Source organism: Rhodococcus sovatensis, from assembly GCF_037327425.1.
GTDB lineage: Bacteria > Actinomycetota > Actinomycetes > Mycobacteriales > Mycobacteriaceae > Rhodococcoides > Rhodococcoides sovatense.
Genome location: NZ_CP147846.1, coordinates 5,692,245 through 5,748,831, shown reverse-complemented (window position 1 = coordinate 5,748,831; position 56,587 = coordinate 5,692,245). Strand labels below are relative to the sequence as shown.

Sequence of the window (56,587 nt, the reverse complement as noted above, 5' to 3'; positions counted from 1 at the left end):
TCGGTGGCCCCGGCATTCTTTGCAGCGACTGCATGCGCCGTGATGCACCCTTCGCACCGAGTGGTGACAGCAACGGCCAGCGAGATCAGCTCGTGAGTCTTGGCGTCGAGCATGTCACTCGCCCGCGTTGCCTCCTCGAACGCATGAAAAGCGTGCGCCACCTCCGGGGCCGCTTTCTTGAAGCCACTGGTGCTCTTGATCAAGCCCTTGAGTCGGTCTTGCCATTCGTTGGTCATAACGCTTCTCCTTCTAGAATCGAGTTGTACGGTTGTGTCGAAATATCGAACTGTTTCGTCACCCAGGAAGTTTTGTCCGACAACAAAAATACGATCGTCTCGGCGACGTCTTCGACAGTTCCGTTGCGACCGATCGAGTGAAGACTGTGGAATTCCGCCATCGCGTCGTCAAGCTTGTCTCCTGGGATGAAGCGCTCGAAGATTCTGGTTTGGACGATGGCAGGAGCGACTGCGTTGACGCCGATGTCGATGTCGCCCACCACGCAACGTGTCGACCAACCCCCCGCGCACTGTCGGCTGCGCCACCATACGAGCAGCCTCCAGGCCAATTCCGCTGGTCCCGCCCACGACCAACAATTTGCGATTCTCGAATTGACCCACGATGAAGAGCCCCTCGCCGTTGACTACCTACTAGATGGTAGAGAGCTTATGTCATAGGTGGCTCTTGGTCAAGGAGCGGCGGCAGGGCGATTCACCTGATCGTCGAGGTTAGCTGCGACCATTTGCGCCCTGGTGTCGAACAGTGGGAACGCGCTCGAGTTCATCTCGAGGAAGCCCACTCCGAACGGATCGATCGAAGAACGTTCTGCTCATTCACGGCACCTGGTGCAACGGTGACTCCTGGGCACCTGCGCGCGAGCTGTTCGAGCAACGCGGATTCAAGGTACGTACACCCACGCTCCGCCACCACGAACTACCGCTACTCGAAGGGGCCCGCACATCGCACCGTTGAGTCTGCGGGACTACGTCGACGACCTCGTCGCTCTCACCGCTGAGTTCGATTCCGCTCCGTTGATCGTCGGGCTGTCGATGGGCGGGTTGCTGGCCCAGCTCGTCGCGGAACGCACCGAGAACGTCGGGTCGACCGCAGCCGCGCCCGCACCGGCCGCAGGAATTTTCAACGCCTACCCGTCCATGCTGCGTCTGTTCTACAGCCACTACCTTCAGCTCCGGCCGTGGACCAAACCGCTGTACCCCACCTAGGAGCGATTCTATATGGGGCGCCGCGGGCAACATGAGCGAACAAGACGGCCGCAAGATGTTCGAAACCCTGGTGACCGAGTCCGGACGCGCCTACTGGGAAATGGGACTTCCCTGGCTCGACCGATCGAGAGCAGCGCGGGTGCACTTCGACCGCATCACCACGCCAGTACTTGCGATCAGCGGCAATCGCGACCGCATCGTTGCACCCCGAGTGGCTCGGGTGACTGCATCAAAATATTCGCGCGGCACATTCGTTTCCATACCAGGAGCTGACCACATGGTGTTCGACGGCGACGCCCTGCCGGCCACCACGGTCGAAATAGACAAGTGGCTCACCGACTCGAGTGGAGCCGATAGTCCACTCGCCCCCGTCGCGGACAGTAGCCCGTTCGTGTCCGCCCTGTTTGTGACACGTACCGACAGAAAGCTGTCCGTCGTGTGTACAGGCTCGGAGGTGCCAGACGGTAGTACCGGTGACTGACCGTGGGAAGCCCTCTGCACCGAAGGTTCTATCGCGTGCGGAACGACCGGGGTCGTGGCGGGACTGGAGACCCCTCTCGGAAACGCGCTGCCGACTGCCGCCATCGCGGGCAGAAGTCGCCGATTTGGGGCTCTTCGGAAATCGTTTCACACCCGAAATCCAGCGAGTATTTTCGGGAGCAGCGAGGACGGTAGTCGGCCGTGGCTGCAGGCGATCATATTACGAAGTGGAAGCCCGAGCACCGGTGTCAGGTCTCCTCCCCGAACTCGCACGAACTCAACCAGTGACAGCGATACTGCACATCGTCCCCGGTCTTCCGGTAGTACGGGCGATCTCCGTCCACAGCGCGGCCGCACTGCCCCAGGACGCGTGTAGGACCTTGATCCCGTAATCGATTCGTTCTGCCACTGCACATTCGACGGCGGGATCGCGAACGTAGCTCAGAATCGAGGCACCGTCGGCGATCTCGTCCTGCATAGAACCGCTCCTGCTGCGCTCTCGAGGTTCGACGTCAGCCGACTATCTCTGCGATCAGTTCCACCTCGACCGGGGCGTCGAGAGGAAGCGCCGCCACCCCTACTGCACTGCGGGCATGAGATCCACGCTCGCCCAGCACCTTTGTCAACAGTCGACTCGCAGCATCGATCACTGCGGGCTGTCCGGTGAACTCGGGAACGGAGGCCACGAAACCCACCACCTTCACTACTCTGACGCGGTCGAGGTCGCCCACGATCGACTCGAGAACACCCAGGGCGTTCCTGGTGCACACCTCGGCGAGTTCGGCAGCGCGGACACTGTCTATGTCGCGGCCGACCTTGCCCGTCGCCGCGAGCGTGCCGTCGACGAGGGGGAGCTGACCCGAGGTGAAAATCAGGTTCCCGGCCTGCATGGCCGGCACAAAGGCCGGGGTTGCTCGGTCGAGGGTATTGTCCACTGCGCTCATACGGTGTCCTCTGTAGCAATTGCGGATGTGTCGTGTGTGACCTGGATACGAGAGTTCTGCGTCATGCGGGCCGTACCCAGAGCAGCCCCGTGCCACCGTCGGCAGTGCTGACACGGTCCGCGCGTAGCTCGTCGATGTGCAGCGGCGAGAACCCGGTAGTGATCAGATCTGTCACGAGCGCACCTATGGCCGGAGCAATCTTGAACCCGTGAGCAGAGAATCCGGTTGCGACGAACATTCCGGGTGCACCGGGCAATTCACCGACGTAGCCGTGACCATCTTTGCTGAATGCGTCTGCGTAGGTCTGCGTTCGCACGGACTGCGGATACACGTTCGGGTACAGGTCCGCTAGGCACTCGGCGGTCAGTGCCTCCCACTCCGATGGCACCGACAGTGCGAAGCCGTCGGTCTCGCTCACCGCATCGTCACGATCCCACAGCAAGCCAACTTTCACCGTGCTCGCGTCGAGCGCGCACTGGGTTCCGAAAGATCGGCTCGGCCCGGAACGTCGGAGCACAAGCGGACAGCTGGCAGGATCCGCCGATTGCGGCTCGCGGGCCACGTGCCAGGTGGTGGTCAGCTGGCGGGTCACCAGTTTGTCTGCGAACTGCGGCAGCAGGGCTGCACTGACTCCTCCCGCGGCAACGACCACGAGGTCATACTGCTCGACCCCGAACGATGACGACACGCGATAGCCGCCACCGATGGCGCTGATCTCGAATACCTCGGTGTGCGAGAGGATTCGGGCACCGAGGGCCTCTGCACGGTCGGCGGCGACAACGATGGCGGCGTTGGATCGAATGACACCTGCACCGGGATCGAAGACGGCGACTTCGTCGTCGCGGAGAATCTGTCCCGGATGCCGCGCGAGAGTTGTCGCGGGGTCCAGAATTTCGTACTCCACCTTTGCGGCCTCTGCCGCGGCGACGGTACTACTCACCATCACGGAATCAGGTGTGCTGATGGTCAGAGCACCCGTGCTTACCATGAGCGACAGGCCCGATGCGCGTTCGAGTTCACGCCACATCGTGCTCGATTTCTCCAGCAGCCCAGAGTAGTTCGGGCTCTCCGGATAGATCGTCCTGAACATCCTGGTGGAACCGCCGGCGCCACTGTGGTCACTGCCCGGTGCGAAACGGTCGTATCCGTCGACTTTGAAGCCCTTGGAGGCCAATTGCCATGCCGTCATGGAGCCGACGGCACCGAGGCCGATCACTGCGATCCTGTGTGTGCGTGCTTTGTCGTTCATCTTTTATCTCCTGAAAATGGTCGGACGTCGCGAGGCTCAGCGGCCCGGATCGGGGTTGACCTCGGACTTCTCCACTTCTGCGTCTTCGAGGTTGTACTTCGCGAAGATCGTGTCGTAGGAACCGTCGGCGATCATGGCGTTGAGGGCGTCCGCCAACGGCTGTGCCATGCCGCTGTCCTTCTTGACCGTCAGACCCGACAGAATCTCGGCGTACGACGGTCCGGTGGTCTTGAATTCGTCGGTGAGGCTCTGCTGGTAGGCGATATTGGTCAGCGATGCGGTGACCAGATCGATCCGCTCACTCGAGAGGGCCAGCTGGTTGGCCGTCTGATCGGGGAACGCCTGGATGTCGATGGCCTGCTCACCTGCGTCCTCACAGGCCTTCGAGAAGCCCTCGAGATCCGCTGTTGCCGAACTGCCGCTGTTGATTCCGATGCGCAAGCCGCACAGCTCGAGAGTGTCGTCGGCGACATCGGGGCTGTCGACCTTGGTCATGAAGGTGTACGAATCCTTCAGGTACGAGACGAAATCGAACGTCTGCAGTCGCTCCCGAGTGATGTCGGCGGCCGGTGCCCAGGCGAACTTGCCCTGCTGCACGCCGAGCAGCGTCTGCTCGAACGCCGCGTTGGCACCTTCCAATGGGATTCCGAGCTCGGAGCTGATCCCCGCCGCGACATCGGGATCGATCCCGATCATCGTGCCGGCCTCGTCGAGGTACGAGTATGGGGCGTAATTGATGTACGGCACAACGAGTCCCGCGTTGTACGGGCTGGGCAGTGCGCCCTCAGCGGCCGCCGGCTCATCGGACGTCGATGTACCGCAGGACGTCAACGCAACGCTCAGCGATACGGCAGTGGCGACGCCGGCAACACATTTGATCCAGTTCATGTCAGTTCTCCGTAGTCGGTGGGTTCGGTATCGAGATTGGATTCGAAAAGAGGGGAGTCGATACAGCGGTCATGGTGTGGGAGGCCGGTGCACCTGCACCGGAGGCACCGGGTCTTCCCATTTGGTGATCTCCACGAGGACGTGTTGTCCGGTGCAGGCCTGTGCCAGTCGAGAGGTTCCGGTGTCGGCGGTCAACACGTTCGGATTTCCGTGAACGCATACCGTCCCGAGGCCGCCGACGACCTGCGGATCGAACCATGCTCCAGTGGGAAGCCTTGCAACGCTACGCATCACCCGTTCGGTGACCTCGACGGTTGCGAAGCAGGAACCGCGGTCGTTCCATACCCGCACCAGATCACCATCGGCCAGACTTCTCGGCGCCGCATCAGCAGGGTGCATTCTGACGACCTCCCGCCCGTTGCGCTTGTGTCGGGTACTGGCCGACCCGAAGTCCAGCTGACTGTGCAGCTTGCCGTCGGGTTGGTTGGCGATCAGGTGAATCGGAAAGCTCTCCGCGCGTCTGCCACCCAGCCACTCCACCGGAGCCGTCCACGTGGGATGCGGTGGGCAGTCGTCGTAGTCGAACTCGCGGATGACCTCACTGACGATCTCGATCTTTCCCGACCGAGTATTCAGCTTGTTCGCAACCGGATCGGATACGAACTCCTCGAGAGTCCTGCGGATGGGCCGCAGCACCATCTCGAAAGGGCCATCTTGCCAGAAGCTTTCGAAATCCGGGGCGGTCATGTCTGCATCCGACATCCGTCCGAGCCAGTGCTCGTACATGGCACGAACCCATTCGTCGGACGTTCGGCCGCCGGTGTACGTCGCGGCAGTTCCGAGTCTGCCGGCCAGATCGGCAAAGATGTCGAAATCGTCGCGCGCCTCCCCGTACGGCGCGATCAACTGTTGCATCGGCATCAGATGGCTGTCGTTGCGAGCGGCACCGATATCGCTACGTTCCACCGACATCGTCGCAGGAAGGACGATGTCGGCGTGTCGCGCTGTACTCGTCCACGCAGATTCGTGCACAACGACTGTATCTGGCTTTCGGAACGCCTCCTGAAGTCGAAACAGATTCTGGTGGTGATGAAATGGATTTCCGCCGGCCCAGTAGACCAACTTCACGTCTGGGTACGTTCGTACCTCGCCGTTGTACTCGTAGTCCGCACCGGGAGCGAGCAACATGTCTGCGATGCGCGCCACCGGAATGAAATCGGAGCACTCGTTCACACCTTGCGGAAAGGAGGGGAAAGGCACCACGGCCTCACGCTTGCCGTTTCCTCCCATGGCGCCCAGACCATGCGCGTAGCCGCGACCGGGGCGACCGATTCCCCCGGTCATCGCCGCGAGAATCAATGCCATCCAGGGCATCTGCTCGCCGTGACGGATTCGCTGCAACGAGTACGAACACGTGATCATCGTGGCCGATGTCCCCATCGCATGCGCGAGCGATCGGATATCGGACTCCTCGATTCGACAGATTTTCGAGGCCCACCGCGCGTCCTTTGCCGTACCGTCGGTGCTACCGCTCAGGTAGTCCTCGAACTCCGCGAAGCCCGAGCAGTATCGGTCCACGAAGTCTCGATCGACGAGATCCTGGAGGACGAGTTCGCCTGCCAGTCCGATCATCAACGCCAAATCGCTGCCGGGCAGTGGCGTCAACCAGTCCGCCTCGATCTCGTCGAGCAGGTCGTCACGAAGTGGTCCGACCAGCACGAATCGACAACCGTTGGATGCCATTTTGCGTAGCCATCCGTTCTGGACGTGCGAGGTGATCCCGCCTGGGTTGACGGCCCCGTTCTTGGAGGCAACTCCGCCGAAGGACACCAGCAACTCGGTGTGCTCGGCCAGGTCCTCCCAGCTGTTGATCTGTTTGATGACCGCGTCGTGCGATCCGGCCACGTGCGGCATCAACACCTCCGACGCACCACTGGAATAGGTGTTGACCGACCGGACATAGCCGCCGAGTGAGTTCAGGAAGCGGTGAACCTGCGTCTGCGCGTGGTGAAATCTTCCGGCACTCGACCAGCCGTACGAGCCACCGAACACGCCCGCGGCACCGAATTCGCCGTACACGCGGCGTAATTCACCCGCCAGCAAGTCCAGAGCCACGTCCCAGTCGACTGCGACGAACTCGTCGCGGCCCCGCAGGTCCTTGGATTGCGCTCCTCGCTCGAGCCAGCCGCGTCGAACGTGCGGCCGGGTGACCCTCGCCTCGTGCCGCACTCCCGACGCGATGTTGTCGATGAGGTCGTACGGCTCAGGGTCGCATTCGTGGGGTCGCACCTGCAGTCGGTCCCCGTCTGCTCGGCCGCGAAAGCTGCCGAAGTGCGACGTGTGATGGCCCCATCGGTCGGCGGTCGACGCGGCGTCGCCGACTGCCGTCACAGCACCCTCGCCAGGAAGTCCTTGGTACGGGCTTCGCGGGGAGAATCGAGCACCTCACGTGCCGGGCCTTGCTCTACGACGGCTCCGTCGGCCATGAACACGACGCGATCGGCAACCTCGCGGGCGAATCCCATTTCGTGGGTGACGACGACCATGGTCATTCCGTCCTGGGACAACGACTTCATCGCATCGAGAACCTCACCCACGAGTTCGGGATCCAGTGCCGAAGTAGGTTCGTCGAACAGCAGCACCTTGGGCTTCATCGCGAGCGAGCGCACAATGGCGACTCGCTGCTGTTGGCCACCGGACAGGGAGTTCGGATAGGCATCGACCTTCTCCGCCAGACCGACCATGTCGAGCAGCGCTCGGGCCTCGGTGATCGCAGTATTCTTCGGCTGCCCCAGCACCCCTACAGGTGCTTCGATGATGTTCTCCAGCACCGTCATGTGCGGGAACAAGTTGAAGTGCTGGAACACCATTCCGATGTGTCGACGTTGCTTCGCCAGTGCGCGATGCGGGATTGCGTGGAGCTTTCCGCCATGTTCGCGAAAGCCCATCAGATCTCCGTCGACGTAGACGGCTCCGTACTCCATCGTCTCCAGTTGGTTCAGGCACCGCAGGAACGTGCTCTTTCCTGCCCCGGAAGGTCCGAGCAGACAGACGGTTTCGCCCTTGTGAACCTCCAGGTCGACATGATCGACCACCGTGCGGCCGTGGAAGACCTTGGTAACTTGCCGAGCGTCGAGAATGGTCATGAGGTCTTCCCCTGTCGAGACTTGGTGAGCTTCGCGGCCGGCGATCGCTTGGCCTTGCTACTGCGGCCCAGGCGTCTCTCGAGAGCAGTCTGACCGACAGACATGACCGAGACGATCAGCACGTACCAGATCGTTGCAACGATCAGCAGCGGAACGACCTGGAAATTACGGGTGTAGATCTGTTGAACCGAATACAGGAGATCGGCCACCGAAATGAAGGCAACGAGTGCGGTGCCCTTCAACAAGTTGATCGTGTCATTTGCGATGGGTGGCACGGCAATTCGCAGGGCCTGCGGAAGCACGATGCGCCGAAACGTACGCAATTTCGACATTCCGAGGGCTTCCGCCGCTTCGACCTGCCCCGTGGACACTGCCAGAATCGACGAGCGGATGACCTCCGAGGTATAGGAGGACTGGTGCACGGAGAACGCGATGATAGCCGCCCAGAAGGGACTGATCAGGTCTTGCGAGGACGCACTCCACAACGTTCCGACACCCGGCAGGCTGAGCGAGATAGTCGGATACAGGAGCGCAAAATTGAACATCAGAATGAGGAGCACCAGCAACGGAATGCCGCGGAACAACCATACGTAGGCGGAACTGACGGCTCGCAGAACCGGATTCTCTGACAGCCTCATGTTTGCTATCAGCGTCGCCAGAATAAGCGCAATTGCCATCGAGACTGCCGTCAACAGCAGCGTCATTTCCAGCCCGTCGAGGATGCTCTCGGAGAAGAAGTACTGGCGGACCATCGGCCAATTGACGGCCTCGTTGGTAAAGAAACTTTGTGCGAGCAGTGCGACGATGATAGCCGCAATCGCGGCGCCGACAATTCTGCCGACATGCCATCTGCGCGCAATCGGAGCGATCTCATCATGTCGCGAGATCACTGGGGATTGGACCGGGACCTGTACATTCATGGCTTCACTCCGACGCCGTCGACCGGATCGGTGGATTCAAAAAAGGTTCTGAAACAGTTCTTCATGGTGTGTCTCCGTGGATGGAAGGCATCGAAGCGTGCTGGAAGCTGATGAGAACGAACCTAATACAAGTTGTTGAATGCATCCACAGATGTTGCAACTAGAAACAATTTGTTGACATGGTTGAAATATTTTGTGGCAGAATTGAAAAGAAGGCGTACGCAGCAGTTGCAGGAGACACAAACCTGCGCGACAGTGGTCACGAACGGCGATGCCGGCCGTGTGCGCATCGTCCAACGATGAACGGGATAGAGGCACTGAGTTTCATGACGAATGTGGAAGACATCAATGAATCCGGCCCATCTCCGACGGCCACGTCCCTGAGCTCTGGGGAATCGGAAACCACGATCGCGTTTCTGCTGACCCTGGCAGAACAACTTGTGACGCTGTTTCCCAGCAACTCGGAAGTGGTCATACACGATCTTCAGCGGCTTCCCGCCACGATCGTCGGAGTCTTCGGGGACGTCACCAGCCGCGAAATCGGTGACCCTCCCACCGACGTTCTGCTCCAGCAGCTTCGGCAAGAGAGCTCTCCGGATGTGTTGTCCGGTTACGAAACTCGGCTGCCCGATGGGCGTCAGGTCCGGTCGACCACGCTCATCGTTCGCGACAGCAAGGGTGCCAGACTGGCCGCGCTGTGCCTCAACGTGGACATGACGGCCTGGTACAGCGTCCGATCTCTCGTCGACAGCCTCTTCGGGGCGGGCCGACCGACCACTGGACTGGTATCGGTACCTGCAACCGTGCCGTCCGCGCGTGCCGACCTATCTGCCGCGGCACCGGTCGAGGTGCCCGTCGAGCCGACACCGGAGGCCGTCAGTCCCATCACGAAGGCAGGTGAGCACTTCGCACAGGACGTCGACTCGCTGGCCACTCAACTGCTCGACGGTGCGATAGCCGATGTCGGCATTCCCGTCGAGTTGATGAAGAAGGAGCACAAGATGCAGGTCGTGGCAGCCCTCGAGGGACGTGGCCTGTTCCTGTTGCGCGATTCGGTCGAAACCGTCGCGACCTATCTCGAATGCTCGAGGTTCACTATTTACAATTACCTGAGGGAACTGCAGAGCAACGAGCATGGCAAAACCACGGACCGGTCGGTGACACCGCGGGGGTGACGGCGGTTTCCGGAATCAACCCGGGGTACCGACAGCAAACCTGTGTCGGCACCCCGCTCGTGCCCTCGTTCACATTGTGATCGGGGTACCGAGGGCAGCTTCGTCGATCTCCAAGCCGAGGCCGGGCCCCGCCGGGGCTTTCGCTCGACCGCCTGCGCTGAACAACCCTGACGCAATGCTCTCGTTCACGTAGGTCGTGTTCAGCGACGTGGTCACGACATATTTCGCCGGCGTACTCGCCGCCAGGTGCGCGGTTGTTGCTGCGATGATCTCACCGCCGGACATGTCATCGATGTTCACCGGCTTACCCCAGCGCACGCACATGTCTCGCGCGTCCTTGACACCCGACAGTCCCCCGAACCGACTCATTTTGAGTCCGGCGGCATCGAATCCATCAAGCGAATGAGCGCGTTCGAGTGCGTCCAACGAATCGAGCGCTTCATCGAGAATGAAGGGAAACTCCGTTGCGCGCCGAACGGAAAGGTTGGATTCCATTGTGTTACAGGGCTGTTCGATGTGAATATCGAGGTCGGATACAGCCTTGAGCACCAGCCGCGCTTCCCTGGGGGTCCACCATGTGTTCGCATCGACGATCACCGTGTCGAACCGTTGAGCACTTTCCCATACGGTCGTAATACGCTCGACGTCCTCGCGCCAGTTGCCGCCGACCTTGATCTGAACCTGACGATGACCGGCGTCGTAGAACTCGTCGCATCTCGCACGCATGGCGTCCGGGGTGTCCATTTTCACGAAGTTCAGTACCGACAGTTCCTCCTGCTGCACTCCGCCCAGAAGTACCGACAGTGGCAGGGATGCTGCCTTGCCGAGAAGGTCCCAGCAGGCGATATCGATTGCCTGCTTGGCATAGCCGTGTCCGCGCAGCGCTGCATTCATCGTGTCGTTGACGAGCGTGACTCCCCGTGGATCCATCCCTGTTATCGCGGGTGCCAGGTGACGGAGCGCTGCGATCGCACCCTGATGCAGGGAGTCCAGATACGCCGGCGCAGAGGCGTGCTCACCCCAACCCACCAGGCCCGCGTCTGTGTCGACGGCAACGATCACCGAATCGAACCCGGTGAACATCCGGCCTCCGGACAGCATGAACGCGCCACCTTTGGGCGTGTAGCGGTACGGGTAGACGCGAATTCCAGTGATTTTCATGTACGTCACCTCAACATGTCGTGTAAGAAATGGGCCTTGCTTCACACTAGGGCCGGAACTGATACCAATATTGCAGTAGGTCGTTAAATGCTTGTTACACCTGCAACGAAATGTTGAGACACGACTCGAAGTGCGGTGGAATCAATGCATGCCCACCAACATCTACGATCAGCGCACCCCTCTGAGTTTCCTGCCCACTCCCCTGCACCCGCTCGACCGCCTGTCCGCCGCACTCGTTCCCGACGGATCAACCCGACTGTGGATCAAACGCGATGACCAAACAGGTCTGGCCGGAGGCGGAAACAAGGCCCGCAAGCTCGAATACCTGGCCCATCGTGCCGCCGAGGCCGGAGCGACGACACTCGTCACCGCCGGTGCCATCCAGTCCAATCACGCCCGTCAAACTGCAGCCGCTGCAGCAGTACTCGGCCTGCGATGCGTGCTCGTCCTCGCTCCCGGCGCGTTATCCACGAGCGACTACGAGACCAGCGGAAACGCGCTCCTCGACCGCCTGGTCGGAGCCGAGATCGTCATAGCCGAGGACGTTGCGTCCGTACCCGCGGAGCTCGATCGAGTCGAGGCTCGGCTGCGTGACTCGGGCGAGGTGCCGTACATGATCCCCATCGGGGGATCCAATCCGGTCGGATCACTCGGCTACTACCGGTGCGCCCATGAAATCGCGGACTCCGGTGCTGATTTCGCAGAGGTATACCTGGCCACCGGATCCGGTGGCACGCAAGCCGGACTCATCGGCGGATTTCATGCCGCGGACTATCGGACCCGGGTAGTAGGAGTGTCGGTGGCTGCGCCCGCGGACGAGCAGGTCACCAAGGTGCAGGGAATTATCGCAGGACTGATGGAACTGGTGGGTAGCACTACGGTTCCCGCCGAAGCAGCGACCGTAGTGGACGACCGATTCGTCGGGCCCGGCTACGGCGTGCCCACCGACGCCATGCGCGACGCAGTCGAATTGGTTGCCCGCACCGAGGGCATCCTGATCGATCCCGTGTACACCGGAAAGGGGATGGCAGGACTGGTGCACCGAATCCGCGAAGGTGCAGTGCCCAAGGGCGACATCCTGTTCCTGCACACCGGCGGGTCGGCCGGACTGTTCGCCTACAAAGATTCATTGACCGCCTGAGTCGTTCACTACGACAACAACACTCAACTTCAATCTACCGATGGGAAATCACATGAAACGCCGAGCTCGAGTAGCGGTGATCGGACTGGGAAGCGTCGGCAGCATGACCTTCTGGCAGCTTGCCCGACGTGGTATCGACGTGGTCGGCTTCGAGCAGTTCGCCTGCGGCCATCCGTACGGCGGGGCAGGCGGGGACAACCGCTTGTACCGAATCCTCTCGGAGAACCCGCGGTACGTTCCCATCACGCGTGCGGCGAAAGACGACTGGCGAGCGCTCGAACGCGATTCCGGGATCGATCTACTCACCACGTGCGGCGAGCTCTACATTGCGCCGGAGTCATCGGCCTGGATGTCGAAGGTGCTCGGTAACGCATCGGCATTCGGCATCGACCATTCCACTCTCACACCGGCGCAGTCACGCGCACAGTTTCCCACCATTCCGGTCGGTGATGCCGATATCGTTGTGCTGGAACGAGAATCAGGGTACGTCCAGGCGGGGGCCAGTATCGCCGCCGCAGCGCACGTCGGAGCCGAGAAGGGTGGAACTCTGCTCGAGCATTGCGCCGTCACTGCCGTCGAGTCGACCGATGACGGGGTGCTGATCACCACGGCCGACTCCGAATGGCTGGTGGACTCGGTGGTCGTCACCACCGGCGCCTGGGCCAATCGTTTACTCGGCGATCGTCTTCCGATGTTCGATGTGCGACGAGCGAGCGTGCACTGGTATCCCCTGCGCACACCCGTCGGATACACACCCGATGTGTATCCGATCGTCGAACGTGGGGATGTCGACTTCGGTTTCGCCGTCTGGCCGACCACAGACCGTCAGCACATCAAGGTCGCACTGATGTCCACTCTCGATCATCGGACCGACGCAGACGATCTCGGGCACACGATGCCCAAGAAAGCGCTGGACCTTATCGACAGTTACGTGGCCGAGTACGTCCCCGATGCGATACCCACCGCCATCCGCCACGCCTTCGGGGTAGATGCCTGCACACAGGACGGCGATTTTGTCGTCGGACCCACGGAAGACGACCCCCGGATCGTGCTCGGTCTCGGGATGAACATCCGCGGCTTCAAGATGGCGGCAGGCATGGGACGTGCCCTTGCCGATCTCGCCAGCACCGGGTCCACGGACATCCCACTCGACGGCATGAGCGTCCGACGGTTCCAGTCTCTACCGACGGTCGTGTGAACTCGACGCCCGGACGGCTCACACCCTCGACAGGTCACGGCTCGACAGGTCACACGGACATGAGATCCTCGAGCACCTTTCGACCGAGTACCGCGGAGGCCACGACGATACCGCCCTGGGTCGCGCCCACCACACCCGCGGCGGCGATATCCTGACCCGCCAGCCGCCTCGTGCAGGATAATCTGCCCACGCCGTGCCAAAAAGGCGATTGCGCCATCGATCCTGTCTGCGCGCACGTCGGCTTCGCTGGCCTCTGGAAGGAATGCGAGGCGCTCGGCATCGATACCGAGCGCGTGGCTGGTTGTCATCGATCGACTTGTCATGAGTCGACACTGGTCTACGAGGCGTCGCGGCCCAGGAGTAGAAATACCCACTTCGGTCCCCCACCACGGTCGTGCGGCAAAAGATCAGGGGCCCGCCCAATTCGATCACCGACGGACTGTGGGCGGCGTTCTACACGCAGGGAACGATTGCGTTCGGTACGACCGGCATCGTTGCAGGGCTGGTGACGCCCTTGCCGACATCGGCTGCCCGGTGTTCGTGGTCTCGACCTTCGACGGCGACATTCTGATGGTGCCGACATCGCGTCGAGCACACGCGATCGATGCACTGCGAGCAGCCGGCCATGTGGTGGCCGAACTCGGGTAGAAGGCTCGCCGTCAGGAGATCGTCGACTGCGCCTTCTTAGCCGATTCGATGGTCGCCCGGTGTGCGGTAGCCTCGTCGATTGCAGACTGACGGATTCCCCGATCTACACCCGCCAGAGACAACGCCACCTCCGCCGCCGTCGCAGCGGTAATGGTGTCGTCACCGCCATTGGCACGATCGAGCAAGGCGAGCGTGGCAGCCTCGGACACCGAGATGACGGTCTCGGCCGCCATCCGATCGGTGAATACTCCGCTCGCCCTGCCCCGTTCGAGAACCAGCAGGATCACTCTGCGGGACACCGACAGCACTTCCAGTATTTGCTGCTCCCCCAGTTCCCGTCGTCCGACGCCGAGGAGTGCTCGATACCGATCCGCCACGGACCAACTCGAGAGTTCGAGTAGCGCCAACGCAACCTCCGGTCTACTCGGCAAGTCGTCGATGACGGGAAGTGCTGCCACGAAATCACGCGCGGCTCGCTCGACGATCCCGACGATCAAATCGTGGCGGGTCGGGAAATGCCCGTACACGGTCCGGCGGACGACACCCGCGGACTGCGCAATGTATTCGACAGTGGCATCGGGGTCACTGGCAAAAGCGGAAATCGCGGCGTCCAGAATCTTGTCGCGATTCGCCAGCTTGGTCGGTCCATCGGCGCCGTTCACCTCACCACTATTGCACACTCTCGTGCAAATGGTCTAGCATTTGCTCATCAACGTGCAATTAATCGGAGGTCAATGATGTCTCTCGTCCAGGAACAACCCGTTTCGGCGATGTCGGGTCCGTACCGGTACCGCTGGTACGCACTGGCAGTGTTGTGCGCGAGCCTGCTCGCCGTAGTCATGGCCAACACCTCGCTGATCGTCGCGGTCCCGACGATGACCGAGGATCTCGGACTGACGAGTACGCAACTGCAATGGGTGATAGACGGATACACCGTCCCGTACGCGGCACTGATGCTGCTCTTCGGTGCACTCGGCGATCGCTTCGGGCGCCGCCGGGCCCTGATACTCGGCCTGGTCATTTTCGGTATCGGGTCGATACTCGGCAGCCTCGCCGAGTCGGCAGGCGAGGTAGTGGCGTGGCGGCTGCTGATGGGCATCGGCGCGGCGCTCATCATGCCCGCAACACTGTCGCTACTGGTGGTGACTTTCCCCAAGGCCGAGCGGGCGCGGGCCATCGCAATCTGGGCGGCCACGTCAGGGCTCGGCATTGCCCTCGGCCCCCTTCTCGCAGGATCGGTGCTGCAGAGCTCGTCATGGCACGCAACGTTCTTGATGAACGTCCCCGTGGTCATCATCGCCATCGTCGCTTCGCTGGCGCTCGTCCCACCCAGCCGCGTCGTCGACGCAAGCCGCACCGACTGGTTCGGAGGCGTGCTCTCGATCGTGCTGGTCGGCGGATCGGTCTACGCCATCATCGACGGACTGCACGGTGGATGGGGTACTGCACCGATTGCAGCGGCAGTCTCTGCAATCGGTGCCGCGATTGTGTTCGTCTGGTGGGAGCGGCGACACCCGCACCCGTTGCTGAACGTGCGCCGGTTGAGCGATCGGAAAGTCGGTGGCTCGCTGTTGTCGGTCGGCCTGCTGTTCCTCGCTGCGTTCGGCACGATCTACTTCGTCGCGCAGCATCTCCAGTTCGTCTTCCTGTACGGTCCACTCGAAACCGGAATCCGCCTGCTTCCCTTGGCTTTTGCCGTCACCCTCGGATCGATTGTGTCAGGACGACTACTCCCGATCGTGGGAGAACGCGCACTCATCGTTGCCGGAATGGCTCTGGCCGCTGCGGGAATTCTGATCCTCACTCAGATCGACGACACCGCAGGCTACGGCTGGTTCGCGCTGTCGATCTCGATCCTCGGACTCGGTATGGGTGCAGCGGAACCACCCGCGACAGACGCGATCATGGGTGGATTCGACGAATCCGAACTCGGATCTGCCGGCGGCATCAACGACACTGCCATCGAGTTCGGCGGTGCGCTCGGAATCGCATTGCTCGGCTCGGTGCTGGCCTCCGGGTACACCGCAGGTTTCGACGAGCGATCAGCAGGGCTCGATGTCGAGCAGCTCGCCGAACCTACTCGAGCAGGTATCGAGGGTGCTATCGAGGCGGGCCGCGAATCGGTCGGTGCCGCGTCGGTGGTAGCCCAGGAACTATCCGGGGATTCCACCACCGCACCACTCGCGCAGACCGTACTCGATGTCGCCCACGGCGCATTCACCACCGCCGTCGAATCGGCAAGTTGGGTGTCCGGCGGCACCCTCGTACTCGGCGCCCTGGTGGTGCTCTGGATTCTGCCGCGACATCGTAGGTAACGTGCCCGGCCGCCTGCCGCTGGCGGTCGAATCAAGCTCCTGTCATTCAGTTCGGCATGCTGGGTACGCGCACAACGATGCTGATTTCACATGACTCCGCGGACGGTTCGTCGGTGACTCCCTGACTGCCGACGCGTAGTCAGTCGAAGGTCACCACTGCGCGCCCTCGTAGGGTGCCGGCCCGCAAGCGTCGATACGCCTCTTCGACGTCATCGAACGCGAAGGTTTCGACAGGGCTCGAAATGAGGCCACTCCGTGCGAGCGCCAGGACCCCTTGAGCGTCCGCGAGACTACTGCCTTCGTAGGTGAAGATTTCACCGTCTTTCGGTAGCAGGTGGTACCAGCCACCGGGGGTCGTCAGGGTGCCGCCCGCGGCACCTACGAGCCCGTAGGCACCGCCCGGGCGAACGGAGGACACGCCGGCGCTGATGGTCGCATCGGTACCCACGAAGTCCAAAACTGCATCTGCGCCGCGTCCGCCGGTGTGATTCCTGACTTCCTCCACAGTCTCCGCCGATACGCCGGGCAACGCGAGATGTGCACCCAATTCCATTGCCAACGAGCGCTTGTCCAACGAGGGATCAAACGCGATAATTTTGGCCGGTGAAAGGACACGGAGGAGTTGGACTGCGAAGGAGCCGAGTCCACCCGCTCCGAAAACAACCGCGGTGGAACCGGGTTCGAGTAGGTTGCGCACCCGGTTGACGCCATGGTAAGCCGTTGCCCCCGCGTCCGTGAGCGGCGCTGCGGCGACCGGATCGAGGTCACCGAGTTCCAGCAGGTCGCGGGGAGTCTTGACCAGTACGTAAGGGGCGAGGCCACCGTCGTCGCCAGCGCCGCGGTTGACGTTGCCGTACAAGCAATTGTTGCTGTGTCCGCGAACGCAGTACCAACAGTTCCCACAACTCGACGACGCCAAAATCACCGCCGTACCAAGTGCCAAGTTGTGCACACCCGCACCCAACGCCGAAATTCGACCGGCGATCTCGTGACCCAGCGTGAAAGGTGCTGTCCAGCCCAGTGATTCGGCGAGGGTCGGCGGTATTTCGAGCATGCCTATGTCGGAATGGCATAGTCCGACGGCAGTCACTTCTACAACCACCTGGCCCGGGCCCGGTGTGGGTTCGGGCACTTCCTGCCACTCCGGGGCCGACAGGAAGGCTGGGACTCGGTACGCGCGCATGGCGTCTACTTTCTACGTCGGAGTCAGCCGATTCACGGCGAGGAAATCGGCCTGCGTGGTCAGGACTGAACAGTGGTGCACATTGCAGGTAAGGCGGCGGGGTCTCGCCCCGCGCGGCTATGCGGTTGCGGACGCCCTGGATGCTTGCGGTTTCAGCAGTTGCTTGAGCGGGGCGGAGGTGTCGGCAAATTCCTCCGGCGTCACGAGCGTCCCGTTGTTCAATGCTCCTCGCAGCGCAAGGAAGTCGGCGGGTGCGTTCACGCATTCGGCGGCACTGAGCCGCCCACTCGTGAAGTACCCGACGACCAAACGTCGGGGACGGTCAGGATCGGACCGGACCACGACCGCATCGTGCGTTCCGGTCAACCCTGCTATTTGGAGCTTCCAGTCACCTTGATCGGACCAGAACCACGGTACGGCGCGAACCGAATCCGGTTCGCCAGCAACCACTCTGGCCGCCGACGCGGCTTGCTCGACGGCATTGTCGACCGATTCCAAGCGAACGGATCGTTCCAGGTCGAGATCGGCCCCAGGGTGAGGTTGCACGGTGCAATCTCCGATCGCCAGAACGGTCCCTTCCGAGGTCACACCGCGATGATCGACCACGATCCCCGCCGCGCAGGACAAGCCGAGGCTCTCGGCAAGAGCGATATTCGGCTCGACTCCCACGCCGATGAGGACCGTCGACGCCGCAATGTCGTTGCCAGCGACCCGAACTCCTCGGACCGCACCGTGGTCGTCGGTGAGAATGGCTTCGGGAGCAGTGGACAGGCGAACATCCACACCCATCGTTCGATGTGCAGCAAGTATGAATGCGGCGGTCGCTTCGCCCACCGCGCGGCCCATCAGCCGTGGTCCGGCTTCGAGAACCGTCACGGTGCCTCCCAAGCTGCGGATGGTGGCAGCGGCTTCGAGGCCGATGAATCCGCCTCCGATCACCACGACCGGACCTGAGGCCACCCGATCCCGAAGACTGTGGGCGTCGTCGACCGAGCGCAACTCGACGACACCGTCGGCGTCGGTGCCGGCAATGTTCAGCTTGCGTGGACTGGCACCGGTCGCCAAGATCAGCCGATCGTAGACATAGGACGACACTTCGTTCTCGCCCGAATGAACTTTGCTGGTGTGGACGCGGCCGCTCCCGTTCTTTCCGTGTTCGATACGTACGACTCGTTCGCCGAGGGTGAGATCGATGGAATGGTCGGTGTACCAGTTCGATCCGCGGAGCGCCAACGACTCCACGGTTACCTCGCCCTTCAGGTACGCCTTCGACAACGACGGGCGGTTGTACGGCTGATGGAGTTCTTCGCCGATCAGTTGCACCGTCCCGCCGAACCCATTCGATCGTAGCGACTCCGCGAACTGGACTGCCGCATGCGAGGCACCGACAACGACAACTGCCCTCGGCGCAGTTTGGTGCTCCCCGGAGCGTGCGCGGTCGAGGTCGGGCATGGTCACAGCTGACTCGAAGGGATGGTCACGTGTATGTCGGATCCTTCGCGCAGGAGCAGTTGGCAGGACAGGCGGGAGTTGGGTTCGCGGTCCGTTGCGGCGCAGTCGAGCATGTCGTCCTCGTCTTCGCTCGGTGCTGAGAAGTTGTCGAGTTCGTCCTCTGCGAGGAAGACGTGGCACGTCGCGCAGGACAGTGCACCACCACACTGTCCGACGATTCCTCTCACCCCGTTCTTCACGGCCGTCGTCATGACCGATTCGCCGTCGGTTCCTTCGATGACTTTTTCGACGCCGTCGGGCTGCAGGTAGAACACTTTGGACATGTCGGTCTCCTACCAGGCAACTGGCAACGAAGTGATGGGCTGCGTGAGGTTGTCGTAGTTGATGACGACAGGCCCGTCCTGACGGAGCCCAGGGAGGCGACGGAAGAGTTCGGTGATCGCCACTTGCAGTTCCATTCGAGCCAGAGGGGCGCCGAGACAGTGGTGCAATCCGAAGCTCAGTGTCAGATGCGGGTTGTCGGCGCGCCGCACGTCGAACGTCGCCGGCTCGGCCATTGCGATCGCGTCATGATTGGCCCCATTGGGATCGATCATGATGGCCTCACCCTTGGCGACCAGCTGACCTTCGAGGTCGACGTCTTCGGTGGCGACGAAGGGAACCAGAGCCCCCATTCCGGCGACGGGGTTGCCGATCTCCCACGCTGCATGGCGCAGAATCTCCTCGACCGCAGTGGGCGCGACGGTGTCGACATCTTCGAGCAGTACAGCGAGCTGATCTTGGTTGTTGAACAGCGAGAGAACCCCCTGGCCGATGAAATTCGCTGTGTTGTCGAAGCCTCCGATGATGAGAATCAGTGCAATGGGAATGATCTCAGCATCGGTGAGGGTGTCGTCCTTGTCCCGGGCATTCGCGAGATCGCTGAGCAGATCTTCGCGTGGTTCACGTCGTCGCTCTTCGATGAGGGCAGTCATGTATTGCACGAGTTCGCCCATGTTCGCTGCGATCTGCTCGGGTGCCATGTTGGCCACCGACAGTGTAGATGCGCTCCACGACTCGAACTTCGGTCGATCTTCGGGAGGGACTCCGAGGAGGTTGGCGAGCATCTGAATCGGCAGGGCAATCGAATAGTCTTCCACGAGGTTCGACGGAGAACCTTTGGCCACCATCTCGTCGATAAGTTCGTTGGCGAACTTCACCGCTGAATCACGCATACCGCGAACGCGTTTCGGTGAAATCGACTTCTGCACGAGTCTGCGCAATTTTGTGTGGTGCGGCGGATCCTCGAACTGGATGGTCGACTTCAGGAACTCAGGGAACTCCATGAAGTACGGCACCGTACGTTCACCGGTACGGAACGGCTCGCGGACAAACCGCGGATCTCCGAGCATCGCACGAGCAGTGGAGTTGCGGTGGATGATCCACGCATCCCCGCCGATGGGCATCGTCATCTTGGTCATCGGGCGATCCGCGCAGATCGCGGCATAGCGACGCGCCGCCTCGCTCGGTTCGACAGGCAGGAACGGGTAGGCGGTATCGGCAAGCGGTTGATCGATTGTTGTCATGGGGATCTCCGGAATATTCGACGCGTCGGATGAGTGGGCGGCTGACTCAGACCGGCATGGGTGCCGGGGGAATTACTTGCGGAATTGCCTGCGGCGTAATGGCCATGATGTCCTCGAACCGCTCGGCGACGACCTCGATGGTGAGATCAGGATCGGTGATCCCCGTCGTGTTGAGCAACGCCAGCCGATTCACGCCTCCGCCGGCAACATTGAAGACCTCTCCGGTCACCGTGCAGCTCGGATGGAGCAGGTATGCCACAACCGGCGCAACATGTTCCGGGGTCAACGCGGTGCGGAGGTACTCGAGGATCTCGTCGCTGAGTCCGTCCGCGCCTGCCTCTGCCATTCTGGTACCTGCACCCGGTGCAACAGCATTGACCAGAATTCCCTCGGCGAGGCCCTCGAGCGCGAGGTTTCGCGTCAACCCGAAAACGGCACCCTTCGAGCTTCCGTAATGTGTCATCATCGGGTTGCCCAGCATCGCCTGCGAAATCGTATTGACAATGCGGCCGGATCCGGACTTCTGCAAATGCGGCCAGGCCGCACGGCACAGCCGTAGCGAGCCGAAGTAGTGCACGTCGAGATGGCGTTGGTATTCCTCGTCCGGGACGTCGGTGAACGCGGCGGTGCGGATGATGCCTGCGTTGTTGACGACGCCGTCCAGTTGGCCGAAGTTCGTCAGTGCGGCCTCCACTAGCGCCTGGGCCCCGTCTTCGGTGGACACGTCTGCCGCGCATGCAACGGCACGCCCGCCTGCCGCCTCGATCTCGGCCACAACCGCGTCGGCGGGGCTGTCCCCCTCGAGACCGGACCCATCGGTTCGTGCGCCGAGGTCCCCGACGACCACTGCGGCCCCGCGAGCGGCGAGAAGTTTGGCATGGGCACGGCCGATTCCACGGCCCGCTCCGGTGACGATGACGACTCTGTCGTCGAAACGCAATTCGTTCATGTCGAAAGTCCTTAAGGAAGTTGTGTGCGAGAAGGTCGGCCGATCAGGGACGAGAGTCGCCCCCGGAGCGGGACACGTCGGCGATCCAGATCGATGCTTTCGCTTCGCGAGCCGACTTCTCGAAGTCGAAGACCTCGAGACCGACGGTGATGTACAACGTCTTTCGATCAGGACCACCGAGCATGCAGGCTGAGCCGGTGCCCGATTCGAGGGGCACAGAGATCGCGTCGGTCATGGTGCCGTCGGCATCGAACCGGGCGACGTATCCGCTACCGGGCATCGCGGCCCAGACTCCACCGTCCTCGTCGAGAGCAATGCCGTCGGGGAGCGATGGCGCGACTGCCAACACACGATGGTTGGTCAAGGAACCGTCCGAACTGCGGTCCATGATCAGGATCTTGTTCAGGAATGCCTCGGCGGTGTACGCCGTGCGCTCGTCGGCGGACAGCACAATTCCGTTGGCACCCATCAAGGGACCGATCTTGTCCGCGACGGCGACGGTGCCGTCGGGCTCGACCACGAGGATCGGCGACGGGGCAGGGTCGGCACCGTTGAAGAGGTCGAAGCCGAGCTGAGTGACGTATGCGCGGCCGTCGGAGTCGACCACCATGTCGTTGATCGGACCGGGCGCGTGCATCGAAACATCGGCGTATTCGGTCAGCGCGTCCGGAGCCGATCCGTCGTGGACGAGAACGAGCTTCTCGTGCATCGATGTCACGATGAGCCTGCCGTCGGGCAGCCAGCCGAAGCCGCCGAGCACGATCGGCACGTCGGTTCCCGCCGATCGGCTGTTCGCATCGACGACTACCGACACTGTGCCGTTGGCATCGATCGTCTTGAGCGTGCCGGTGTACATGTCCGAGAACCACAAGGTTCCCTCGTGCCACCGCGGGCATTCCGGCCAGGAGAATCCCCGGGCGATCTCGCGGGCGGCCGTGGTGGGGACCTCGGCGAATGCGTCGGTCACTGCGTGGGTCATGAGTGTCCTTTCCCGGACGGGCTGAGGTGCTGGTGCTGTGTTGTAGTGAGGGGCGCGAGGAGATCGCGAGGCGGGCCGATCCTGATCGCTACAGCGACCGGGTGATGTGCTTCACAGTATTCGATCCATCCAATTTGTCAACTAAATCTCGGGACGACGCCGATTCACCCGACGCGGTCTCGTCGGTGAGGCGGCGAGCCGGAAGGGTCGCGGTGACCACGAGCGCCGCGACACAGCAAGCGATACCCAGGCCGAACACCAGGTTGTACGCCCCGGACGTGGAGTACGTGGTTCCCGAAACGATCCCGCTGGCGAGCAGAGCACCGACCACCGCGGCACTGACGGCATTGAACGTCCCCCGCAGCAGGGTGGCGAATCCGGTCGCCTCGCCGGTGCGCTCTGCGCTCACAGATTCGACGACCAGGTTCGGTAGCGCCGTGTATGCGAAACCTGTTCCAACAGCGAGAATCACCGAGGACACGATGACCCCGGCGACGGACCCGCGACCGAGCGCGAACAGCGACATTCCGAGCACGAGCAACACCGTGCCGATCATTACCGCACGTGCTGCTCCGAAACGTGCCGCCACCTTGCCGCTGAACGGGGCTGCCAGGAACCCGACCACGGCACTCCCGGCGAACACGTAGCCGGCTGCAGAAGCGGACATGCCTAGACCGACCGGCGCCGCGACCGGGGTCTGCAGAATGATCGGAGTCAGGACCGGAGTCAGTCCCATCACACCGACCGCCAGCAGAATGGTGATCACGTACGCCGAGCCCAGGTCACGGCGGGCGAGTAGGCGAACATCGAACAATGGACTCGCCGACTTCCTCTGCCACCCGTACCAGGACGCGAGAAGGACAGCGGACAATACGAACAGGATGACTATCGGCGAGGACAGCCAACCCCGCTTGTTCCCCTCGGTCACAGCGAGGAGTGCGGCTCCGACCCCGATTGGGAGCAGGATTGCACCGAGCCAGTCCACCCGTGGCCGCGCGGCAGGCGCAGAGTCTCGTGGAATGATTCGACCGACGACGAGCGCCGCAACAGTGGCGAAGACGGCCGCGACGACGAAGATCCAGTGCCAGTCGGCGACGTCGATGAGAACTCCAGAGATCACCGAGCCCGCTGCCCCGGCGATCAGGGCCGAGCCGGCAATCATGGCCACGGCAAACGGAACTCGTTCGCGCGGCAGGGATGCACGAGCAATGCCGAAGCACAGCGGCATGATTCCGCCTGCAACCCCTTGCAGCGCCCGCCCGGCGATCACCATGCCGAGTGAGTCGCCCAGCACACTCACCACCGATCCCACAGCAGACAGCGCAAGAACGAGAACGAGAACTTTCTTTCGTCCATAGATGTCGCCTAGGCGCCCGGCCAGCACCGCCGACGCTGCGGTCACCAACAGGAAGGCGGTCAATGTCCACCCGACGTCGGCGGCCGACGCGTCGAAGACCTCCATGAACCTCGGAATGGCCACGAAGACCATCGAGGACTCGAAGGCGCTGACGATCTCGGCAAGAACCAGGACCGCGACGAGGATACCCGCCGACCTGGTAGCGACTGTTGCTGTGGCAGGTAGGTCAGGCTGTTCGGGACGGCTCGATGGCATGGTGACATCTCTCGGTAGACGCTACGAATACATAATTGGATCCGATTTGGAGTGTAGCGGGCCGACCTCCGAAATGTGAAGCACTTCACTACTTCTGCCACGGCGCTATTTTCGTCACAGCGTTGTTTCCGCAACCGTTGAATACGCTCGCGGGCATCAGAACAAGAACAGCTGCAGCTTCTCTGCGACGACGGCCGGTCGCGTGCCATCGTCGCTGGCGACCGTGAACTTCCACGCTACGAGCACTCCCGCCTCGCCTGATGCCGCAGTTCGTTGCTCGACGCGAGCCAATTCGGCAGTCAATCGGATTCTCGAGCCGACTCGAACCGGGGCGAGAAACCGAACCTTGTCGTACCCGTAGTTGAGGATGCGCGCACACGGCTGCACGGACACCAGCGAGTCGAACATCGGGGTCACCAGCGCCAGCGTAAAATTGCCGTGGGCGATCGTTGCACCCATCGGACTTGCCCGAGCCCGGCCCACGTCGACATGTATCCACTGCCGATCCCCCACCGCGTCGGCGTATGCGTCCACCCGGCCCTGATCGATCGCCATCCACTCGGACGGCCCGAATGTTGTTCCGGCCGAACGAGACAGCTCGACCAGGGTCAGAATCGTCACACCTTGCTCCATCGGACTCCCAATTTCTCCATCGCACCTACTATCCAATTTTGTACACTAGACTGGATCCTATTTAAGTAAGAGACGCCGAACTCCGCATCCTGCGGCGCGAACACGCCTCCATCGAACGAAGGACTCCCGATGCCCGAAGCCACCGTGAACTACTCTGCCGAGAACGGCGTCGCACGCATCACGCTCGACAACCCGACCCGGAAGAACGCCATCACGCTGTCCATGGCCGCCGCCATCGAGAGCATCTGCGACGACATCGAACGCGACCGATCCGTCGGCGTCGTCGTCGTCGATGCGCGCGGGTCCTATTTCTGCAGCGGTGCCGACACCCGCGACCTCGCCGCCTCCTCGACCGACGCGGCCTCCGACGAGGCGGTCCGTCGAACGTCTGCCATCTACCGGTGCTTCGTCCGTGTCGGCCAATTGCCCACGCCCACAATTGCATCGGTCGTGGGCGGTGCCGTGGGAGCCGGCCTGAACCTCGCGCTCGCCGCCGACGTCCTGCTGGTCACTCCCGACGCCGTCCTCGACAGCGGTTTCCTCGCACGCAAGATCCATCCCGGCGGTGGACACCTCTCGCTCGTCGGTCGGCTGCTCGGACCGGCCGGGACCGTTGCCATGGCAGGCCTCGGTGCGGCGATGTCAGGATCGGAAGCCTCTCGGCGCGGGTTGGCCTATGCCTGCGTCGAGGCGGCCGACATGGAGGCCGAGATCGCCACTCTCGTCAAGCACGCCGCAGCGGATCCCGACCTTGCCCGAGCCATCAAGAACAGCGTCCGACTCGAGCTCGGCCCACCCTCGGTATCCCTGGCCTCGGCGCTGGAAATCGAACGCGGCGTGCAGATGTGGTCACTCGGCCGCAAAGGCGAGGACGCCTGGAAGAACAAGCCGACCAAGCCGACCGTCACCTCGGATGCGCCGTGACCGGCCCGCTCGCCGGTATCCGCGTCGTGGACTTCACCACGACGTTCTCCGGGCCCTATTGCACTCAGTCACTGTCCGATCTCGGAGCCGACGTCATCAAGGTCGAAGCGCCGTCGGGTGACATCACCCGACGGCTGGGAACGTCTCGAGACGGAATGGGCAGCGTCTACGCTGCATGCAACCGCGACAAGGCAAGTATCGAGATAGACATGGCCGGTGCGGAGCGCGGTTTGGTGCTCGAACTGATCGACCGCGCGGACTGCCTGGTGCACAACATGCGGGCCACTGCGGCCACCAGGCTCGGAATCGATGCCGGCACAACCCTCGTCCGTAATCCGCGCTTGATTCATGCCTCCATCACCGGGTACGGAAGCGACGGGCCGTACGCGGGGCGGCCCGCGTACGACGACTGCATTCAGGCGGCCAGCGGTCTTGCTGCACTGCAGAGCGACTACTCCGACCGACCGCAGTACATGGCGACGTCGGTGGCGGACAAGGTCGCCGGCATGACGGCATCCCAGGCGATACTCGCCGCTCTGCTGGCTCGCGAACGCACGGGACGCGGTCAGGCCGTGGAGATTCCGATGTACGAGACCCTCGTCGGCTTCGCCTTGATGGAGCAGTGGGGTGGTCGCGCCTTCGAACCCTCCACCGGCCCTCCCGGATACAAGCGAATGCAGTCGCGATTTCGCAAGCCGTACCGCACTGCCGACTCGACGATCGCCGTCGTGGTCTACCACCAAGGCCACTGGGAGCGGTTTCTGCAGACAGTGGGCCGAGGCGACGTCCTCTCGGATCCCCGCTTTGCCAGTGTCGAGAGCAGAAATGCTCACATCGACGGCCTGTACGAAATTCTCGAGTCGATCCTTCTCGAACGGACCACACACCAGTGGTTGACCCTGTTCTCCGACATCGATATTCCGGCCGTGACGGTATCAACCCTCGACGAGGTTCTCGACGACCCCCATCTGCAGGCCGTCGACTTCTTTCAGACCGTTGTTTCCGAGAGCGGTTCGTTCGTGGCCGCGCGTTCGCCGATGAAGTTCTCGGACACTCCGCTCACCGAACCGCGGGATCGGCCGGGGCCGACACCACTGGATAGCGGCCGCCGCACGATTTATCGCTGGCTCGAAGCTGACGCCGCGATCCGATAACACCCTGTCCGAAAAGACCGTCGCCGAAAAATACCGCCGCCGATAGCACCGTGGCCGCACACCGTCAACGTTCTGCGTCGGGTGCGCGGCCACGGTTCTGCCGTCGGTTCAGGAAGCGTTGCGCTGAATAAGCTCCGCGGTATAGCCATCGGGGTCTGCGACCATCGACAGCACCAGCCCGCCCATCTGCTCGAGCACCATAGGGGCCATAGTCACCGATCCGCCGTTCGCCACGGCCCTCGACGTGGTGGCCTCGACATCATCGACCGTCAGCACGATCTTGGCGAAGCCGGTTCCCTGTTCGATGGGCCCGGTGGGGACCTTCTTGCGCATCAATTCGATGCCGCCCCCGCTGTCGTCGGTGCGCCCGACGATGACTGCGTCGAACGTGTCGGTCGAGACGTCGTGCAGACGTGACAGTCCACATCCGTCGACGTAGAACTGGACCGACTTCGCCAGATCCGCCACGTATAGGGCGATCAGCGACACACCTGTTCCGGTGATGGATGGCGCTACGGGAGAGTTCGATTCGATCATCGGGTCTGTGACCCGCCATTGAAGTCGATCGTTTGTCCGGTGAGACCACCGGCTTGGTCCGAGGCGAGGTACACGCACGCTGCACCCACTTCCTCCGCGTCGCCCAATCGACCGATGGGGATTGTCGCGACGATGCGGTCGACGATTTCCGGTGGCATCATCTCGGCCAGATTGCTCTGTTGCCCGAGCGCGAGGATGTTTGCCGTCACGCCGTACTGGCCCGTCTCGGCTGCCAGGTGCCGGATGAAGCCCTCGACGCCACTCTTGCCGGTGGCGTACATCGAGACGTTGATGTTCTGTCCGGTCCTGGCCGAGCCCGAGGAGATCTGTATGACTCGGCCCCACCCTGTGTCACACATGCCGTCGATGACAGCCTTGGTGCAGTTCAGCGATCCGTAGATGTTGAGGTCGATCGGCAAGCGCCACAAATCAGGCGTCAACTCACGGAACGGAAGGTTCCATCTTCCCTCGGCCACGCCCGCGTTGTTGACGAGAATGTCTACGTGCCCGCCCAGTTCGGCCTCGGCGGCGCGAACGTGATCGATCGTCGAGTCGAAATCGGTCACATCCCAGGCGGATGCGATCGCGCTGTGCCCCTCGGCGCGGATTGCATCCGCCACCGCTTCTGCACGCTCCGGGTGCAGATCGTTGACGATCACCGAGGCACCCTGTCTAGCCAGCACAGTCGCCATTGCCGCGCCGACGTTCTGCCCCGCGCCGGTGATCAATGCTCTATGCCCTTGTAGATCGAACACGCTTCGCTCCTCTATGTCCTGGGTGCCTTGTCGAATCCCGCCGTCGTCGGTTCGGCCGACGGGATTCGCAACTGACACTCCATTTTGAATATTTCTTTGGATCCAAAGTATACGATCGCAGACATGGATACACCACAAACACATATTTCAACCGCAAGTGAGCGTTTCGGGTCGGGAACCGCCGTCGTGACCGGGGCCGGGGCCGGAATCGGGGAGGGACTCGCCCGTCACCTTGCAGCTCTCGGGATGCATGTCGTCGTCGCCGACATCGATTCGGCTGCGGCCGAACGGGTCGCCGCCGACATCACCGGTGATGGTGGCCAGTCGAGTGCATATTCCGTCGACGTCACCGATGCGCCCGCTGTCGACGCCATGGCGGCCGAACTGTTCGCCGAATTCGGCAGCGTCGAACTCCTGGTCAACAACGCGGGCCTCGAGAATGCTGGACTGCTGTGGGAGGTGGATCCGACGCGGTGGCGAAAAGTCATGTCCGTCAACGTCGACGGGGTGTTCCACGGAATCCACTCCTTCGTACCCAGAATGATCGCCGCAGGTACGCCCGCCGTCATCGCGAACCTGTCCTCGGTCGCAGCATTCTCGTCCACCCCCGTGCAGGCCCCCTACACGGTGAGCAAGCATGCCGTCCTCGCGCTCACCGAGTGCCTGCACCAAGAAATCGCCTTGATCGAAGCACCCATACAGGTCTCCGCTGTTCTCCCGTACTCGATCAAGAGCTCGATCTTCAACGCCGCACGCACGCAAGCTCCCACCGCCAACCCCGTCGCCAATGCCGTGTTCGACGCCATGCAGTCGGCGAACGTCGCAGCCGGGCTCGATGCGATAGAGGCAGCCGAACACATGGTGGAAGCCATTGCGCGGGGCGACTTCTGGATCTTCTCCGACGACGCGATCTGCGCCGGCATGGCCGCGGCCCGCGGGCAACATCTCACCGAACTGACCGATCCGCAAGATCCCCGAGAACAACTGGCCATGATGGGAGTAGAGGTATCCGCATGAACACACCATCCGACACACACACAAAATCGGTTCCCACCACCGATCCGCGTATTGCCGCGGCATTGGCGGAGTCTCGCGAGCGCGGCGAATCAGGCATTCAAGTAGCCGCATATCTCGACGGCCAGTTGATCGTCAATGCCGCGTCGGGACAGGCGAAACCAGGGACGGATGCCACCACCGATACGCTGTTCCCCACGTTTTCCGTCACCAAGGCCATCACCTCGACCGCATTGCATCTGCAGGCCGAACGGGGCCTGGTCGACTACGACGCCACGGTCGCAACCTACTGGCCGGAGTTCGGCAAGCTGGGTAAGGAATCGATGACCGTGCGCCACCTGCTCAGTCACCGCGGGGGGATCCCCTGGATGCCCGAAGGTGTTACGCCGGAGAACCAATCGAATTGGTCCTGGATGATCGAGCAGATCGAGAACACTCGAACGGTGTTCGAGCCAGGGACCACGAACTGCTACCACGCCCTGGTCTGGGGATGGGCGGTAGCGGAGATCGTGTTGCGGACGGACGGCGGTGGCCGAGACTTCGCCCAGTTCCTTCAGGACGAGTTGTTCGCACCCCTCGACATCGAGGACGTCTACATGGGCGTGCCCGCCGAAGCCGACGACCGGGTCGCCGAACTGACCGGCGGCTCTGTTCCAGTGGGCTATCCCGAGGAGTATCTGCTCGGGATGCCACCAGCTGTGTTCCCGGGCGCGGAGGTCTACAACACCGAATTGTCCCGGCGCAGTATCAATCCGGGTGCCGGCGTCATCGCCACCGCTGAGGGGATCGCCCGCTTCTTCGCCCTTCTCGCCGGCCTCGGGACCCTCGACGGTGTCCGGTTGCTGTCCGAGGAACGAGTTCGCAGCTTCACCGTCACTCGCGACCAAGTCGAGGACACCGACCGGTACATGGGCAAGCCCGCGCAGGTCAGCGCCTACGGATTCTGGCTGGGTGGCCCAGATCCGGCCGGATACCCTGTGTTGGGGGACAATCCGAATATCGTGCACCATCCAGGGGCAGGCGGCGCGATCGGTTGGGCCGAGCTCGACAGTGGTTTGGCAGTATCGATCAATCACAATGCCATGCACGACGGCGCGGCCGCGACCGAGATTCACCCCTTCACCCCGATCGCCGAAGCCGTCCGAGCTGTCGCTGCGGACCTGCGTGCCGACTCCGTAGGGGTCCGGTCATGACGGGATCGACCGGGTCGAGCACGATCACCGACGAGCACGCCCTGACCCGCCTGATGGTCGAGTTCGCTGCCGCTGCGGACGACGCAGACAGCGTCGACGCCGTCTCGGCACTCTTCGACACAGATGGCGTGTTCACGGTCGGCGGCGAATCATACAGCGGCAGAGCAGCTATCGCTGCGTACCTGCAGGGAGCGCGGGATGCCGGTTTTGCCGGCCCTGACGCGGGCACTCGCCATCTGGTGACGAACGCTCTCGCCACCGTCGAGTCCGAGAACGAGGCGAGCGGTGGCTGCGAATGGATGCTGCTCCGATCGGCCACTGCCGAGAGTCCTGTGCCGACTGTCATCGCAAGCGGACAGTACCGAGACCGGTATCGGCGCACGAACGGTCACTGGTCTATCGCCGCCCGCACGGTTCGATCCTGACCGAAGCAACAACGAGCTGAAGGGGAAGGAACCTCACGGTTCCTTCCCCTTCGGTCTTGCGATCTTCAGGTCGAGAGTGTCAGCTCACCGTGAACGCGTCTTCATCCGGCGTCCTGAGCATGGTCCAGAAGTCCACCATTCGCCACGGACTCGGAAGAGTCACACGACCGGCCTTGTTCCGGTAGTAGGTATTCGCACCGGTTTGGGTGTTCCACACCGAGTTCTCCAGCTGCTGCGCCACCCGCTCGTTGTACTCGTCGGTTGCGTCGGCCGTGACCTCGATCGCACGGCCGTCGTTCTCCACGAGTAGCTGCAGGCACTCGAAGATGTAGTGCAACACGGCCTCTACGGTGAAGTTGTGCCCCCCACCGTGGCCGGGCGAGGTATTAGGGCCGGAAGTGACGAACAGGTTCGGGAATCGCGGCACCGTGCCGCCGAGGTAGGCGAACGGGTCGTCACCCTTCCATACATCGTTCAACGCGACGCCGTCTCGTCCGAGGATCTCGATGGGCGAGAGATAGTCCAACGTGAAACCTGTTGCATGAACGATGATGTCGAGTTCATGGGTGCGGTCGTCGGCGGTGACGATGCCCTCGGGGACGATGCGCTCGATCCGCTCGGTGATCACCTCGACATTGGGCTTCTTCAAGGATGAATAGAAGTTGCCCGGATCGCGAACGAGACGTTTGCCGGCCGGTGCGTAATCCGGTGTCATCGCGGCAGCCAGATCGGGCCGATCTGAGAACGTATCATGGATATGCCCGAGGCAGAATTGCATGACCGCGTCATTGGCAGGAGAAATGGACAAATGACTGCTCATCCACTCGGGATCCGCGCGAACGACATCGTACATATTGTCGCTTGCACCCCAGTAAGTCCTGAGGCGGAACCACTGATTGTAGAACGGTAGGTTCGCCAGCAGCCAGCGCTCGCCGTCCGGAACCGCCGCGGGCTGAGTGTTCTTCGGCATGACCCAGTGTGGTTGTCGCTGGAAGAAACTCAGCGTCCCCACCTGATCGGCTATGGCTCCGACCACCTGAACCGACGTCGCTCCGGCACCGATCACCGCGACGCGTTTGCCAGCGACGTCGAGATCGGCCGGCCACTGCGCGGTGTGCACGGTGGTTCCCGAGAAGGTTTCTCGGCCAGGGACATCGGCGAACTTGGGTCGATTGAGGTAGCCGAATGCCGTGATGACCGCGGTGAATCGCGCCGTCGACGTCTCGCCCCCGGCGTCGATGCTCCGCACTTCCCACTGCTGATCGGATTCGATCCATTCCAGACCGGTCACTTCGGTCTCGAACCTGATTCGGGACTTGATTCCGAAGCGGTCCACGACGCGGCGGAGGTATTCCTGATACTCGCCGCCGACCGGATAGTATCGGCTCCACTCCGCGTTGAGGTCGAACGAGTACGAATAGTACAAACTCGGGGTGTCCACTGCTACACCGGGATACGTGTTGGTTCGCCAGGTGCCACCGATGTCGTTGCTGCGCTCGAAGATCTCGTAATCGAATCCGCTTCGGTCGGCGTAGACGCCCGCGGCGATGCCTGCCATTCCCGCGCCGAGGATCGCAATCCGCTGGTTCGATTCAGGACGCCTGGTGCGTTTCACCACCGGCTGTGCAGGAACGAAGCCACTCTGCTCGAGCAGCAGCGAGGCGAACTCCTCGTCCACGGGAGCGCCAACGGCCAGAGCTGCCATCGACACGAACATCTTCGGATCGTCGATGATCAGGTGGGGGGTGACCGGGTCACCGCACAGTGCGTCGACGAGTACGTCGACCAGTTCTGCCCGACGGTCGCCGGACATCGAGACGACGGCCGGTCGTGCGGGCGGGCCCTCTGGAACGGTTCGCTCGACCAGCGGAGCGAAGCGATCGAGAAGGCTGGTGTCGCCGGTAGCATGCACCGCGCACAAGACCATGATCGCCGCGTCGGCATCGGCGAGGCTCGCTCGCAAGCGGTCACGGTCGAGTCGAACGGGTTCGATGTCGAATTTCTCGGTGATCGGTGCTCCGCCGGGTTCTGTCATGTCTTCTCCGCATTTCTAACTAAAGTGGCTTCATAATTGGATCCAGTTCGACTGTAGCGCAGTCGTGGCTGGAGCGGGCAAGGTTGCGCCTCTCGAACCGAACCGAATCGGCGACGTCGAAGCGTGGTCAGACCGCCGGCGAGACACCGCCCGCACGCAGAACCGTACTGGTGCCGGACTCGCCACCTCGGCGGTGCGCGTTCATCAACTCGACCAAACGATGGTTGTCGTGATCGGCGAGGGCCGCAATCATATCTTCGTGCTCTTCGAGTATTCGAATCCGAGCCGCCGGATCGTAAAGGTATACAGCGTGATAGGGCATGGCCAAGGTCCACAAACGGCGCAGTTCCTGAACGATCAGGTTCATCGGCGACTGATCGAACATCGCGAAATGGAAGGCCTGGTTGGACAGACGCATCGTGAGAATGTCGACGCGGTCCGCGGCCTCGGCAACCTCGTCGGCCAGCGACCGAACGTGCGCGAGCGCCTTGTTGTCGAATACCGGCAGACTCACTAATACCTCACGCTCCAACGCCGCACGCATCAGGTAGATCTGGTCGAACTCGAACTGCTCGAGGCGCGCAACCGCATACCCGACGTTGTGCTCATGTCGAACCAGACCCTCCGCCGTCAACTGCCGCAGGCCCTCACGTACCGGCAGCCTACTGACGCCGAGGCGTTCGGCCATCAGTTCCTGGCGCACCTGCTGCCCCGGCAGCAGTTCGCCACTGATGATCATTCGCTGAATCTCGTCCACGACGCGCGACGCCGCTCGGTCGGACGCGGTTCTGGACGACGGCAGTTGGTTCGCAGCGTCCGACGCTGATTTACGGGGCACGGAACCTCCAGTGGATCGTGAACGACAATCGCTGTCGAGGATCTGGCTCTCGACAATGGATACAGTATTGTCACTCGCGCCCTCGTGACCAATCAGCCGATCGCACCGGATTGCTCGAAACCGGTGACGTCGGCCTCGGTGTATCCCATCGCGGCCAACGTCTCGATCGTGTTGGCCCCGCGCGGGACCGCATTCACCGGAACCGTCGTCGACGATCGACTCAACGCGATCGGAACGCCGATGCCCCGATAGTCGTCGGTCTCGACCAGCAGTTTTCGGTGAGCGACCTGAGGTGATCGCAGTGCCTGATCGACCGTGTACACCGGGCTGGCAGGTACCCCGACCGCGTCCAATGCCACCGCCAGCTCATCCCTCGATCTCGTCGCGATGATCCCGGACAACAGCGAGATCAACTCCTCACGATGCGCACTGCGTCCGCGGTTGGTGGAGAAGCGCTCGTCGGTGCCGAGTTCGGCAACTCCGAGCACCGCGGCCATCGACCGGAACTGACGATCGTTGGCCGCACTGACAAAGAGCTCACCGTCCTGAGTTTCGAACACCTGATACGGCACCACCGACGGGTGCAGATCGCCCGTTCGTTGCGGGACGGAACCGTCGACGATCCAGTTGGCCGAATGCGGGTGCAGCATGGAGACGACAGCATCGAGCAAAGCGATATCCACGAGCTGACCCAAACCGGACCTGAAGCGTTCTACGACGGCGAGAAGGATGCCGCTGAACGCCATGTTGGCCGCCATGAGATCGACGATCGGAACACCGACCCGGAGCGGGCTTCGATCCTGATATCCGTTGACGCTCATCAGGCCGCCGAATGATTGCAGCACCGCGTCGTATCCAGGGGCACCGCCCATCGGACCGTCGACTCCGAATCCCGTGATCCGGCAATACACCAGTCTCGGGTTCTCCGGCGCGAGGACGCTCTCGTAGTCGAATCCCCACCGCGCCATGGTGCCTGCCTTGAAGTTCTCCACGACGACGTCGGCGCCGCGCAGCAGATGGCCGAGAATCTCCTGCCCCTCGTCGGTTCGTAGATCGAGCGAGATGTTCCTCTTGTTCCGATTCAGACCGCGGTAATAGGCGCTGGTTCCCTCATCGTCGAACGGCGGACCCCAGCCTCGCGTCTCGTCGCCGTCAGGACCTTCGACTTTGAGCACGTCAGCCCCGTGATCGGAGAGCATCTGGGCCGTGTAGGGCCCGGCCAACACCCGGCTGAGGTCGAGAACCCGGATGCCTGCAAGAACACCGCCGAACGTTCCTGAAACACCGGACGCAACGGACGGCCAGGCCGCACGTCCGTCGATGCGCTTCGATACCTGTGTGTGCTGCTGCTCGGGACGTACCGAATCCACGTGTGTCATGGTCGCGCTCCGATGGTTGCGTCTGAGCTGGTTGCGTCTGAGCTGGTTGCGTCTGAGCTGGCTACGTCTGAGCCGCCGGTTATGAGATCCCACAGATCCGGACCGTCGTCGAGAATCTGCGAGGCGAGAACTCGAGCCCAGTCATCGGCGGAGCCCCATCGGTTTCGCCAGCTCTGCAGCGACCCGGTGTATCGGCCGAGTGGATGCTCTCGGGTGAATCCGATGGCGCCGTGCAGGTGATGCCCTGCTGCGGCAACGTCTGCCGCTGCGCCCGACACGACCACCTTGGCCGAGGCGAGCGCCACCGCGGCACGCGTGCTATCCGTCGCCAATGCCTCGGCTGCCTCGTCGACTGCCCGCTCCATCTGAGCCACCGTGCTCGCAAGCTGAGCCAGACGTTGCTGAACCGCCTGAAACTTCGCCAGCGGGCGGCCGAACTGAGTGCGATCCGAGGTGTGTCGGATGGTGGCGTCGACCACCGCACGGGCCGAGCCGGCCATCGCGGCCGAGTACAGCGCTGCGCCGCGACTGCGCACCTGCGAGGCCGACACCGTCGTCGGAGCGTGACTGCGGGCAACGACGCCGGTCATGACCACGTCGCACAGAGGCGCGCCGAGGATATCCGTCCCCGGGTGCACTACCAGCCCGTCTGCTGCGAGGTCGACAACGGCAACGGAGTGCCCGTCGAACACAGCCAGCCACTGCGCAATCGAGGCCCACGGAACCGCAGAAATCCGACCGCTCAGTAGAACTGTGCCCGAGGATTCCTCGGCGACGATCCCCGAAGAATCCTCACCGATCGTTCCTGTGCCCGTTGGCTTGGCGAGGCCGGTGGTGCTGACCACCCAGCACGCCAGACCGTGTTCGATGATCGGTAGGCAGACGCCGCTCGCTGCAATAGTGGCGGCAACATCGACCGCGTCGGTCACATCGCCACCGCTACCGCCGGACTCCTCGGCGATTCCCAGATCCGCAAACCCCGATTCCGTCAGGTTCGTCCACGACTGCGCGTCCCAGTGCGCAATCGGAGCCCCGATCGTCGGTTCGGACCCGGCGAGAATCTGTTTCACCGCGTCCCGAATATCGTCTCGATGGCTTGTCATCGCAGTCCCATTCCGCGGCCGATGATCGACCGCAATATCTCGTTGGTGCCGCCTCGCAACGTGAAGGCGGGCGTGTGCAGGACTCCCTGGGCGAGCAGTTCTGCAAACCGGCCCCCGCCGAATCTCGGTTCGACGCCGCTCGCCCGACGGACCTGCTCGACGAGCTCACCCTCGAACGTGGATCCGAGATCCTTGACCATGGCGGCCAGGACATCGGGGTGGCCGCCTGCCGATAGCTCGCGCGCGACCTGCTGGGACATCTGTCGGAGCGTCGAGGCTCTGGCGGTCAGTAGTCCCACGGTTCGCTGCTGCTCCTCGGACGATCCATCGCGTCGAAGCTCCTCGACCCAGGCGCGAAGCAGCGGCATCGTGGACAGGTACCGCTCAGGACCCGAACGCTCGAATGCGAGTTCACTCATGACCTGGGTCCACCCCTGTCCACGCTCCCCCAGCAGCGCCGATTGGGGGAGGTGAGCGTCATGGAACACGACCTCGTTGAAATGGGCTTCGCCGTCGATGCTGTGAATCGGCCGAATCTCGACACTCGGATGCGGCAGATCCACTACGAACTGCGACAGTCCCTTCTGACGATCACCGATTTCTCCGTCCGTTCGCGCGAGCACCACCATCGCGTGCGCCAGGTGTGCCCCGGTGGTCCACAGTTTCGTGCCGTTCAGACGCCAGGAATCCCCATCGACGACGGCTCGGGTGCGAACAGCGGCCAAGTCCGAACCCGCCTCGGGTTCACTCATACCGATAGCGAAGAAGGTCTCTCCACGCGCAATTCCTGGAAGGTACTTCTGCCGCTGGTCCTCGGTACCGAAATTGAGCAAACTCGGTGCCATCTGCCGGTCTGCGATCCAGTGCGCGGCGACCGGCGCGCCGTGCGCCAATACCTCCTCGGCGATGACCACGCGTTCGAGTTGACTGCCGCCGTGCCCGCCATACTGTTCGGGAATCGTGACTCCGAGCCAACCGCGGCTACCGAGGCGCGCGCTGAACTCCGGGTCGAAGCCCGACATCCAGCTGTCGCAGGCGGGAACGAAGGTTCCCGCATCGATCTCGGCTCGGAGAAACGTACGCACATCGGCGCGGACGCTGTCGAGTCGCTCGGAGTCGATCGAGAAGGGAGTGTGCGCATCGAGGGCTGGTGCCGACATGAAGTTCCTTCCGAAGTCAGTTTCGCACAATGCTGAACCAAATTGGATACTATTTCATCATACGTTCCTGTGGGTCCACTCGAACGACATTGCCTGTACTGGAGGCCGCACGTGACACCACAGCCGAGCTCTGCCTTGGACTATCGACACGATCCTGACGTTCAGACGCTCATCGACCTCATGGTCGAGCACAAAGCGCCCGCGATGCACCTGATGGGTGTGGAATCCGTGCGAGAGATGATCGAATCGATGCAGCGGCCTCCGGGCCCGGACATGGCGTCGGTGAACGAGGTCGAGATCGCCGGACCTCACGGGCCGATTCCGGTACGCATCTATCGGCCACACGGCGCGCCGACGGCGGATGCAGCTGCCTTGGTGTGGTTTCACGGCGGCGGGATGATCATGGGATCGCTGGACTCGTTCGATCGACTCGCCCGCGAAGTCGCCCACTCGTCCGAGGCAGTGGTGATCAACGTCGACTACCGATTGGCACCCGAGTTTCGATACCCGGTTGCCAACGACGAGGCATACGCGGCAACGCAGTGGGCAATCCTCAATGCGGAGCAGTGGGGACTTTCGCCGCATCGGATCGGGGTCGGTGGAGACAGTGCGGGCGGCGGACTGGCAGCGGCCACTGCGCTGCGTGCACGGAACGAGGGTGGACCGGCACTCGTGCAACAGGTGCTGGTATATCCGGGCCTCGAGCGCCGCAGCGATCGCCCATCGATGCGAGCGTTCGGCGACAGCCCACTGCTTCGAGCCGAGGACATCGACTGGATGAAGTCCCTGTATCTGGGCGACGATCCCGCGGCCGACGACCAATACGGCACCCCGGCATCCGCAGTCGACCTGTCCGCCCTACCTCCTGCCATCGTCGTCTCGGCGCACGCGGATCCGTTGCGCGACGGAGTCGAGGAGTACGGCAGACGCCTACAGGAGGCCGGGAACCCGACGGCCATCATGCGGTATCCAGGTGTCGCACACGGCTTCTTCATGCAGACGGCGACAGTGGCACGGGCACGAACAGCGATGGCTGAGGTGTGCGGACTCGCACGGGCGAGGTTTGCCGCCGCCGCCGGGAATGGGTGATCGAACCACTTCTCGATTCCGTCGCGCGAGACCCACGCCGGCAAGTGGGTATCGTCCGATCGGTGAGCGATCAGATTTCCCGACCCGACCTCGAGGTCGTCCGACCGATACTGACGTTCGTCGACCTCATTGCGTTTTCCGGGAACTCCGACGCCACCCGGCGCCGCTTTCGCGCAGCGACCGGCATTTCCCTGTCTCGGATGGGTATCGATACGATCGACGCGTTGACCGACGGCGCCCATTCCGTCGGCGCGCTGGCCACCGTGCTCGATGTCGACCTGACCCAGGTCAGTCGCCAGATCGCCGCGCTGCGTGCGGCCGGTCTGGTCCAAAAAACACGGTCGGTCGACGATCGACGTTCGGTGGATATCGCCCTGACAGAGTACGGACTCGACGCCCTCCGATCCTGGAACGCCTCGTATCAGGAGCAGATGAGGCAGCCTCTGGACACGTGGCAGGTCGAGGAGGTGGAGACTTTCGAGGAGTTCCTCACCACCACGGTCGAACGACTGGAGCCATTCCTCGTTCGGCAGGGTTCGTCCGAGCCGCTGCTTCGAGACCGAGCGACCCGCATCGCGGTTCGCACGTCGCCTACTCGCACCGCGGTGGACCGGTGCCTCGATGCGATCGTCGCGCTGGTCGATCTGGTCGGCCGAGCTCATTTCGATTCGGCACTTCGCTCGGCCGGAGTGCCGTTGACCGAGTTGGAATACCTGGTGCTCAACGATATTCACGCACTGGCTCCGACCACCGTCGGACAGGTCACCGAAAGGCTCGACCGCGCGCAATCGGCAGTGTCACGAGCGGTGCTCACACTCGAAACCGACCATCTCATTCGCCGCACGCCCGATCGTGATCGACGCGTGCGGTCGCTGACGAGCACCGAGAAAGGCGCAAAGACCATCGAGCACATCCGGTCGTCCCGACTGACCGACCTGGTGGCCGTATACGCCGATGTCCCCACTCCGACATTTTCTCGCTACGCCGAACTGACCGACACGTACCTACGGGAACTGCTGGTCGATGCGGACACTGCTGCGCGGCGGTACCTGTGACCGGCAACCACGTTCCACGCATGACGAACTCGCTGCACCGCTGGTTGGATCCGGCAGGACGCCTATCGCAGGTGATCGTGGTCGTGGCGATCGTGGTCGAGATCGTGCCTTGCCGAACGTCGACGCCGAGGGGAACTCACTGACCGGGACGCCCACTCCACCGTCACAGCGACGGTGGGGTGAGGCCGCTGGACGTCCTCGAAACGCCGCTAACGGTTCAGGGTCCCCATGTCCACCCTGAGCGCAGACCCGGTGACCATGCGCGAATCATCGCTTGCAAGATACGCGATCGTCGCCGAGACATCCTCCGGCGGCATAAGGGTGTGCGGTAGCGAGGGCATATATGTCGGCCCGAGCAGCGGGTGGGCACCGATGAGTTCCATGAATTCCGGGACATCGGTCATCGGGGTGGTGACACCGGCAGGGTGCACGGTGTTGACTCGAATACTGTATTGCGCCAGCTCATTCGCCAGACCGCGGGCGATACCGACAACGCCGTGCTTGGCCGCGGTATAGGGCGTCGTCAGCGGTTGGCCCTTGAGTCCGGCGACGGAGCTGATCAGAATGACAGAACCGCCTTCACCCTGCCGGATGAGGTGCGGCACTGTCGCTTTGCACGTATTGAACACCCCGGTGAGATTGACATCGATAACGTCCTGCCACATCTGCGACGTTATATCGACGAACTCGCCCCAGTTCAAGATGCCGGCGTTCGCGATCACCACATCGAGTCGTCCGAGTTCGGCCACCGCGTCGTCCGCGAGCGATTGGAGTCCATCGAGATCTCTGACGTCTACGATTCGATCGAGAACACGAGTGCCCATTCCCAGGGCCGCCACTTCTCGAACGGTCTCCTGCAGGTCCTCCGGCTCGGCGGCACGGATTCCGCTCGCGTTCACCGGTCCACAGATATCGGACAAGACAAGGTCTGCACCCTCACTCGCCAACCGAAGAGCGTGTGCTCGACCTTGACCACGAGCCGCGCCGGTGATGAATGCGACCTTCCCTGACAGTCGGTCCATATGAATCTCTCCCTGTGTCGATCCGAAGCCCGACGCTAGGCCACCTGCAACCTCATTTCGGCCAATAGTCCACGTGGTGGAACGCCAGCTCCGTCCACTTCCTTCGAAGTGGACTGCCCGACGTGGATCGACGAAAGGGACGTACTCTGATAGACACAAGCAAATGCTTGGTCCGATAGACCGGGATCAGTGTCACGGCAACGAAAGGTCGCTCGACATGGCAAGGACCGATACCGACGGCCGGACACCCGAGGTCGATTCGACGCACTTCCGAGAAACCCTCGGGCGGTTCCCGACGGGTGTCGTGATCGTGACGGCCATCGACGGAGACGAACCCCTCGGAATGGTGGTCGGCTCGTTCACCTCGGTGTCGCTCGATCCGCCGCTTGTCGCCTACCTGCCGGCTCGCACGTCGACTAGCTACACGCGGCTCGCGCAACGAAAGCACTTCTGCGTCAACGTGTTGTCCGTCGAGCAGGAAGGACTGTGTCGGCAGTTCTCGATGCGCGGGGTCGACAAGTACGCGGGGGTCGACTGGAGTCCGGCACCGTCCGGGTCGCCGATCCTGGCCGGTGCGGTGGCGTGGATCGATTGCGAGGTGGACGACGTGGTGTCCGCAGGCGATCACGACATCGTGATCGGCCGCGTCGGTGCACTCGGTGCCGGGGCCGAAGCGACCCCGATGCTGTTTCTCCGTGGCGGATACGGTGGGTTCGATGCACGCTCACTCGTAGCCGGATACTCCACCGACCTCCGAAAGCAGCTACAAGTCGCCGATCTTGCGCGCGCCCCGATGGAACAGCTTGCAGCCGAACTGAACTTGGCCTGCTACGCACAGGCGGTTGTCGACGGAGACCTCGTTGTCGTCGCGGGCGCGGGTGCAGGTGGGACGTCGGTGCGCACCCACATCGGGCACCGAATGCCGTTCACACCGCCCTACGGCGCACTGTTCTGCGACGAGGACGACATCGATGCCGCGGCCCGACGCTGGAGCAGATATGCCCGCAAGCCAGCGTCCGACGACGAGCGCCGAACGTACGTCGACATGCTCGCGACCGTACGGACACGGGGTTGGTCGATCGGTCTGAAGGCCCCACACCACGACCGGGTTTGGGACCAAGTGACCCAGTACTCGCGAGTCGCGCCGACACCGGATCTGGACCGAAAGATCGGGGCAGTGGTCGACGAGCTGACGCCGTACTACGAACCCAATGAGGTCGATGCCGAGAACAACGTGAGAATTCTCGCGGCTCCCGTCGTAGACGACGCCGGACGAACAGTGTTGGTACTGGCGCTGTTCGGCATGCCGAACGGAGTGTCTCCGGACCAGGTGGAGAGCTGGGCGCGGACCCTCGTCTCCGTCGCAGACGAGGTCAGCCGACGCCTCGCCGCTTCGTCGATCTCGACCGAACTGGCACCGATGACAGGAGCACAGAAGTGACGCAGAACGTCTTCGACCTGTCCGGAAAAGTTGTGCTGGTCACCGGCGCGTCCGGTGGCCTCGGCCGTGCTCACGCACGGATGCTCGCAGACTCCGGTGCCGTCCTGGTGCTCACCGACCTCGTCGAATCTGCCGTGCGCGTCGTGGCCGAGGAGTTGGGGTCCGAGCACACCGCGCACGCCCATGATGTGACCGACCCGGACGCCTGGCGGCATGTCGTCGAGCACGCGGTCGCGGTGCACGGCCGAATAGACGGCCTCGTCAACAATGCCGGGATTTGCCGACCCACGCCATTTCTCGACGCCGACCCAACGGCATTCGAGGCCCACATGAGTGTCAACTTCTACGGACCCATGCACGGCATGCAGGCTGTGGTCCCGCACATGCCCTCGGGGGGCTCCGTGGTGAACATTGCCTCCGTCGCCGGCCTCACCGGGTGGCCGAGTTCCGCGGCCTACTCGGCGTCCAAATTCGCCGTACGCGGCATGAGCCGTTCCGCAGCACGAGATCTCGCGCCGCACGGCGTGAGGGTGAACGGCGTGTGCCCCGGTGCCGTCGACACCGACATGCTGTCGCAGGAATCACGCGAGGGCCGCGGCATCGTGGCCAGCCTGCCGATACCACGCGCCGCACGACCCGAGGAGATCAGCGCCGTCGTGGCTTTTCTCATCAGCGACGCCAGCAGCTACAGCACCGGTCAGGATTTCGTGATCGACGGTGGAATGAGGGCATGATCCCAATCGACCTCGGCAGCAGGACTCCCTCCTTGCCCCACCGACTCGAAATATGGCGTGCGATGGCATTGATGCCCGCTTTGGACGTTCCGTGGAGCGGAACTCTCGCTTCTGCATTCGGCGCAGTCGACTAGCGTCGGCTGCACCGAGCGATCGACACCGGTACCGCCTGCCTACCGAGGCCCAGTCGGTCGTCACGGTCGCCTGCCTACGGAGGTTCGATGTCTGAATTATCCATCCCCGCATACGATATTGCCACTCTGGTTCGATCCATCACGGTCGACATCGATGCTCCTGCTTCGGTCGTATGGAACGTCCTGGTCGACCTACCGAACTACCACACATGGAACCCGTTTTGTATTGCCGCAGAGTCGACCCTGAAACTCGGTGCGCCCGTCGAGATGACGCTGAAGAACTACGCAGGCACCGACGGAACGTTTACCAACACCGAGTACGTCTGCGCCTTCGTCCCCGAGCGCCTGCTGTCCTGGGAACTACTTGCTACAGCGGATACACCGAACGCTGCCCGCCGTGACCAGATCATCGAACGTGTCGCCGAGAGCCGTTGCCGTTACTACTCGACGGATGCCTTCCTCGGCGAAATCTCCCACGAGATTATGGCCGAGAACGGAAGCTGGGTCAAGCGCGCATTCGATGACACTGCTGTTGCCTTGAAAAGCCGGAGCGAAGCCATCTTCGCCGAGTATCGACGGGGATCCATACCGAAGGAAGTGTCTCGATGACCAGCTTGTTCGACAGTCACAGGATCGGCGAAACAGTGTTGTCGAATCGGGTCGTGATGGCACCGATGACTCGCGCCAGGCGGGCCGACTGCATCGCCGGAGTCGATACCGCCGAGTACTACCGGCAGCGCGCGACAGCCGGCCTGATGGTCACCGAAGGCACCCCGATCTCGCCCGAGGCGCAAGGGTACGCGTCCGTCCCTGGAATCTGGTCTGCCGAGCAGGTCGCCGGTTGGCGAGGAGTGACCGAGGCCGTACACGGTGCAGGCGGGCGGATCTTCGCTCAACTGTGGCACGTCGGCCGGATGTCGCACACCTCCCTCCAGCCCGACCGCCGGCCGCCGGTCAGCGCGAGCTGTGCCCCGGCGCGGGGACCTCAGGGAAAGACGTTCGCATTCACCGAGGACGGCACCATCGGATTCGTCGATGTCACCCCGCCACGTGCCCTCTCGACCGAGGAAGTCGACCGAGTCACCCTCGACTTCGTCAGGGCGGCAGGCAATGCCGTCGACGCTGGGTTCGACGGCGTCGAACTTCACGGAGCGAACGGATACCTGTTCGAGCAATTCCTCAACCCTGCAACCAACACCAGAACCGATCGTTACGGCGGTTCCATCGAGAGCCGCGCACGGTTTCTGCTGCAGACACTGGACGCCCTGATCGACGCGATCGGATCCGATCGCGTCGGCGTCAGGCTCTCTCCGTACAGCCAACTGTTCGACATGCCGCCGTACGGCGAGGCCACCGAGACGTACCTGTACTTGGCAACAGAATTCGCAGGGCGAAAGCTTGCGTACGTTCACCTCAACGACAACTTTCCCGACGGCGACCGCGCGGTGTCAGAACAGTTTCTTCGCAACTTTCGCGCGCGCTGCCCGATCACCTTGATCCTCGCAGGCGGACTGACCGAAGGATCGGCCCAGCAGTTGATCGACGACGGACTGATCGACCTCGCTGCGTTCGGCCAACCGTTCATCGCCAATCCTGACCTCGTTCACCGCCTCCGAGCCGGCTGGCCCCTCGCCACGGCAGACCAGAGCACCATGTACGGAGGCGGCGCGGCCGGATACACCGACTATCCGACATTCGAATGTGCGGCGACGTGAGCCCCGATCGTCGCCACCCGATCGATGCCGCGCGTCCGGCCTCGATGCGTCTGGGGATTGTCACTCCAGTGCTGATCCAGCACCCCAGGATGCGCTCCGACTGGGAGAGCGCCGCCGAGATCGAGGATGTCGCGCAAATAGCGCGGACCGCCGACGAACTCGGCTATCACCACATCACCTGCAGCGAGCACATTGCCGTACCGGCCGATGCAGCCGCGGTGCGCGGTGGCACCTACTGGGACCCCCTCGCTACGTTCGGCTACCTGTCCGCGATGACGACGCACATTCGGCTCGCGACACACGTGCTCGTGCTCGGCTACCATCATCCACTCGAGATCGCGAAGCGGTACGGAACTCTGGACAGAATCAGTGGCGGGCGACTGATTCTCGGCGTCGGAGTCGGAACTCTCGAAGAAGAATTCGACCTGATCGGCGCGCCGTTCCAGGACCGAGGACCGCGGGCCGACGATGCGCTCACGTCGTTGCGATCCTCGCTGTCCACATCGGAACCCGAATACCATGGGCGATATTACGATTTCGAGAACCTGGTGGTCGAGCCGCACGCTCTTCAGGATCACGTGCCGATCTGGGTCGGTGGCAGCACGAGCCTCTCACTTCGCAGAGCCGTCGAGCACGGCGACGGCTGGGTTCCTTTCGGAATCAGCGCATCCCGACTCGAGGCCATGCTTGCCGGTATCGAGATGCCGGCCGGGTTCGAGGTGGTGCTCTCGCACCCTGAACCGGTCGACCCGCTCGGAGCGCCGGGAGCGGTGCTCTCATCTCTCGATGGCCTACGCCGAACCGGTGCCACGATCGCGAATGTCACGATCCGGGCAACCGATAGGAATCACTATTGTGATCAGCTCTGCGAACTCCGACGCCTGAGCGAGCGGGAGGGCATCACGTTCTCCCCCGCCCTTGCGTCCGCTCCGATCAATTGATCACCCGTCGGCGCAGTGCCGGAACGCCGGACGCGGCTCGATAGATGTCGACAGCGGCGGTGCGCACGATCGCGACGACCGAGTCGGTATCGAGTGACCGGGTCGGACCACAGACCGACAGGGCAATCTTTCCTCGATCGACATCGATCGGCGCAGCGACGGCGGTGACTCCGAGAGCACAACCCTGTACATCCACTGCGATTCCCCCTCTGTCGCGAACCTTGTTCAGTTCACGCTCCAGATGGGCACGCGTCCGCACGCTGTAACACGTGGGTACCACCGAGAAATCCAGTGGAGGCCAATCCTCGAAAGCGGTCGCCGCCAACAGAGCTCGACCTCCGGCCGCCTGTTCGACGGGTTGCCTGGCACCGACGTTCCACCCCGGGTGAGCCCGCGGCCACAGCCCGACTCGTTCGAGGTGCAGAACCTCGGATCCGGCAAGAATACTCAGATGCACGGTATGACCGGTACGACGCGCAATGTCGATCATGACCGGCAGCGCAGCCTGCACACTGCGTTGCCTGGTGACCTGCGATCCCAGCTCGAACATCCGGATTCCCAGGATGTAGTGAAAGCCGTGCCTCTCGACCCATCCGAGTTCGACGAGTCGCTGCAGCACTCGATGCGTGGACGAGCGAGGCAGGTGCGACCGTTCGGCGATCTCCGCGAGTCGCAAAGGACCCTGTCCCACAAAGGCTTCGAGAAGCATAGCGACACGATCGATGAGTGCCGACGAGGTCGAAGCGGTCGCGGGCACGTCGTTGTCGAGCTGTTGAGTTGCCAAGACTGCCTCCGTTACACAGAGATTCGATGAAACGGACGGTCACTCGGCCAAATGCTCGCGTAACGTGCTGCCGCTGTATGCCTTACGCAGCAATCCGCGATCCTGCAGCCGCGGAACCACCATGTCGACGAACTCCTCCAGCCCGACAGGCAGATCGGCCGGGAGCACGATGAACCCGTCCGCGGCGCCTGCCTCGAACCAACGCTGCATCTCGTCGGCGATGGTGTCGGGTGTACCGACCAGCGGTCGATGTCCGATGCTCATTCCGACGCGCTGAGCCAGCTGACGGACGGTCAGACCCTCGTCAAGCGCCATCTTGATGAAAAGCTCTGGCCGCGATACCGAGGCGTGTGCGGGTAATGCGCCGCGAAGATCAGGGAACGGCTCATCGAGGTCGTAGCCGGACAGGTCGAGCCCGCCGAACGACTGCTTCAGAAAGCCGAGCGTCGACTCCTCGCTGATGAAAGATCCAATCTCCCGGGCCAACTCGCGTGCTTCGCTCTCGGTCTTACCCACGATCGGGGTGATACCGGGCAACACTTTCACTGCGTCGGGTGCACGGCCAGCAGCGACTGCGAGTGCGCGCATGGATTCAGCGAATTCGGTGGCCGCCGCCAGGTGGTGCTGCGTAGTGAACACCATGTCGGCAACACGTGCGCCCAGCTTCATGCCGGTCGGCGAGGATCCTGCCTGCGCGAGTGGCAGCTGCCCCTGTGGCGACCGCGGAAGCGTCATCGGCCCCTTGACCTGGAAGTGTTCGCCTGCATAATCGATGGCCTTGATCTTGTCCAGATCCGCCCACACGCCCGTCGCGCGATCTCCGACGATGGCATCGGTTGCCCACGCGTCCCACAACGCACGGACGACGTCCACGAATTCTTCCCCGCGCTCGTACCGAGCTTCGTGGTCCGGCAACCCGTCCGAACCGTAGTTCGCTGCCGCGGTGGCAATGGCCGTGGTGACCACGTTCCATCCGGCCCGGCCATCACTCATCTGGTCCAATGTCGCAAACTGGCGCGCGACGGTGTACGGATCGTTGTACGTGGTCGAACTGGTACCGATCAGCCCGATTTTCGAGGTGACCGCAGCCAAGGCGGCGAGGACGACGATCGGATCCGGCCGGTCGGTCGCATCTTTGGCGATTGTCGGTGCCAGATTGAGCTGGTCTGCGATGAAGAACGCATCGAAACACCCGTCTTCCGCCAGGCGCACCAGCCGGGTCCAGTGGGCGAGCGAGTGCATCGACTCAGGTTGTGTACGGGGTGAGCGCCACACGGACTGCGACACCCCTACCCCTTGAGCAAAGACGGCGAGATGCATTGATCGTGACATGTTTTCGAACCTTTCGTTGGGGAGTTCGCCTCCCCGCGCGACCACTTCGGAGTCGAACGAAACTCTGCTGTCAGAACTCGATTTCGATCGGCCCCGACACCGGGCGAGATTGACATCCGAGCACGTAGCCATCGGCGATGTCTTCTGCCGATAGGATGTCCGACTTTTCCATCACCACACTGCCAGACACGACAGTGCATGCACAGGAACCACATTCGCCCGATCGACACGAGTACGGGACTTCCACACCCCGACTCAACAGAACGTCGACCAATGTGCCGTTGACGGGCCAATCGAATCGGTGCGTATCACCGTCCAGCCGAACTTCCGTGTCGATCGTCTCCGCACTGTCGTCGACTGTGAGGATCGGCGCGGTGAACGGGTCACCGGAGATACTGCTGAACACCTCCATGTGCTGACGCTCGGCAGGCACACCTGCCCCACGAAGTCCGCTGGCAACGGTGCTCATGAACGGTGCCGGGCCACAAAACAACGCCTCGGCACGGGCGTGTCGGACGGCCACCTGCTCGATGATCTCGGAGGAAGGGAAACCCTCGGCGTCGTCGAACCAGTAGCGCACTGTCAACCGGTCGCGAAACTTGTCGAGGTAACCGTCGAGTTCACTGCGAAATATGACGGCATCGCGAGACCGATTGGCGTAGAACAACGCTACCTGGCAGTCGGACCGAAACAGTGCAGTCTTGAGAATCGACATCACCGGAGTTATTCCGCTACCGGCCGCGAACAACAGCAAATCATTGGTGTAGCGACCAGGCGTGAAGCGTCCCGACGGTGGGAGCACGGTGACGGTGTCGCCGGGAAGGATGTTGTCGCACAGCCAGTTCGATCCGTAGCCGGCGACGGTGCGTTTGACCGTCACCTTGAGGTCATCGTCGATGTCCGGGGCGCTGGAGAGCGAGTAGGACCGTGCGACATGACCGGTTCTCTCACTTGGTATCCGAAGAGTCAGAAACTGCCCCGGTAGGTAGGTGAACTGCTCCCGATGTTCGAGCGGCGTGCGAAACACGATCGACCGCGCATCCGACGTCTCGTCGATGACATCGATGACGGTCAGATCATGTCCGTGACTGCCGGAGTTCGAGGTATTCATTCCAGCTCCTGCGCTTTCCGGTAGCTATTTCGCGTCGGTGAAGTCGAAATCCGAGGACTTCAACTGCGCGCACATCGAGAAGAATTGTTCTCCGGTCCAGGGGACGTTGACCTGAAGGCGTCCCCACTCGTTGAGGTAGTAGTTTTTCGACGTAGCACTGTTCTGGGAGAGGTAGATGAGGTTGCCGGCCTCCTTGTGCAGGAGAGCGTTGTACGTCTCGAAGGCCTCACGGCGAACCGCCATCGACGAGTATCCACCCTCGACCAATTCTACGATCGCCTCGGCGATGTACTTGGACCAGATCTCGAGCCAGCCCGGAAATCCCGAACCGCTGGCAACCGGCTGCGAATTGGGACCGTACAGCATGAACAGGTTCGGGAAGTCGGGCACCGTCATCCCCAGGTGCGCCTGGGCTCCGTCGGTGCTCCACGCCTCCTCCAGGCTCACCCCACGAGCGCCGTAGTACTCGGTCGGCCACAGGTACTTCTCGGTCTCGAATCCCACCGCCGCCACGATCAGATCGGCCTGACGAAGCACACCGTCTGCGGTTTGCACGCCGTCGGTCGTGATCCGTTCGATGGGGGTGGTGACCAGTTCGACGTTCTCTCGCAGCAGCGAGGCGTACCAATTGTTGTCGACCACCGGACGACGAGTCATGGGGGGATAGTCCGGAATCAGCTCGTCGAGCAGGTCCTTCCTACCGTCGACCTGCATCTCGACATATTTCACCAACGCGTCCCGCAACCCGTCGTTGCGTTCGTTCACTCCACCACCGGATTGAATCCAGCTCTCGTCGGGAACCAACAGATCTCGCAGATCGATCGTGCTCAGACCTGCGACGTACTTGTTCCAATTCCAGTAGAACGGCATGTTCTGCAGCAGCCACTGCAATTCTTCGGGCACCGGATCGCCGTAGCGAGGACGGGGGGTGATCCATTGCGGAGTGCGCTGGTGCACCACGACCGACTCGGCAGTTGCAGCGATCTGCGACAAGAGCTGCACGCCCGTCGACCCGTTTCCGATGATGGCAACTCGCTTGCCCTCGTAGTCGATCGCGCTGTCCCACTGTGTGGTGTGCACGATCTTACCGGCGAAATCGGCCGCACCCTCGACCGGCAGCTCGCGCGGAGTCGAGAACAGCCCACTCGCGGTGATGACGACGTTGGCCTCGAAGTCGATGACCTCGGACGCCCTCTGCACCGTCAGTTTCCACTTCTTCGCATCGTCGTCGTACCTTGCCGATGTCACAGCCGCACCGAATTCGACGTGCTCGTGGACACCGTACTTGTGCGACACATGGTCGAGGTATCCCTGCACTTCGGATTGACGCGCGAAATACTCGGTCCAGGGGAACCTTTTCTCGAATCCGAACTCGTAGCTCGAACTCAAGGTGTCCACTCGTGCATCGGGATAGGTGTTGGCACTCCAGACCCCACCGACCTCCGCGCGCCGTTCGAAGATCTTGAAGGGAATCCCCAGTTGCTCGAGCTGCACTCCCATGGCGATTCCGGCGAAGCCTGCTCCCACGATGGCGACTACGAATCCATTCGGAACCTCCGCTCCAGCAGTCCATCGCGCCCGATATGGCATCTCCGCGAATGCGGGAAGGTGCACTCGCATGATCATCTCTTCAGGCTGCAGTTCCCGCGCCTCGGCCATCATGGCCAGCTCAGCGACTTCGGCTTCGGTGGGCGTCGGGAGCGCGCCACTGTCGAACCCGGAGTTCAAGAACTCCACTGCTTTCCGACGAACGAGATCCTCACCCTCGGGCGTGAACGCCACGGTGTCGGACGCAGCTCCCCGAGCGCGGACGGCCTTGACTGCGGCGATGTCAGGATCACGCGTGGCTTGAAACAGCGCCATCCGCAGAGCATTCACATCGGCACATGCGACTGCTCGCTCGATAAAACTAAGATCGGGCATCGTTCATCCTCTTCTGGTATTGCGAGCACACGACATGGAACTTTTGCCGAAAGTAATGTTCGACTCGAAGTCACACTGCAACCGAACTCAGACGACAGCCGCGGGTCGAGGCTTCTCGGCAGCACTGCTGCCGGCCAACGACGCGCGTAGATTCTGCTTCCGTATCTTCATCGTCGGCGTTCTGGGCATCTCGGATACGAACTCGATCTGCTCGGGGTATTTGGCGGGCGAGATTCCGGACTCGTGGCAATGCTCACGAAGGTCGGAGAGTTCGAGTGGCAACGCATCAGGGTGTAGTTGAACGACGGCGCAGATCCGTTCTCCGCGAACATCATCGGCCAATCCGATCACCGCGACGTCGGCGATAGCGGGGTGTTGCGACAAGACCACCTCTATCTCGATCGGACTGATCGACTCGCCCTTGCGGATGATGAGGTCTTTTTCGCGACCGACGAGAACGAGGTGCCCATCCACTTGCAACCGACCGAGGTCACCGGTGAACAACCAGCCGTCCTCGTCGAAGGGTCTGACGATGTCACCGTCGTCCAAATAGTGCTTGAACAGCATCGATCCGCGCAGCCACACCCGTCCTGCGACTCCGACGGGTAACACCTCGTCGTCCTCGGACCGTATCTGCACCTCGCAACCGAGCACCGGACGCCCTGATGTCGTCGCCAGTAGCTCGGTGGCGTCGGCCGGTCTGGCCGCAGTGATCATCGGGCACTCCGTCATTCCGTACGCGTGCAGAACCGGAATTCCCATCTCGTGCAGCACGTCTCGGAACAGTGACTCGGGCATCGGCGCTCCGCCCCCGGCCAGCGCACGCAGTGTCGGGATCAGAGCCGTACCGGGCTGCTTTCGCTGCTCGGCCAGCAGGAGTGAGTAGTGAGGAGTCGACCCACCGGTCACGGTGACGCTGTTGCCGCGCATCAGTTCCACCGCAGCAACCGGTTCAAAGACCTCCATGATCACCAGCGCCATCCCGGTCACCAGACCCGCGACCATCATGTCGGGGCCGCCGATATGGGCATAGGGAAACAGAATCGTCGAGACGTCCTCGGCTGTAGCACCGAGTGCATCCGCCAATCCCAGACCACCTGCCATCAGCGTGCCATCGCTGTGACACACACCTTTCGGAGCGGATGTGGTGCCCGAGGTCGTGTAGATCCAGCGCGCGGCATCCCCGTCCGTCGGCGGCGCGGGCAAGGTCGCGGGGTCGCCGTCGGGCAGACCATCGGTGATGACCATGAGCTCGAGCGGACCCCGAGCATTCTCGCGAACCTCCTCCGCCATCGCGCGGTGGTCGAATCCCCGAAAGCGCTCGAGCGTGATCAACCACTCCGACGCGCACTGATCGACCATGGCCCCGACCTCGCGGCCGCGGTAGATCGGGATGATGGGGTTCTGTACGGCACCCAATCGTGCGAGTGCCATGCTGAGAACGACCGTGTCGATCCGCGTCGGAAGTTGCCAGCTCACTGTCGACCCCGCCGAGATTCCCTGCGCCAGTAGCCCAGCAGCAACTCGTTCGACGGCGTCGACAACGGAACCAAACGTCTCACGCCGACCGTGCTCGTCGATGAGCATCGTACGCTCGCGCGAGGTTCGGGCACGGTCGCTCAGAAGATCCCACAGTGTTCCTGTGGTTACGGTCCCTGTGCCTACGGCCGAATCAATTGTCATGGTCGCCCTTCGTGCCGTTCGACGACTTCAGCGGTTGCGCCGTCAGGAGCGGATACCCGGTGGTGAGCAACGCGTTGGCGTGCCCCAACCAGTGCATGTCGAAAGCCGACTGCAGCGCCGTCTGTTGGCCCATGATGTCGAGAGCCTGATTGACCGCGCGCTTGGACTGGGCCAACGCCCAGGAGTCCATCGCCGAGATCTCCCGCGCCAAGTCCATTGCCTGTGAATCGAGTTCGCTCAGCGGCACCACCCGGTTGACCATCCCGGCCTGCAGGGCCTCGTCCGCCGAGAAGCTGCGGCCGGTGAAGAGCATCTCCTTCGCCCGACGATGGCCGAGTTCCCATGTGTGCGCGTGATATTCGACGCCACTGATGCCGAATTGGGCCACCGGATCACTGAAGTATGTGTTGTCGGCTGCCACGATCAGATCGCACGGCCAGATCACGTTGAGTGCCCCAGCGATGCATGCACCTTTGACGGCAGCAATGGAGGGTTTGGGGATATCGCGCCACCTCCTGGAGTATCCGAGGTAGTGCTCGGCCTCCCAGGCGTACGCACTTTCCAGAATGCTTTTGCCGGGCCTGCGATAGCCCGAGGCCTCGGACTTCAGATCATGGCCGGCCGAGAAGTTGTCGCCGTTTGCGCGCAAGACGATCACTTTGACCGCATCGTCGGCTGCTGCCTCCCGCCATCGAGCGTCCAAGTCCTGCAACATCGACTCGTCCTGGGCATTGTGCTTTTCCGGTCGATTCAGGCTGATGATCGCCACTGCATCGTTGACCGTGTAGTCGACTGTGCTCACAATCCGGCCCCCGCGTAGATGTGCTCGACTGCGGACGTGACCAGCGCGTCGTTGGTAGCGTCCGTTCCGAAGTCGTACTGCCAGCGTTTGGCCGCATTGGTGAACAGGTGAACGTTGGATTCGACCATGTATCCCATGCCTGCATGCACCTCGTGGGCCGAGTGGACCATCTCCCGTGCCGTCTCGGCTGCCTGCTTGCACATCAGGGCCAGGTGGGGTTGTGACGGAGCCCTGTTGTCGATGGCGTTTGCGGCTGCTCGCACGTAGGCCGAGGTCAGATGTACGTTGATCGTCATGTCAGTGCACAGATACTGCACGGCTTGGAATCGCCCGATCGGTCCACCGAACTGATTGCGCTCCTGCGCATACCGAACCGTGATGTCGAGCAGCCGCTTACCTGCCCCGTGGACCTGCGCCGCCCTGAGCACCGCAGCACGTTGCGTGGCGACCTCGAGTGCCGCATCGGCCGACGCGCCTCGCGCCAGAATCGAATCCGCTGTCACCGGGGCATCTTCGAAGGTCACCGCGAAGAGCGGATATCGCCCGATGTTGGGCATCGCCGCTACCGTTGAGCCCGATCCTGCGTCGACGATCGCCACGACCGTCTCCGAGCCCTCGACTGCTTCGACCAAGAACGAGTCGGCGTTCTCGGCGTACGCGACGGCCAGCGCCGTTCCGCGGAGAATTCCATTCTCGAGGTTGAGCTGCGATCCCCAGTCTTCACGGCCCAGGACCGGAATGACCGACGCGGCACCCGAACCGATGCTCTCGGCCAGCTTCGTCGACGCATCCGTGGCGAGCACCATCGCCACGTCACGGGCAATGGTGAGGTCGAGGAGCGGAGTGTCGACAAGCGCGTACCCCATCTCCACGAAGATGCCTGCGATGGAACCGAGTGCGGCACACTCGGAGGACAATCCGGTCGCGTCTCCCAGCTGTAGCCAGTCGAGGTCTCGAAACTGTGCGAGCTGATCGGCGTACGACACGGAGTTGGCGCGATCGACCAGGGGCGAATATTTTGGGAAAACCGACTTTGCTACCTCGACGAGGACCGAATGGTCCTCACCCCAATTCAAATTCACAGTCCGATTCCTTATCTGGGCAGGCCGAGGCCTCGCGTTGCGAGCACCATCCGCTTGAGTTGGGCCGTTCCACCGGCATGATTGGCAAAGGACTGCCGGTACCAAGCCTCCGGCTTTCCGTTGAGGGGAGCGAATGCCGACTCGGCCGTCAACTGGCTCGTCGGCCCGAGAACCCGGTCGTAGACCTGCGCGAACAGCGGCTCGAACTCCTTCGCAACGACCTGCTGTACGGCTCCACCGTAGGGCTGACGTCGGCCGGCATCGTTGTTTCCGAGGATCTCGTAGGCGAGGAGGCGCTGCGATTGAATCATCGCGGCCAATCGCGCTATGTCTGCCCGCACGTGGGAATCATCGAGTGCCCCGGCTTGCGTTCGGCAGTGCGCGAGCAGGTCACGCAAGCGTGCCTCCTGCATGGCGTAGATCGGTTCGACGGTGCCCGAGGCGTAGAAGGCCTGCATGATGTACTGCCAGCCCTTGCCCTCGTCACCGATCAGCGCCTTCGCCGGCACCCGCACCTTGTCCAGATAGGTGCTGGATTGAACGCCACCGCCGTAGTTCCGCATCGGATGAAGAGTCACCCCAGCGCTTTTCAGGTCGACCACGAAGATGCTGACTGCGTCGCGTGTCGACTCCTCGGGCGACGTCCGAGCGGCAACGTACAGAACGTCGGACATCGGTCCCCACGATGTGTACGCCTTCTGGCCGGTGATGACCCAGTCCGCCCCGTCACGTACGGCCCTCGTCTGCAACGAACCGAGATCCGATCCTGCCTCGGGTTCGGTCAGACCCTCCGCCCACAGGGTGTGCATTCCCGAAATGGCAGGCAGCAGTTCTGCTTTCTGCTCCTCGGTTCCGCCGACCAGGATTGTTCCGGCGGCCAGGAAGATACCCACCGAATTGATCATCGGCGCATCCGCTGCTGCGAACTCCTCCAGCAGAATCTGATTGTCGATCGGCTCACGACCACCGCCGCCGTACTGGGTGGGCCACGTCAGGCCGATCCAGCCCTTGGCGGATACCTTCCGACTGAATTCGATTGCTTTTTCCCACTGCTCGGACGCATCGTCGAACTCGGGATTGAAAGCGTCTCGGCGCGGCAGTTCGGCAGCGAGAAACTCACGAATCTCGGTGCGCCACGCTTCCTTCTCTTTCGACAATGGCGTTCTCACTTCGACAACTCCGCTTTCTCCAGTGCATCGGTGCCGGCCTGCTGATCTTCCCAACTTCTACCCTTGTGGCCCTCTGGGTAGAAGCGTCGGGACCACTGTCGAACCTCCCGGAACCCCGCGGCCTCTGCAGTGGCCAAGCCCGGGGGTTCGGTGTAGCGCTGATGCTCCCAGATGGCAATGTCTGCCCGAACCTGCGAGATTGCACTACGCAGCCGCTTGGCCAGCATCGCGTCGTCATCGTCTTCGATACTCGCCCAGGCCGAGAACCGCAGAATCGACTTCTCGTCGTCGACCGGCGTCACAGCGGTCAGACTGCAGATTCCGCCGATGCCCCACGAATACGAATAGGCCAGTCCCAGGCCTAGAATGGAACCTAGGGTGCCGCCCTGCACTATCTCCGACGCGTCCCCACTGCGTCGTTTGAAGGTCAGCGCCAACTCGGTTCGATACGCATGGTCGTCGAACTCGGATTTGGTAACTGTAGGGATCTCGTCCGTCCGATGGACGTACTTGAAGTGCGCGAAGTCCACACCGTTCTCGATCACGTACTGCGGATGGATCCGAATTTCGGCCGTTTCGTAGGTGCCTCCCGGGATGAGCCCGTGATACCCGCCCTGCGGACCCGAGGCTTCGAAAAGCTCGAATACACTGGGGATCTCGTACTGAGGTGGGCCGCCCTCTTCGTCGTGCCAGATGTACATGACGCCGTCGCGCTCGGCGGCAGGCCAGGTGCCTACCTTGCGGATTCGGTTCGTCGCCTTCTGGTACGGGATACAGGTATTGCGACCCTCGGGGCTCCATCGCCAGTTATGGAACGGGCACTCGATGTCCTCACCCTGGACCGCTCCCCCGTAGGCCATGTTGGCACCGAGGTGTTCGCAGTAGGCGCTGAGGACGACCAGGCGGCCGGACGCGGCGCGATAAGCCACCAGATCCTGGCCGAAGTACCTCAGGGGTGTGACCGCGCCGACCTCGAGATCGGCCGACCAGCCAATTTGAAACCATCCAGTAGGTTTCATCGATAACGACATTGACGCCACTTCATCCTCCGATCGCAACAACCGCCTGACGCAGCTGCGCACAAATTAGCTGTCCGACAACAGCTCTGAGGCAACAGAGCATACTTTTGTCACCCAGCACCGAGTCGAGGGCGACCGCGTGACAGGGAGCCCAACGCCCCCAATGCCTGCATTCT

Annotated in this window: 57 protein-coding genes (1 of these 57 running past the window's edge); 21 read left to right on the top strand and 36 right to left on the bottom strand. The window is 62.5% G+C overall.

What is annotated here, in order from left to right:
* Together WDS16_RS26900 and WDS16_RS26895 are read right to left on the bottom strand one after the other, a co-directional pair.
* On the bottom strand, positions 1–236 hold the 5' portion of the coding sequence (locus WDS16_RS26900; RefSeq protein ID WP_338889175.1) for a carboxymuconolactone decarboxylase family protein. It extends 100 nt beyond the left edge of the window; 236 of the gene's 336 nt are visible here — the first part of the coding sequence; the start codon lies at positions 234–236; its stop codon lies off the left edge, out of view.
* Positions 233–496 carry an SDR family oxidoreductase gene (locus tag WDS16_RS26895; protein ID WP_338889174.1) on the bottom strand — a complete coding sequence of 88 codons (264 nt, stop codon included), beginning with the start codon at positions 494–496 and terminating at the stop codon, positions 233–235. The genes WDS16_RS26900 and WDS16_RS26895 overlap by 4 nt, the downstream gene beginning before the upstream one ends.
* Before the next feature lie 469 nt (positions 497–965).
* Between WDS16_RS26895 and WDS16_RS26890 the strand changes: the two genes are divergently transcribed.
* Positions 966–1,220, top strand: coding sequence for a hypothetical protein (locus WDS16_RS26890; protein ID WP_338889173.1), 255 nt, complete (start codon positions 966–968; stop codon positions 1,218–1,220).
* Positions 1,221–1,251: 31 nt separating this feature from the next.
* Complete coding sequence (locus WDS16_RS26885) at positions 1,252–1,701, top strand: hypothetical protein (protein WP_338889171.1); 450 nt, start codon at positions 1,252–1,254, stop codon at positions 1,699–1,701.
* A 276-nt stretch (positions 1,702–1,977) separates the two neighbouring features.
* Here the strand turns inward: WDS16_RS26885 and WDS16_RS26880 are convergent, their stop codons facing one another.
* From WDS16_RS26880 to WDS16_RS26850, 7 genes are all read right to left on the bottom strand, one after another.
* Entirely contained in the window at positions 1,978–2,178 is a 201-nt protein-coding gene (locus WDS16_RS26880; protein WP_338889170.1) for a hypothetical protein, read from the bottom strand.
* A 34-nt stretch (positions 2,179–2,212) separates the two neighbouring features.
* Positions 2,213–2,644, bottom strand: coding sequence for a RidA family protein (locus WDS16_RS26875; protein ID WP_338889168.1), 432 nt, complete (start codon positions 2,642–2,644; stop codon positions 2,213–2,215).
* A gap of 61 nt (positions 2,645–2,705) precedes the next feature.
* Entirely contained in the window at positions 2,706–3,893 is a 1,188-nt protein-coding gene (locus tag WDS16_RS26870; protein WP_338889166.1) for an FAD-dependent oxidoreductase, read from the bottom strand.
* A gap of 36 nt (positions 3,894–3,929) precedes the next feature.
* Entirely contained in the window at positions 3,930–4,781 is an 852-nt protein-coding gene (locus WDS16_RS26865; protein ID WP_338889165.1) for a transporter substrate-binding domain-containing protein, read from the bottom strand.
* Positions 4,782–4,850: 69 nt separating this feature from the next.
* Positions 4,851–7,172 (bottom strand): molybdopterin-dependent oxidoreductase, encoded by a 2,322-nt coding sequence (locus WDS16_RS26860; RefSeq protein WP_338889164.1) that lies wholly within the window; start codon positions 7,170–7,172, stop codon positions 4,851–4,853.
* Complete coding sequence (locus tag WDS16_RS26855) at positions 7,169–7,927, bottom strand: amino acid ABC transporter ATP-binding protein (RefSeq protein WP_338889162.1); 759 nt, start codon at positions 7,925–7,927, stop codon at positions 7,169–7,171. Before WDS16_RS26855 ends, WDS16_RS26860 begins: the two co-directional genes overlap by 4 nt.
* A complete protein-coding gene (locus WDS16_RS26850) occupies positions 7,924–8,847 on the bottom strand; it encodes an amino acid ABC transporter permease (RefSeq protein ID WP_338889161.1) in 924 nt (307 codons plus the stop codon). The genes WDS16_RS26855 and WDS16_RS26850 overlap by 4 nt, the downstream gene beginning before the upstream one ends.
* Positions 8,848–9,173: 326 nt before the next feature.
* Between WDS16_RS26850 and WDS16_RS26845 the strand changes: the two genes are divergently transcribed.
* Entirely contained in the window at positions 9,174–10,022 is an 849-nt protein-coding gene (locus WDS16_RS26845; protein WP_338889160.1) for a helix-turn-helix transcriptional regulator, read from the top strand.
* Between the two features lie 69 nt (positions 10,023–10,091).
* Here the strand turns inward: WDS16_RS26845 and WDS16_RS26840 are convergent, their stop codons facing one another.
* Complete coding sequence (locus WDS16_RS26840) at positions 10,092–11,183, bottom strand: mandelate racemase/muconate lactonizing enzyme family protein (protein WP_338889159.1); 1,092 nt, start codon at positions 11,181–11,183, stop codon at positions 10,092–10,094.
* A 148-nt stretch (positions 11,184–11,331) separates the two neighbouring features.
* Here WDS16_RS26840 and WDS16_RS26835 point away from each other — a divergent pair, with 148 nt between their 5' ends.
* From WDS16_RS26835 to WDS16_RS26825, 3 genes are all read left to right on the top strand, one after another.
* Positions 11,332–12,324, top strand: a complete 993-nt coding sequence (locus tag WDS16_RS26835) for a D-cysteine desulfhydrase family protein (RefSeq protein ID WP_338889158.1) — start codon at positions 11,332–11,334, stop codon at positions 12,322–12,324.
* Between the two features lie 52 nt (positions 12,325–12,376).
* Positions 12,377–13,522 (top strand): FAD-dependent oxidoreductase, encoded by a 1,146-nt coding sequence (locus WDS16_RS26830; RefSeq protein ID WP_338889156.1) that lies wholly within the window; start codon positions 12,377–12,379, stop codon positions 13,520–13,522.
* Positions 13,523–13,963: 441 nt separating this feature from the next.
* The gene (locus WDS16_RS26825) at positions 13,964–14,170 is read left to right on the top strand and encodes an ACT domain-containing protein (RefSeq protein ID WP_338889155.1); all 207 of its coding nucleotides are present in this window, start codon (positions 13,964–13,966) and stop codon (positions 14,168–14,170) included.
* Positions 14,171–14,181: 11 nt separating this feature from the next.
* Here the strand turns inward: WDS16_RS26825 and WDS16_RS26820 are convergent, their stop codons facing one another.
* Complete coding sequence (locus WDS16_RS26820; protein ID WP_338889153.1) at positions 14,182–14,832, bottom strand: TetR/AcrR family transcriptional regulator; 651 nt, start codon at positions 14,830–14,832, stop codon at positions 14,182–14,184.
* 75 nt (positions 14,833–14,907) lie between these two features.
* Here WDS16_RS26820 and WDS16_RS26815 point away from each other — a divergent pair, with 75 nt between their 5' ends.
* Entirely contained in the window at positions 14,908–16,485 is a 1,578-nt protein-coding gene (locus WDS16_RS26815) for an MFS transporter (protein WP_422395870.1), read from the top strand.
* A gap of 139 nt (positions 16,486–16,624) precedes the next feature.
* Here the strand turns inward: WDS16_RS26815 and WDS16_RS26810 are convergent, their stop codons facing one another.
* The 8 genes from WDS16_RS26810 to WDS16_RS26775 form a co-directional block, all read right to left on the bottom strand.
* Positions 16,625–17,668, bottom strand: coding sequence for an alcohol dehydrogenase catalytic domain-containing protein (locus tag WDS16_RS26810; protein ID WP_338889150.1), 1,044 nt, complete (start codon positions 17,666–17,668; stop codon positions 16,625–16,627).
* A gap of 117 nt (positions 17,669–17,785) precedes the next feature.
* Entirely contained in the window at positions 17,786–19,120 is a 1,335-nt protein-coding gene (locus WDS16_RS26805; protein WP_338889148.1) for an FAD-dependent oxidoreductase, read from the bottom strand.
* A 2-nt stretch (positions 19,121–19,122) separates the two neighbouring features.
* The gene (locus WDS16_RS26800; protein WP_338889147.1) at positions 19,123–19,443 is read right to left on the bottom strand and encodes a 2Fe-2S iron-sulfur cluster-binding protein; all 321 of its coding nucleotides are present in this window, start codon (positions 19,441–19,443) and stop codon (positions 19,123–19,125) included.
* A 9-nt stretch (positions 19,444–19,452) separates the two neighbouring features.
* Positions 19,453–20,685, bottom strand: coding sequence for a cytochrome P450 (locus WDS16_RS26795; protein ID WP_338889145.1), 1,233 nt, complete (start codon positions 20,683–20,685; stop codon positions 19,453–19,455).
* Positions 20,686–20,731: 46 nt separating this feature from the next.
* A complete protein-coding gene (locus WDS16_RS26790) occupies positions 20,732–21,634 on the bottom strand; it encodes an SDR family NAD(P)-dependent oxidoreductase (protein ID WP_338889143.1) in 903 nt (300 codons plus the stop codon).
* A 43-nt stretch (positions 21,635–21,677) separates the two neighbouring features.
* Complete coding sequence (locus WDS16_RS26785) at positions 21,678–22,613, bottom strand: SMP-30/gluconolactonase/LRE family protein (RefSeq protein WP_338889141.1); 936 nt, start codon at positions 22,611–22,613, stop codon at positions 21,678–21,680.
* Positions 22,614–22,701: 88 nt separating this feature from the next.
* Positions 22,702–24,225, bottom strand: coding sequence for an MFS transporter (locus WDS16_RS26780; RefSeq protein WP_338889139.1), 1,524 nt, complete (start codon positions 24,223–24,225; stop codon positions 22,702–22,704).
* Between the two features lie 156 nt (positions 24,226–24,381).
* Entirely contained in the window at positions 24,382–24,846 is a 465-nt protein-coding gene (locus WDS16_RS26775; RefSeq protein ID WP_338889138.1) for a MaoC family dehydratase, read from the bottom strand.
* Positions 24,847–24,987: 141 nt separating this feature from the next.
* On the opposite strand from WDS16_RS26775, the gene WDS16_RS26770 reads away from it, so the two are divergent.
* Both WDS16_RS26770 and WDS16_RS26765 read left to right on the top strand, forming a co-directional pair.
* Positions 24,988–25,782 (top strand): enoyl-CoA hydratase-related protein, encoded by a 795-nt coding sequence (locus WDS16_RS26770; RefSeq protein ID WP_338889137.1) that lies wholly within the window; start codon positions 24,988–24,990, stop codon positions 25,780–25,782.
* A complete protein-coding gene (locus tag WDS16_RS26765; RefSeq protein ID WP_338889136.1) occupies positions 25,779–26,936 on the top strand; it encodes a CoA transferase in 1,158 nt (385 codons plus the stop codon). The genes WDS16_RS26770 and WDS16_RS26765 overlap by 4 nt, the downstream gene beginning before the upstream one ends.
* Before the next feature lie 108 nt (positions 26,937–27,044).
* On the opposite strand, the gene WDS16_RS26760 is transcribed toward WDS16_RS26765, so the two are convergent.
* A complete protein-coding gene (locus WDS16_RS26760) occupies positions 27,045–27,473 on the bottom strand; it encodes a VOC family protein (protein WP_338889135.1) in 429 nt (142 codons plus the stop codon).
* The gene (locus WDS16_RS26755) at positions 27,470–28,228 is read right to left on the bottom strand and encodes an SDR family NAD(P)-dependent oxidoreductase (protein ID WP_338889133.1); all 759 of its coding nucleotides are present in this window, start codon (positions 28,226–28,228) and stop codon (positions 27,470–27,472) included. The genes WDS16_RS26760 and WDS16_RS26755 overlap by 4 nt, the downstream gene beginning before the upstream one ends.
* Positions 28,229–28,351: 123 nt before the next feature.
* Here WDS16_RS26755 and WDS16_RS26750 point away from each other — a divergent pair, with 123 nt between their 5' ends.
* The 3 genes from WDS16_RS26750 to WDS16_RS26740 are packed head-to-tail and all read left to right on the top strand — an operon-like array spanning position 28,352 to position 30,860.
* Positions 28,352–29,245, top strand: coding sequence for an SDR family NAD(P)-dependent oxidoreductase (locus WDS16_RS26750; RefSeq protein WP_338889131.1), 894 nt, complete (start codon positions 28,352–28,354; stop codon positions 29,243–29,245).
* Positions 29,242–30,435, top strand: a complete 1,194-nt coding sequence (locus WDS16_RS26745; protein ID WP_338889129.1) for a serine hydrolase domain-containing protein — start codon at positions 29,242–29,244, stop codon at positions 30,433–30,435. The genes WDS16_RS26750 and WDS16_RS26745 overlap by 4 nt, the downstream gene beginning before the upstream one ends.
* Positions 30,432–30,860, top strand: coding sequence for a nuclear transport factor 2 family protein (locus WDS16_RS26740; protein ID WP_338889128.1), 429 nt, complete (start codon positions 30,432–30,434; stop codon positions 30,858–30,860). Before WDS16_RS26745 ends, WDS16_RS26740 begins: the two co-directional genes overlap by 4 nt.
* A gap of 79 nt (positions 30,861–30,939) precedes the next feature.
* Here WDS16_RS26740 and WDS16_RS26735 read toward each other — a convergent pair whose 3' ends face one another.
* The 5 genes from WDS16_RS26735 to WDS16_RS26715 form a co-directional block, all read right to left on the bottom strand.
* Positions 30,940–32,895: an NAD(P)/FAD-dependent oxidoreductase gene (locus WDS16_RS26735; protein WP_338889126.1), complete on the bottom strand. Its 1,956-nt coding sequence runs from the start codon at positions 32,893–32,895 to the stop codon at positions 30,940–30,942.
* A gap of 127 nt (positions 32,896–33,022) precedes the next feature.
* Complete coding sequence (locus WDS16_RS26730; protein ID WP_422395724.1) at positions 33,023–33,733, bottom strand: GntR family transcriptional regulator; 711 nt, start codon at positions 33,731–33,733, stop codon at positions 33,023–33,025.
* A gap of 92 nt (positions 33,734–33,825) precedes the next feature.
* Entirely contained in the window at positions 33,826–35,112 is a 1,287-nt protein-coding gene (locus tag WDS16_RS26725; RefSeq protein ID WP_338889125.1) for a CoA transferase, read from the bottom strand.
* Positions 35,109–36,215, bottom strand: a complete 1,107-nt coding sequence (locus tag WDS16_RS26720; RefSeq protein ID WP_338889123.1) for an acyl-CoA dehydrogenase family protein — start codon at positions 36,213–36,215, stop codon at positions 35,109–35,111. Before WDS16_RS26720 ends, WDS16_RS26725 begins: the two co-directional genes overlap by 4 nt.
* Positions 36,212–37,375 carry an acyl-CoA dehydrogenase family protein gene (locus WDS16_RS26715; RefSeq protein ID WP_338889122.1) on the bottom strand — a complete coding sequence of 388 codons (1,164 nt, stop codon included), beginning with the start codon at positions 37,373–37,375 and terminating at the stop codon, positions 36,212–36,214. The genes WDS16_RS26720 and WDS16_RS26715 overlap by 4 nt, the downstream gene beginning before the upstream one ends.
* A gap of 180 nt (positions 37,376–37,555) precedes the next feature.
* Here WDS16_RS26715 and WDS16_RS26710 point away from each other — a divergent pair, with 180 nt between their 5' ends.
* The 3 genes from WDS16_RS26710 (at position 37,556) to WDS16_RS26700 (ending at position 39,662) form a co-directional block, all read left to right on the top strand.
* Positions 37,556–38,464, top strand: coding sequence for an alpha/beta hydrolase (locus WDS16_RS26710; protein WP_338893622.1), 909 nt, complete (start codon positions 37,556–37,558; stop codon positions 38,462–38,464).
* A 62-nt stretch (positions 38,465–38,526) separates the two neighbouring features.
* Positions 38,527–39,519 carry a MarR family transcriptional regulator gene (locus WDS16_RS26705; RefSeq protein ID WP_338889121.1) on the top strand — a complete coding sequence of 331 codons (993 nt, stop codon included), beginning with the start codon at positions 38,527–38,529 and terminating at the stop codon, positions 39,517–39,519.
* 20 nt (positions 39,520–39,539) lie between these two features.
* Entirely contained in the window at positions 39,540–39,662 is a 123-nt protein-coding gene (locus WDS16_RS26700; protein WP_338889120.1) for a hypothetical protein, read from the top strand.
* A 66-nt stretch (positions 39,663–39,728) separates the two neighbouring features.
* Here the strand turns inward: WDS16_RS26700 and WDS16_RS26695 are convergent, their stop codons facing one another.
* Positions 39,729–40,541 (bottom strand): mycofactocin-coupled SDR family oxidoreductase, encoded by an 813-nt coding sequence (locus tag WDS16_RS26695; protein WP_338889119.1) that lies wholly within the window; start codon positions 40,539–40,541, stop codon positions 39,729–39,731.
* 217 nt (positions 40,542–40,758) lie between these two features.
* Between WDS16_RS26695 and WDS16_RS26690 the strand changes: the two genes are divergently transcribed.
* The 6 genes from WDS16_RS26690 (at position 40,759) to WDS16_RS26665 (ending at position 45,506) form a co-directional block, all read left to right on the top strand.
* On the top strand, positions 40,759–41,982 hold the full coding sequence (locus tag WDS16_RS26690) for a flavin reductase (RefSeq protein ID WP_338889117.1): 1,224 nt from the start codon (positions 40,759–40,761) through the stop codon (positions 41,980–41,982).
* Positions 41,979–42,716: an SDR family oxidoreductase gene (locus WDS16_RS26685; protein WP_338889116.1), complete on the top strand. Its 738-nt coding sequence runs from the start codon at positions 41,979–41,981 to the stop codon at positions 42,714–42,716. The genes WDS16_RS26690 and WDS16_RS26685 overlap by 4 nt, the downstream gene beginning before the upstream one ends.
* Positions 42,713–42,850 (top strand): hypothetical protein, encoded by a 138-nt coding sequence (locus WDS16_RS26680; RefSeq protein ID WP_338889115.1) that lies wholly within the window; start codon positions 42,713–42,715, stop codon positions 42,848–42,850. Before WDS16_RS26685 ends, WDS16_RS26680 begins: the two co-directional genes overlap by 4 nt.
* Positions 42,851–42,937: 87 nt before the next feature.
* Positions 42,938–43,459 carry an SRPBCC domain-containing protein gene (locus WDS16_RS26675; protein ID WP_338889114.1) on the top strand — a complete coding sequence of 174 codons (522 nt, stop codon included), beginning with the start codon at positions 42,938–42,940 and terminating at the stop codon, positions 43,457–43,459.
* Positions 43,456–44,565, top strand: coding sequence for an alkene reductase (locus WDS16_RS26670; RefSeq protein ID WP_338889113.1), 1,110 nt, complete (start codon positions 43,456–43,458; stop codon positions 44,563–44,565). Before WDS16_RS26675 ends, WDS16_RS26670 begins: the two co-directional genes overlap by 4 nt.
* Before the next feature lie 44 nt (positions 44,566–44,609).
* Positions 44,610–45,506: an LLM class F420-dependent oxidoreductase gene (locus WDS16_RS26665; RefSeq protein WP_338893621.1), complete on the top strand. Its 897-nt coding sequence runs from the start codon at positions 44,610–44,612 to the stop codon at positions 45,504–45,506.
* Here WDS16_RS26665 and WDS16_RS26660 read toward each other — a convergent pair.
* The 9 genes from WDS16_RS26660 to WDS16_RS26620 form a co-directional block, all read right to left on the bottom strand.
* Positions 45,499–46,290, bottom strand: a complete 792-nt coding sequence (locus WDS16_RS26660; protein WP_338889112.1) for an IclR family transcriptional regulator — start codon at positions 46,288–46,290, stop codon at positions 45,499–45,501. The genes WDS16_RS26665 and WDS16_RS26660 overlap by 8 nt on opposite strands.
* A gap of 39 nt (positions 46,291–46,329) precedes the next feature.
* Positions 46,330–47,610 (bottom strand): LLM class flavin-dependent oxidoreductase, encoded by a 1,281-nt coding sequence (locus tag WDS16_RS26655; RefSeq protein ID WP_338893620.1) that lies wholly within the window; start codon positions 47,608–47,610, stop codon positions 46,330–46,332.
* Between the two features lie 82 nt (positions 47,611–47,692).
* Positions 47,693–48,733 carry a ferredoxin--NADP reductase gene (locus tag WDS16_RS26650; protein ID WP_338889111.1) on the bottom strand — a complete coding sequence of 347 codons (1,041 nt, stop codon included), beginning with the start codon at positions 48,731–48,733 and terminating at the stop codon, positions 47,693–47,695.
* A gap of 24 nt (positions 48,734–48,757) precedes the next feature.
* A complete protein-coding gene (locus WDS16_RS26645) occupies positions 48,758–50,656 on the bottom strand; it encodes an NAD(P)/FAD-dependent oxidoreductase (RefSeq protein WP_338889110.1) in 1,899 nt (632 codons plus the stop codon).
* An 87-nt stretch (positions 50,657–50,743) separates the two neighbouring features.
* Complete coding sequence (locus WDS16_RS26640) at positions 50,744–52,339, bottom strand: class I adenylate-forming enzyme family protein (protein WP_338889108.1); 1,596 nt, start codon at positions 52,337–52,339, stop codon at positions 50,744–50,746.
* Positions 52,329–53,141, bottom strand: a complete 813-nt coding sequence (locus WDS16_RS26635) for an enoyl-CoA hydratase (RefSeq protein ID WP_338889106.1) — start codon at positions 53,139–53,141, stop codon at positions 52,329–52,331. The genes WDS16_RS26640 and WDS16_RS26635 overlap by 11 nt, the downstream gene beginning before the upstream one ends.
* Complete coding sequence (locus tag WDS16_RS26630) at positions 53,138–54,223, bottom strand: acyl-CoA dehydrogenase family protein (RefSeq protein ID WP_338889104.1); 1,086 nt, start codon at positions 54,221–54,223, stop codon at positions 53,138–53,140. Before WDS16_RS26630 ends, WDS16_RS26635 begins: the two co-directional genes overlap by 4 nt.
* 11 nt (positions 54,224–54,234) lie before the next feature.
* On the bottom strand, positions 54,235–55,392 hold the full coding sequence (locus tag WDS16_RS26625; RefSeq protein WP_338889103.1) for an acyl-CoA dehydrogenase family protein: 1,158 nt from the start codon (positions 55,390–55,392) through the stop codon (positions 54,235–54,237).
* Positions 55,389–56,411, bottom strand: coding sequence for a Rieske 2Fe-2S domain-containing protein (locus WDS16_RS26620; RefSeq protein ID WP_338889102.1), 1,023 nt, complete (start codon positions 56,409–56,411; stop codon positions 55,389–55,391). The genes WDS16_RS26625 and WDS16_RS26620 overlap by 4 nt, the downstream gene beginning before the upstream one ends.
* Between the last annotated feature and the right edge of the window lie 176 nt (positions 56,412–56,587).

Excerpts from the sequence above, each read along its gene's own strand:
- WDS16_RS26665 (WP_338893621.1), top strand. The coding sequence starts at position 44,610 with ATGCGTCTGGGGATTGTCACTCCAGTGCTGATCCAGCACCCCAGGATG.
- WDS16_RS26650 (WP_338889111.1), bottom strand. The coding sequence starts at position 48,733 with ATGAATACCTCGAACTCCGGCAGTCACGGACATGATCTGACCGTCATC.
- WDS16_RS26715 (WP_338889122.1), bottom strand. The coding sequence starts at position 37,375 with ATGTCGGCACCAGCCCTCGATGCGCACACTCCCTTCTCGATCGACTCC.
- WDS16_RS26720 (WP_338889123.1), bottom strand. The coding sequence starts at position 36,215 with ATGACAAGCCATCGAGACGATATTCGGGACGCGGTGAAACAGATTCTC.
- WDS16_RS26790 (WP_338889143.1), bottom strand. The coding sequence starts at position 21,634 with ATGAACGAATTGCGTTTCGACGACAGAGTCGTCATCGTCACCGGAGCG.
- WDS16_RS26725 (WP_338889125.1), bottom strand. The coding sequence starts at position 35,112 with ATGACACACGTGGATTCGGTACGTCCCGAGCAGCAGCACACACAGGTA.
- WDS16_RS26780 (WP_338889139.1), bottom strand. The coding sequence starts at position 24,225 with ATGCCATCGAGCCGTCCCGAACAGCCTGACCTACCTGCCACAGCAACA.
- WDS16_RS26850 (WP_338889161.1), bottom strand. The coding sequence starts at position 8,847 with ATGAATGTACAGGTCCCGGTCCAATCCCCAGTGATCTCGCGACATGAT.
- WDS16_RS26875 (WP_338889168.1), bottom strand. The coding sequence starts at position 2,644 with ATGAGCGCAGTGGACAATACCCTCGACCGAGCAACCCCGGCCTTTGTG.
- WDS16_RS26750 (WP_338889131.1), top strand. The coding sequence starts at position 28,352 with ATGGATACACCACAAACACATATTTCAACCGCAAGTGAGCGTTTCGGG.
- WDS16_RS26815 (WP_422395870.1), top strand. The coding sequence starts at position 14,908 with ATGTCTCTCGTCCAGGAACAACCCGTTTCGGCGATGTCGGGTCCGTAC.
- WDS16_RS26830 (WP_338889156.1), top strand. The coding sequence starts at position 12,377 with ATGAAACGCCGAGCTCGAGTAGCGGTGATCGGACTGGGAAGCGTCGGC.
- WDS16_RS26855 (WP_338889162.1), bottom strand. The coding sequence starts at position 7,927 with ATGACCATTCTCGACGCTCGGCAAGTTACCAAGGTCTTCCACGGCCGC.
- WDS16_RS26680 (WP_338889115.1), top strand. The coding sequence starts at position 42,713 with ATGATCCCAATCGACCTCGGCAGCAGGACTCCCTCCTTGCCCCACCGA.
- WDS16_RS26865 (WP_338889165.1), bottom strand. The coding sequence starts at position 4,781 with ATGAACTGGATCAAATGTGTTGCCGGCGTCGCCACTGCCGTATCGCTG.
- WDS16_RS26770 (WP_338889137.1), top strand. The coding sequence starts at position 24,988 with ATGCCCGAAGCCACCGTGAACTACTCTGCCGAGAACGGCGTCGCACGC.
- WDS16_RS26735 (WP_338889126.1), bottom strand. The coding sequence starts at position 32,895 with ATGACAGAACCCGGCGGAGCACCGATCACCGAGAAATTCGACATCGAA.
- WDS16_RS26795 (WP_338889145.1), bottom strand. The coding sequence starts at position 20,685 with ATGACAACAATCGATCAACCGCTTGCCGATACCGCCTACCCGTTCCTG.
- WDS16_RS26670 (WP_338889113.1), top strand. The coding sequence starts at position 43,456 with ATGACCAGCTTGTTCGACAGTCACAGGATCGGCGAAACAGTGTTGTCG.
- WDS16_RS26690 (WP_338889117.1), top strand. The coding sequence starts at position 40,759 with ATGGCAAGGACCGATACCGACGGCCGGACACCCGAGGTCGATTCGACG.
- WDS16_RS26640 (WP_338889108.1), bottom strand. The coding sequence starts at position 52,339 with ATGACAATTGATTCGGCCGTAGGCACAGGGACCGTAACCACAGGAACA.
- WDS16_RS26870 (WP_338889166.1), bottom strand. The coding sequence starts at position 3,893 with ATGAACGACAAAGCACGCACACACAGGATCGCAGTGATCGGCCTCGGT.
- WDS16_RS26800 (WP_338889147.1), bottom strand. The coding sequence starts at position 19,443 with ATGTCCAAAGTGTTCTACCTGCAGCCCGACGGCGTCGAAAAAGTCATC.
- WDS16_RS26760 (WP_338889135.1), bottom strand. The coding sequence starts at position 27,473 with ATGATCGAATCGAACTCTCCCGTAGCGCCATCCATCACCGGAACAGGT.
- WDS16_RS26655 (WP_338893620.1), bottom strand. The coding sequence starts at position 47,610 with ATGCATCTCGCCGTCTTTGCTCAAGGGGTAGGGGTGTCGCAGTCCGTG.
- WDS16_RS26740 (WP_338889128.1), top strand. The coding sequence starts at position 30,432 with ATGACGGGATCGACCGGGTCGAGCACGATCACCGACGAGCACGCCCTG.
- WDS16_RS26835 (WP_338889158.1), top strand. The coding sequence starts at position 11,332 with ATGCCCACCAACATCTACGATCAGCGCACCCCTCTGAGTTTCCTGCCC.
- WDS16_RS26840 (WP_338889159.1), bottom strand. The coding sequence starts at position 11,183 with ATGAAAATCACTGGAATTCGCGTCTACCCGTACCGCTACACGCCCAAA.
- WDS16_RS26785 (WP_338889141.1), bottom strand. The coding sequence starts at position 22,613 with ATGACCCACGCAGTGACCGACGCATTCGCCGAGGTCCCCACCACGGCC.
- WDS16_RS26695 (WP_338889119.1), bottom strand. The coding sequence starts at position 40,541 with ATGGACCGACTGTCAGGGAAGGTCGCATTCATCACCGGCGCGGCTCGT.
- WDS16_RS26710 (WP_338893622.1), top strand. The coding sequence starts at position 37,556 with ATGGTCGAGCACAAAGCGCCCGCGATGCACCTGATGGGTGTGGAATCC.
- WDS16_RS26845 (WP_338889160.1), top strand. The coding sequence starts at position 9,174 with ATGACGAATGTGGAAGACATCAATGAATCCGGCCCATCTCCGACGGCC.
- WDS16_RS26810 (WP_338889150.1), bottom strand. The coding sequence starts at position 17,668 with ATGCGCGCGTACCGAGTCCCAGCCTTCCTGTCGGCCCCGGAGTGGCAG.
- WDS16_RS26805 (WP_338889148.1), bottom strand. The coding sequence starts at position 19,120 with ATGCCCGACCTCGACCGCGCACGCTCCGGGGAGCACCAAACTGCGCCG.
- WDS16_RS26700 (WP_338889120.1), top strand. The coding sequence starts at position 39,540 with ATGACGAACTCGCTGCACCGCTGGTTGGATCCGGCAGGACGCCTATCG.
- WDS16_RS26645 (WP_338889110.1), bottom strand. The coding sequence starts at position 50,656 with ATGCCCGATCTTAGTTTTATCGAGCGAGCAGTCGCATGTGCCGATGTG.
- WDS16_RS26745 (WP_338889129.1), top strand. The coding sequence starts at position 29,242 with ATGAACACACCATCCGACACACACACAAAATCGGTTCCCACCACCGAT.
- WDS16_RS26675 (WP_338889114.1), top strand. The coding sequence starts at position 42,938 with ATGTCTGAATTATCCATCCCCGCATACGATATTGCCACTCTGGTTCGA.
- WDS16_RS26880 (WP_338889170.1), bottom strand. The coding sequence starts at position 2,178 with ATGCAGGACGAGATCGCCGACGGTGCCTCGATTCTGAGCTACGTTCGC.
- WDS16_RS26620 (WP_338889102.1), bottom strand. The coding sequence starts at position 56,411 with ATGAAACCTACTGGATGGTTTCAAATTGGCTGGTCGGCCGATCTCGAG.
- WDS16_RS26885 (WP_338889171.1), top strand. The coding sequence starts at position 1,252 with ATGAGCGAACAAGACGGCCGCAAGATGTTCGAAACCCTGGTGACCGAG.